This is a genomic window from Streptomyces yunnanensis, assembly GCF_029011865.1.
In the GTDB taxonomy this organism is placed as follows: domain Bacteria; phylum Actinomycetota; class Actinomycetes; order Streptomycetales; family Streptomycetaceae; genus Streptomyces; species Streptomyces yunnanensis.
This window is the reverse complement of record NZ_CP095749.1, coordinates 4,333,252-4,389,896: the sequence shown is the minus strand read 5'-3', so window position 1 is coordinate 4,389,896 and position 56,645 is coordinate 4,333,252. Positions and strand designations below refer to the sequence as shown.

Below are 56,645 nucleotides of genomic sequence, written 5' to 3'. Positions count from 1 at the left end.
GCGGCGCTGGCCAGCGCGAGGGCGACGGCGAGGTCGGCGGCCGGCTCGCTGAGCTTCACCCCGCCGACCGTGGCGCTGTAGATGTCGCGCTTGCCCAGGGCGCTGATCCGGCCGCGCTGCTCCAGGACGGCGAGCATCATCGAGACCCGGGAGGTCTCCAGGCCGGAGGTGGTGCGCCGGGGGGAGGGGATCTGGGAGTCGACGGTCAGCGCCTGGACCTCGGCGACCAGCGGGCGGCGGCCCTCCAGGGTGACCGTCAGGCACGTCCCGGGCACCGGCTCGGCGCGGCGGGTCAGGAAGAGGCCGGAGGGGTCGGCGAGGCCGGTGATGCCCTCGTCGTGCAGCTCGAAGCAGCCGACCTCGTCGGTGGTGCCGTAGCGGTTCTTCACGCCGCGGACGAGGCGGAGGCGGGCGTGCCGGTCGCCCTCGAAGTGCAGGACGACGTCGACCAGGTGCTCCAGGAGGCGGGGGCCGGCGATGGCGCCGTCCTTGGTGACGTGGCCGACCAGCAGGGTGGACATGCCGCGCTCCTTGGACGCCCGGATCAGGGCGCCGGCGACCTCGCGGACCTGGGCCATGCCGCCGGGGGCGCCGTCGATCTCCGGGGAGGCGACGGTCTGCACGGAGTCCATGATCAGCAGTGAGGGCTTGACGCTGTCCAGATGGCCGAGGACGGCGGACAGGTCCGTCTCGGCGGCCAGATAGAGATCCTCGTCGAGGGCGCCGATGCGGTCGGCGCGCAGCCGGACCTGGCCGGCGGACTCCTCGCCGGTCACATAGAGCGTGCGGTGCTCGGCGGAGGCGGCCTTGGCGGCGACGTCCAGCAGGAGGGTGGACTTGCCGACGCCGGGCTCGCCGGCCAGCAGCACGACCGCGCCGGGGACCAGCCCGCCGCCCAGGACGCGGTCCAGCTCGGGCACGCCGGTCGAGCGGGCGGTGGCCTGCTTGCCGTCGACCTGGCCGATGGGCAGGGCGGCGGTGGTGACCCGGCCGGGCGCGGTGGTGCGCACCGCGGGGGCGCCGCCGAACTCCTCGACCGTGCCCCACGCCTGGCACTCCGGGCAGCGGCCGAGCCACTTGGCGGTGGTCCAGCCGCACTCGGTGCAGCGGTACGAGGGGCGATCCTTGGCCGACGATTTACGAGTTGCCATGCCGCCACCGTAGCGGCGGGGTGTGACAGTGGGCGTCCCCCGAGCTCTCGACGAGCGGGGACCCCCGCCGGAGGCCGTTGCACCGACCGGGTGGCGTGCGCCGCGCGCAGGCGACGGGCATTTAGCAGATTTGTGTCCCCTTTTGAGGGAGATGGTCACCCGTACGGGTTAAAAGTGACCCTGCTACACAGGAGCGGCTGCATCATCCGCCTACCGTCGCCGGGGTGATGAGCAGCAGGCCCGAGCACCCTAGGCACACCACCGGCGCACTCCGGTCGCGCACCGCCGCGCCGCGCCGGCACCGGCCGCAGACCGACGGGCGGCCCACCCGCCCCGAGCACCAGGACCGCTACGAGCCCCATCTGGACGGGCTGTTCACCTACTGCCTGTCCGTGCTGTGCGAGCACGACACGGCAGCTGTGGTCCTCGGCGAGACCCTGGCGCTCGCCGAGCGCCAGTACGGCCGCCGCCCCGGCGACCCGGCACTCTTCCGCCCCTGGCTCTACGCCCTGGCCCGCTGGGCGTGCCTGCGCCGGCTCGCCGAGCAGGCCGCCCCGGACGCGATCGGCCCGCCCGACTCCGGGCGCACGCCGGCCCGGCAGCGGGAACTGGCCGCACTGGCCTGGCCGGAGGCGGCCGGCACCACGCCCGAGCAGCGCGAGGTGCTGGAGCTGTCGGTGCGGCACCGGCTGGCGCCGGAGGAGATCGCCGCGGTGACCGGGGCCGACCCGGCCGCCACCCGCACGCGACTGGCCGCCGCCTCCTGCGAGGTGGAGCGGACCCGGGCGGCGCTGGCGGTGGTCGAGTTCGGGCGATGTCCGGACGTGGCCCGGCTGGCCGGGGACAGCCAGATGCTGCTGGGCGCGGCGCTCCGCCGGGAGTTGGTGCGCCACGTCGACGACTGCGCGGAGTGCCGCCGGACCGCCGAGCGGGCCACCGCCGCCGGGCCCTGGCCGGGCACCGCACCGGCCGAGCAGGGCGGGCTGCCGCTGGTCACCGCGGACCGGGCGGCGATCTGCGCGGCGCTGGTGGCGGCCCGGACGTCCCGGTCGGGGCGGGCCGAGGGCGTGCCCGGGGCCGCCCTCGCCACGGCCGGCCGGAGCGGTGGAGCAAACGGTTCTCCACGCTATGACCGCAAGGGTTTCCCGGTCGCTCCCACGGATCGCTCCGCCCGTCGCCGGCGGCTGCGCAACCGCGCGCTGACCACCACCGTCGTGGCGACCGTGCTGGCGGCGCCGGTGTTCGCGCTGTGGGCGGCGTACCGAGGCGCCCCGGAGACCGGCGAGACGGACGTCATGCCGACCGTGGCGGCCAACGAGGTGCGGGCGATGCCGGGCGACAGGCTCGACGGCCGTCCCTACGAGAACGCGGGCAACACCCGGTCGCGGTCCCCGCGCCCCGAGCTCCCGCTCGACGACGAGGCACCGGACGTCTCGGTCGCGGTGCTGGGCGCGGACGACGGCCCGACGCCGCCCGACGAACGGGAGGAGAAGGGCCCGGGCCGGCTGACGATCGACGCGCAGCCGGTCGAGGACACCACGGTCGTCACGATCCGCGCCTCCGGCGGCACCCCGGTGCGCTGGCGGGCGGCGGCCGATGCGCCCTGGCTCCAACTGAGCCACACCGCCGGGCAGTTGGATCCGGGGCAGGTCGCGAGGATCACGGTCTCGGTGGACCACGACCGGGAGCCCGACGGGAACTGGCGGTCCGCGATCGCCATCGAGCCCGGCGGTCGCGTCGTCACCCTGAAGGGGCACGGGGCGACCCAGCCCGCTCCCGGGCCGGGCCGGCCCTCGTCCGGCACCCCGCGCCCGCGGCCCAGCCACCCGGCGCCGCGGCCGTCGCCGCGGCCCACCCGGCCCGCCCCGACACCACCGGCGCCGTCCCCGACACCCACGCACCCCGGACCGACCGGGACCCCGGCGCCGACCACGGGACCCACCCCGCCGCCGACGCCGAAGCACACCACCCGCCCGCCGGACTGACCCGCCGCGCCGCCGCGCCGCCGACTACGTCGCGTCGGCGGCCCGCGGCTTCGGGTCGGCCGGGTGCGGCGCCAGCGGCAGCTGCGAGGCCAGCCGCTGCTCGCACAGCTCGACGAGCTTGGCGTAACCGGCCTTGCCCATCAGCTCGGTCAGCTCCGGCTTGTAGGTGACGTAGACCGGGTCGCCGGCGCCGTGCGCGGAGGTCGCCGAGGTGCACCACCAGTGCAGGTCGTGGCCGCCGGGGCCCCAGCCGCGGCGGTCGTACTCGCCGATGGTGACCTGGAGGATCTGGGTGTCGTCCGGCCGGTCGATCCAGTCGTAGGTGCGCCGGACCGGTAGCTGCCAGCAGACGTCCGGCTTGGTCTCCAGCGGCTCGCGGCCCTCGCGGAGCGCGAGGATGTGCAGCGAGCAGCCGGCGCCGCCCTGGAAGCCGGGGCGGTTCTGGAAGATGCAGGAGCCCTGCCAGCGGCGGGTCTGCCGCTCGCCGTCCTCGTCCTCCTCGATCCACCCGGTCCCGGTGCCGACGTCGTGGAACTGCCACAGGTCGGGGGTGAGCCGCGCCATGTGCTGCGCGACGCGCTCCTCGTCCTCCTCGTCGGAGAAGTGCGCGCCCAGCGTGCAGCAGCCGTCGTCCGCCCGGCCGGCCTGGATGCCCTGGCAGCCGCTGCCGAAGATGCAGGTCCAGCGGGAGGTCAGCCAGGTCAGGTCGCAGCGGAAGAGCTGCTCGTCGTCGCCCGGGTCGGGGAAGGTGACCCAGGCGCGGGCGAAGTCGAGGCCGACCTCGTCGGCCGTGGCCCCGTCGCCGGACTGCGCGGCCGCGGCGGCCTTGGCGCGCCGCTTTTCTTCCTTCTTCAGGGCCTTTTCGTGCTTCGCCTGTTTCGTCTTTGCCACGGGTCCAGCGTACGGCCGGCACCGAGTGTGCCCTGTCGCGGCAGTAGGTTTCCACGTATGAGACTCGGTGTCCTCGATGTGGGTTCGAATACCGTCCACCTCCTGGTGGTGGACGCACACCCCGGCGCGCGCCCGCTGCCCGCCTACTCGCACAAGGCGGAACTGCGCCTGGCCGAACTCCTCGACGAGGCCGGCGCCATAAACGAGGCCGGTGTCCACCGCCTGGTGCTCACCATCCAAGAGGCGATGCAGGTCGCCGAGGACAAGGGCGTCGAGGACGTGCTCCCGTTCGCCACCTCCGCGATCCGCGAGGCCACCAACGGCGAGGAGGTGCTGCGCCACCTCACCGAGGAGACCGGGGTCACCCTCCAGGTCCTCTCCGGCGAGGACGAGGCGCGGCTGACCTTCCTGGCCGCCCGCCGCTGGCTGGGCTGGTCGGCCGGCCGGCTGCTCGTCCTGGACATCGGCGGCGGCTCGCTGGAGATCGCCTACGGCCTCGACGAGGACCCGGACGTGGCGGTCTCGCTGCCGTACGGCGCGGGCCGGCTGACCGGCGCCGACCTGCGGGCCGATCCGCCGGACCCGGAGGACATCCGGGCGCTGCGCCGTCGGGTGCGCGCCGGGATCGCCCGCACGGTCAGCGACTTCTCCCGGCACGGCACCCCCGACCAGGTCGTCGGGACCTCCAAGACCTTCAAACAGCTGGCCCGGATCGCGGGCGCGGCGCGCTCAGCGGAGGGGCTGTACGTCCAGCGCGAGCTGTCCCGCAAGAAGCTGGAGGAGTGGGTGCCGCGGCTGGCCCAGATGAGCTCCCGGGAGCGGAGCGGGCTCCCGGGGGTGTCCGAGGGGCGCTCGCGGCAGCTGCTGGCGGGGGCGCTGGTGGCCGAGGCGGCGATGGACCTGTTCGGGGTGGAGACCTTGGAGATCTGCCCCTGGGCGCTGCGGGAAGGGGTCATCCTGCGGCGGTTGGACCACCTTCCGTAGGCGGTTGCCCGGCCTGCGCGACGGCGGACGGCTGCGCGGGCCCGTCCCCCGCGGCGGCGCGGCCGGGCGCGCCCCGGAGCGTGCGGGTGCGCCCGGCCTGCCCGAATGCGGTGGAGATCACATCGTGCGCCGTGGAGTCGGGGCGCCACAGGCGTTGCACCGGGCCTCGTGCGTCACAGGCGTCCCGTCGGGTGGCCGTGGCGGTTCTCACGTCCTGCCCCGTGCCGGTTTCCGGCCCGTACGCTGTCCCTCGTGACAGAGCCAGTGGTGCGCATCCCCGATGCGAAGGTCGCGCTGTCCACGGCTTCGGTCTATCCGGAGTCGACGGCGACGGCCTTCGAGATCGCCGCGCGCCTGGGCTACGACGGCGTCGAGGTCATGGTGTGGACCGACCCGGTCAGCCAGGACATAGAGGCGCTGCGCCGGCTCTCGGACTACCACGGCGTGCCGGTGCTGGCCGTCCACGCGCCCTGCCTGCTGATCACCCAACGGGTCTGGTCCACCGACCCGTGGGTCAAGCTCCAGCGCGCCCGCATCGCGGCCGAGAAGCTCGGCGCCACCACGGTCGTGGTGCACCCGCCGTTCCGCTGGCAACGCAACTACGCACGGGAGTTCGTCCGCGGCATCTGGCGGATGGAGGGCGAGACCGACGTCCGGTTCGCGGTGGAGAACATGTACCCCTGGCGCTACCGCGACCGCGAGATGCTCGCCTACGCCCCCGACTGGGACCCCACCAACGACGACTACCGGCACTTCACCGTCGACCTCTCGCACACCGCCACCGCCCGCCACGACGCGCTGGCGATGGTGGAGCGGATGGGCGACCGGCTGGCCCACGTCCACCTCGCGGACGGCAACGGCTCCGCCAAGGACGAGCACCTGGTGCCGGGCCGCGGCAGCCAGCCCTGCGCGGAGCTGCTGGAGCGGCTGGCCGCCACCGGGTTCGACGGCCACGTGGTGGTCGAGGTCAACACCCGCCGGGCGATGTCCGCCGCCGAACGCGAGGCCGACCTGGCCGAGGCACTGGCCTTCACCCGCCTCCACCTGGCGTCCCCGACCTGGGTCCCCGGCAAGTAGCCGACCGCCCCGCCGGATGCCGCGCGATGGCACCGCCCGTCCGCACTCCGGTCGGTCATCTCACATACCGGAGCCGGTGTCCGGATCTTGGATCAAGAGCGTAATCTCGGGATCAGCTGCTGTATGGCCTGCCGTACCTGCTGTGCCTGTTGTATGGCGCCGCGCCGTACGTCCGTATCCCGAGGGAGTGACCATCGTGCCCGAGCTGAGGTCCCGCACCGTTACCCATGGCCGCAACATGGCGGGCGCCCGCGCCCTTATGCGGGCCTCGGGCGTAGCGAGCGAGGACATCGGCAAGCCGATCGTCGCGGTCGCCAACTCCTTCACCGAGTTCGTGCCCGGCCACACCCACCTCGCCCCGGTCGGCCGGATCGTCTCCGACGCCATCCGCGCCGCCGGCGCCGTCCCCCGCGAGTTCAACACCATCGCGGTCGACGACGGCATCGCGATGGGCCACGGCGGCATGCTGTACTCCCTGCCCTCCCGCGACCTGATCGCGGACTCGGTCGAGTACATGGTCGAGGCGCACTGCGCCGACGCGCTGATCTGCATCTCCAACTGCGACAAGATCACCCCCGGCATGCTGATGGCCGCGCTGCGCCTCAACATCCCGGTGGTCTTCGTCTCCGGCGGCCCGATGGAGGCCGGCCAGGCCACCCTCGTCGACGGCACGGTCCGCAAGCTCGACCTGATCGACGCGATGGTGGACGCCTCCAACGACAGTGTCTCCGACGCGGACGTCCTCCGCATCGAGGAGAACGCCTGCCCCACCTGCGGCTCCTGTTCCGGCATGTTCACCGCCAACTCCATGAACTGCCTGACCGAGGCCATCGGCCTGAGCCTCCCCGGCAACGGCTCGGTCCTCGCCACCCACACCGCCCGCCGCGCCCTCTACGAGAACGCCGGCCGCACGGTCGTCGAGATCACCAAGCGCTACTACGAGGACGGCGACGAGTCCGTCCTGCCGCGCAACATCGCCACCCGCGACGCCTTCGAGAACGCCATGGCCCTGGACATCGCCATGGGCGGCTCGACCAACACGATCCTGCACCTGCTGGCCGCCGCCCAGGAGGCCGGTCTGGACTACGACCTCAGGGACATCGACGCGGTCTCCCGCCGCGTCCCGTGCCTGGCCAAGGTCGCCCCGAACATCGCCCCCGGCGGCACGTACTACATGGAGGACGTGCACCGCGCCGGCGGCATCCCCGCCATCCTCGGCGAGCTGTACCGCGGCGGCATGCTCAGCGAGGACGTCCACTCCGTCCACGCCACCACCCTCGCCGAGTGGCTCAAGACCTGGGACGTGCGCGGCGGTTCGCCGTCCGCCGAGGCCGTCGAGCTGTGGCACGCCGCCCCCGGCTGCAAGCGCTCGGCCACCGCCTTCTCCCAGTCCGAGCGCTGGGAGACCCTGGACGTGGACGCCGCCGGCGGCTGCATCCGCTCCGTCGAGCACGCCTACTCCAAGGACGGCGGCCTGGCCGTCCTCAAGGGCAACATCGCCCTCGACGGGTGCGTGGTGAAGACCGCCGGCGTCGACGAGTCCATCTGGACCTTCGAGGGTCCCGCCGTCGTCTGCGAGTCCCAGGACGAGGCCGTCGAGAAGATCCTCAACAAGCAGGTCAAGGAGGGCGACGTCGTCGTCATCCGCTACGAGGGCCCCAAGGGCGGCCCGGGCATGCAGGAGATGCTCTACCCGACCTCGTTCCTGAAGGGCCGCGGCCTGGGCAAGACGTGCGCCCTGGTCACCGACGGCCGCTTCTCCGGCGGCACGTCCGGCCTCTCCATCGGCCACGCCTCCCCCGAGGCGGCCTCCGGCGGCACCATCGCCCTCGTCGAGGACGGCGACCGCATCCGCATCGACATCCCCCACCGCTCGATCGAACTCCTCGTCGGCGAAGAGGAGTTGGCCGCCCGCCGGGAGGCCCTCGGCGGCGTCTACGCCCCGAAGGACCGCGACCGCAAGGTCTCCGCGGCCCTGCGCGCCTACGCGGCCATGGCCACCAGCGCGGACAAGGGCGCGGTGCGCGACGTGAGCAAGCTGGGCTGAGCCCGGCCGCCCGGCCAGGAGCGTCACGCGGCGCCCTTCCCCCGCGACGCACGCCCTCGATAGTCTCCCCTCTCCCGAGGAGGGGGGAGCAGAAGGCGTGAACTGTCCGGAATATGGCGCGATGATGTGGAGTCAAGGTTCACAGAACGTGTGCCCTAATTGTGGCCATACCCAGTGAGATACTGAGGGCATGATGGCTGACGAACCTGGTCCTGCCGAGCCTGGTCCTGCCGACGCGTTGGCAGTGGTGACGTCGCACGTCTGCGAGTGCGGTGCCGTCGTCGAAGGGCTGCACGGCAGGTGGGCGTGCACGGCCTGCGGGCGCGTATCGCCGTATCTGGAACCGCCGCAAGGATGGCAGGCGGAGCCCGGTTACGCGGACTGGAAGTGAGAGCGGCGACGGTTTCCCGCCGAGACGGGAGCCGTCGCCCGGCCGTTGTGGCCATCGACCCGCCAACTCGCCCCGGGTGAAAGCCGTGGTGAACGACCCCCAGGTCGCCGCTCCGAAGAGGAGCGCCGGGCCGTGGGGGTTTTGCTGTTGTGGGCGGGGTGACGGGTGGGGTGCGGGGGACGTGTCGGGGCGGGGCGTGATGTCGTCACGGTGTTGCCGTGCCGTCGAGTGCCGTCGAGTGATGTCGAGTGGTGCCATGTGGTGTCACGTGGTGCCATTGCGCGCCATCGGGCGCGTGCGGGCGCACATGGCGCCGCAGTGACTCAGGCTGATTCCTTTACGTTTTCCCAGGTCAGAGCGGTTTCCTTGACGGGTAATCCATGTGTGGCATCGCTTGGGCTTGCTCATGACGCCATGATGGTGCCATGATGGCGTCATGGACCTCACCCCGTATGTCGACACTCTCCGCCGTGAACTCGCGGTGGCCGCCGAAGCCGGCGGGGAAGACGCCCGTGAGATGGCCGAGCGACTCACCGCTCCTCTGGAGTCGGCGACCCGCCTGACCATGCTCAACGTGCTCTCCGCCGCGATGGACGAGATCACCCGTGAGCTCGCCCCCGGCTCGGTCGACGTACGGCTGCGCGGGCTGGACCCCGACTTCGTGGTGACGCCGCCGCCCACCGGCGGCGGCCCCGCGGAAGCGGCCGCCCTGCCCGTCGAGCCACTCAGGGCGCAGGCGCCCGCCGACGGCGACGAGGGCGGCACCGCCCGCGTCAATCTGCGGCTGCCGGCCCACCTCAAGGCGCGCGCCGAGGAGGCCGCGAGCCGTGAGGGCCTGTCGGTCAACGCATGGCTGGTGCGGGCCGTTTCGGCCGCGGTCTCCGGCGGCACGCAGCCGCGTGCGACGCGGCAGACCCAGACCATGGGACAGAGCTTCACGGGCTGGGTGCGCTAGGGCCTGTCGGTCAAACTCCCGTCTGCCGGTCGTCGCCCGTCACGTACTCTCGCCGCACCGGGCGATGACCCCAGTACGCCCGTACAGGGGCCATCGCCCGGCACGCCGAGAGCACGCACCGGACACCGCCCGGCCCGCCCTCCGGGCGGACGACGGGAGTTTGACGACAGGCCCTAGCCGCACCCGCCCCCACACCACTTCTTTTCACACCACGTCCCACCAGCAGGGACGCTCCCAGGACCCAAGAGGACGGTACAGCCATGCCTTCTTTCGACACTTCCGGACCGATCGCCGTCACCGCCCACGTGGAGGCCGGCTCCATCCGCTTCACCGCGGGCGACCGCCCCGACGCGGTCGTCGAGGTACGGCCCCGCGACCCCGAGCAGGACCGGGACGTGCGGTCGGCCGAGCAGACCGAGGTCACCTACGCGAGCGGCACCCTGACCGTCCGGACCCCCAAGCTGCGCAATTCGCTGCGCCGCCCCGGCACCGTCGATGTGACGGTCGAACTGCCCGCGGGCTCGCGCGTCGACATGACCGGTTCCTGGGCCCAGGTGCTCGGCGAGGGCCGGCTCGGCGAGGTCCGCGTGAAGACCTCGTCCGGCGACGTCCGCCTCGACGCGACCGGACCGCTGCAACTGACCGCGTCGCACGGCTCGATCACGGTGGACCGGGTCGAGGGCCTGGCCGAGATCACCACCAGCACCGGCAGCCTGCGCGTCGGCACCGTCGACGGCCCCGCCGTCCTGAAGAACTCGCACGGCACGACGACCGTCGGTGCCGTGACCGGCGACCTGAAGGTGAAGAACGCCACCGGCGACATCGACATCGCGCGCGCCGAGGGCTCGGTCGCCGCCACCACCGCCCACGGCACCCTGCGGGTCGCCGAAGTCGCCCGCGGCACCGTCCAGTTGGAGACCTCCTACGGCGCCATCGAGGTCGGCATCCGCGAGGGCACGGCCGCCTGGCTCGACGTCAGCGCCGGCTCCGGGCAGGTGCGCAACATGCTCGCCGCGTCCGAGGCCCCGGAGGGGGCCGAGGGCACCGTCGAGGTCCGCGCCCGGACCCGGCACGGCAACATCGACATCCTGCGCGCCCGGGTCTGAGCGCCCGCCCGCCGACCCAGCGACACGCGTGATGTCATGATCACGCCAAGGTGTCCGCCGGGTGGGCCCGGTCGTCGGCCTCCTGGAGGGCGTCGGCGGTGTGGTCCAACTGCTCGGCGACGGCGGCCAGGTGCGGCAGGGCCTTCTCCGCCTTCGCCCTGGTGCGGTTCCAGCGGGCGTGGAAGGCGTCGGCCGCCGCGCCGGTCCAGTTGTCGCCGAGGCGGGCGACCTCCCGGTCCCGGGCCTCGATGGTGGTCTTCAGGTCGTGGGCCATGCGCCGCCATACGTCGGCGCAGGCCCGTAGGGCGGACGGATCCGCGTCGGGGGCGAGCAACTCGAAGCCCGTCTCGGTCCGCGTCCGTTGTTCCTGCGGTTGGTCGGCCATGTCACTTCCCCCGGAACCGCAGGGCCCGCGCGTCCTCGGCGCCCTGGTAGGCGGCGACGGCGTGGTGCAGACCGGCGGCGTGGTCCCGCAGGTCCGCGGATATCTCCCTCAGCGCCGTCGCGGTGCGGTGGGTCATCTCCCGGTACGGGGAGAGGGCCTCGGCGGGCTCGGGCCTCATGCCGACGGGATCGGGAACTTTGAGGGGCCGCGAGGCGAACGCGCCGACGCGGTCGTCGAGATGGTCGGCGGCGGCGGTGAAGCCCTCGGCCAGTGCGGTGACCGGTTCGGGACGGAAGGAAAAGAGCTGGTGCGGCACAGCTGGCCCCCGTGGTGATGTCGCGTGTGATCAATGTGCCCAGGGAGGCTAGGCAGACGGGCCCCACGGATGGGGCGTACCGGCCGCGGAATTCACGAACCCTTGATGACCGGGGAGTTGGGGCGACGGCGGCCGGCCGGGCGCCGAACACATCCGGCCATGCCGAGGGCAATGGGCCGACGCCGACGCCGATGCTGACGCCGGGGGAGGGGGGAGGTCGCCGCCGGCCCGCGTGCCCTCACCCCCGTCGGCTCACCAGCGCTCCGGTTTCTCCGTGCTCACGCCGAAGACCGTGCCGTCGGGGGAGGCGGCGTAGACGCGGCCGTGGGCGGTGTCCAGGGTCGGGGCGGGGACGGCCTGGAGGAAGCCGTTGTGGCGGGTGGCGGCGAGCCGGGGCGGGGTCTGGCCGAGGAGGGCGCCGGTGGTGGTGTCGACGGCCAGCAGCCGGCCGTCCGCGGCGGTGAAGTAGAGGCGGTCGCCGCTGACGACGGGGGTCGAGCCGCGGCTGACGGAGGTCTCGGTGTCCCAGCTGCGTTCGCCGACGGCCTGGAGGGCGCCGCCCTCGGCCAACACGTACACCGTCTCGCCGTGGACGGCGGACGAGACCCCGGGCAGGGGCGCGGCCAGCGGGAACTTCCGGCTCTGGCGGGTGGCCGGGTCGTAGCGGAGCACGCCGGAGACATAGCCGTCGTAGGTCGGGTCGCCGATGGTGAGGAAGAGGGCACCGGATGCGGTGGGGCCGGCCAGGGTGAGCGTGCCGGGGAGCCGGTGGGACCAGTGGACCGAGCCGTCGGACGGGTCGATGGCGGTGAGTTGGGTGGCGGGGGCGGGGCCGGCGGTGAGGGTCTCGGCGGCGTAGGCGGTGTGCGGGTCGCCGTGGCTGGCGAAGTGGGGGAGCCGGTGGCCGGGGAAGCGCTTGCTCCACCGCTGGGCGTGCGTGGTGGTGTCCAGGGCGGTGACCGTGCCGTCGGCGGCGGTCAGGAGGATGCGGTCGGCGACGACCGCGGCGCCGCCCTCGTAGCCGGAGACGTCCAGGCTCCAGCGGAGGGCGCCCTTGCCGTCCGGGGACGGATCGAGGGCCAGCAGGCGCTTGCCGTCTCCGGTGAAGACGTAGAGGAGGCCGCCGGAGAGGACCGGGGCGGTGGGGGAGACGGCCTCCGGGCCCGCCGGGGCACCGGTGTGACGCCAGGTCACCGCACCCGTGCCGGGGGCGAGGCGGGCGGCCGGCAGACCGGACTGGCCGCAGAAGACCGCGCCGGCACCGGCCGTGCAGTACGGCATCTCGGCGTCATGACCGGCGGGGCGCTCGACGATCGTGGTGCGCCAGGGATGGAAGGCGGCGCGAAGGGTGCGCGGGGCGTGCGTCTGGAGGGCCGGATCGTCCGGCGCGTCCGAGGTGAGGGCCCAGGTGCCGCCGATCGCGGCGGCGGCGACGGCGAGGGCCGCGGCGGCCCAGAGGAGGCGGCGACGGGCACGTGCCCTTCGGGGGGCCGGGGCGGCGCCGGGGGCGTCCTCGGGAGCGGGCGGCGGGTCGGCGGGCTCGTGGTTCGCGTCCGGCGCGTGCGGCACGTCGGGGGCGCGGGCCACGTCCGGGGTGCGGGCGCGGACATGGGTGGTCTCGGCGCGCGGCGGGGTGGCCTCGGCACGGATCGGCTGCCGTTGGGCGGGTATCCGGGTGCCCTGCACCGTCTGCGGCAGCGCCTCGCCGGGGGCAGGAGGGGTGGCCGGCAGCGTCATCGGCGCGTCCGTGTGCAGCAGTTGCATCAGCCGGTCCGGCGTCGGGCGGTCCGCCGGGTCCTTGGCCAGGCAGCTCTCGACGAGCGGCACCAGTTCCTCCGGCACGCCCGACAGGTCCGCGTCGTCGTGCACCACCTGGTACGCGACGAGGTAGGGGCTCTCCGAGTCGAACGGGCCGCGGCCGGTGGCGGCGTGCACCAGCACCGACCCCAGGGCGAAGACGTCCGCCGCCGGTCCGACCTCGCGCGGGCGCTGGAACTGCTCGGGGGCCATGAACGGCGGGGTGCCGATCAGCTTCCCGGTCTCGGTGCGCATCTCGCTGTCCGACGGCCGGGAGATGCCGAAGTCGATGACTTTCGGGCCGTCGGCGGCGAGCAGCACATTGCCGGGCTTGAGATCGCGGTGCACCACTCCCGCGCGGTGAATGTCGCGCAGCGCCTCGGCGAGGCCCGCACCCAGCTGGCGCACCTCGACGGGGGTCAGCGGGCCGTTCCGCTTGACGTGTTCGGAGAGGGTCGGGCCGGCGATGTGGAGGGTCGCCATCCAGGGCCGTGCGGCGTCCGGGTCGGCATCGACGACGGGTGCCGTGAAGGCCCCGCTGACCCGTCGGGCGGCGGCCACCTCCTGTCGGAATCGCCCCCGGAACTCCGGGTCTTGGGCGAATTCGGCGTGGATGACCTTGACCGCGAGCAGCAGTCCGGAGGAGGACCGGGCCAGATGGACCACGCCCATTCCCCCGGAGCCCAGCCGCGCCTCCAGAGGGTAGTGCCCGGCGTATTCCGGACGCTCCGCTTCCGGGCCGGGCCCGGAATCGCGCAGCGGCGGCATCGTTCCACCCCCGAGTCTTCCCCTTGCCAAATCGGTCGCAGGTGCGACGCGCGGAGCCTAGTCCATGGCACGTCCGGGACGGGTGAGGCTTGCTAGCGTGCGCGTCGCGGGCGTCGAACAGGCGCCCGCAGACGGCTGCCCGGCAACCGCGGGCAGCCGACGACCGAAACCAGCCACTCAAGGCATCGACCACACGGGGGGAAGCAGAAATGACCACACAGGAATTCGCCGGGAGCGCCGGGCCGGACACCGGGGCGGCCACGGACGTCGACGAGGCCGTCGCGAACGGCGCCGTGACGGACGCGGCGGCGGAGGCGGCGACCGATGCGACGGCCGGCGCCGCACCGCTCGCCGCCGCGCTCGCCGGCCGGACCACCTACCCCCTCGCGCCCGGCTACCGCGTCAACGTCCGCCAGGGGGCCGGCACCAACACCGCGCTGGTCCGCCAGCTCCCGGCCGGCGCCCAGGTCCAGATCCGCTGCCAGACGCGCGGCCAGTGGGTGGCCGGCCCCTACGGCTCCTCCAACATCTGGGACAACATCGCGCCCGGCGAGTACATCTCCGACACCTACGTCCACACGGGCAGTGACGGCATGGTCGCGCCCAGCTGCATGAGCTGACCTGAGCGACCCGGCGGCCCGGCGGGCTCCACGGGCCGGCCGCCGGGCCCCGGGGATAATCGACACCATGAGCGATGCGCAGCGGACGGCGGCCCAGGGCGGCCCGGAGCCGGAGGAGATCCGTTTCTTCGGCACCACCTGGGTCGAGCACGACGGCGGCTACGGCCTGCGCCGGGTCGGTGTCGCGGTGGGCTCGCTGGTGCTCGCCGCGGCCGGGGCGGCGGTGCTGCGGTTCGCCTTCCAGGGACTGGAGATCGCCGAGGTCGGCTCGTTCGTCAACGTTCTCGTGCTGGCCGGCTTCGCCGTCTGCAGCGCGCTGGCCTTCCGCCGCACCTGGGACGGGTTCGTGCGCCGCGCGGACCCGTCGGCCGACAGCGGTGCCGAGCGGTCGATGCAGAGCCTGATGATGATCGGCTTCATCGGCACGCTGCTCGCCTACTTCTGCCGCAGCCTGGCCGAGGCGCCCGGTGAGAAGCTGCGCCGGGCCGAGTACGAGGCGGCGCGGGAGCGGTACTCCCGGCGCCGGGAATCCCGCGCCGGGAACCCGGCGGCGCGCAAGCCGAAGCCGAACGGGACGGGCGCGGGATCAGGGACGAAGCTGGGCAAGAAGCGCCGCTAGGAGAAGCTCTGGGCGGGTCCGCCCTGGCCGGCGTAGCGGTCGGCCATCGCCCGGAACATCTCGCGTGGCTCCCAGTGCGCCTCCTCGTCGGTCATCCGCACCACGCCGTAGGAGGAGAGGTCGGCATGCCGGTCTACCTTGCCGAAGCCGGCGAAGGTGAACCACAGCGCGGTGTCCACCCCCTCCGTCTCGAAGGCGTCGAGGAGTTCGTGGAAGTACCGCACCTGCTCGCCCTCGTCCGGCACCGCGTCGGCCGGCGGCCGCCAGGCCATGCCGCCCAGCTCGCCCGCGCCCGCGTAGGGGCACGTCCCGAACTCGGTCACCGCGACCGGCTTGCCGTGTGCCGCGTGCCCGCGCAGCTCCTCCCGGAAGGTGTCGGCGTTGTACGCGGCCCGGTACGCGTCCACCCCGACCAGGTCGAACGGCGTCCAGTCGATCGCCTCCCAGGGCCCGGAGGCGTAGGTGATCCGGCCACCGAAGCGGGCCCGCACGGTCGTGGCCACCTGGGCGAGGAAGGTGTTCAGCCGCTCCGCCACCGGGCCCAGCGACCTCCACCAGTCCACATCGGCGGTGGTCATCGCGCGGAGCCGGTCGCCGTAGCCCTCCCCGGGGAGGAAGCCCTTGCAGAACGCGCTGAGCTCGCACCCGGCGACGAAGACCACCTCGGCCCCGGAGCGCCGGATCCGCTCCGCCCGCTCGGCGCACTCCGCGAAGAACGGCAGCAGCTCCTCGGGCGTGAGGTCCACGGGGAACGGCGCGAACCACACCTCCAGCCCGGCCTCCGCCGCGCACCCCGCCGCGGTGCTCAGCCGCTCGGGCCGCCCGCCGGAGATCCGCACCGCGTCGCAGTGCAGCTCCCGGGCGATCACGCCCATGTCGCGGCGCACCACCGCCTCGCCGAAGCTCGTGCGTGAGAGGTCCTCCGCCGGCAGGAACCCGGTGTCGTAGTTGATGCCGCGTGCGCGCATGGCTCTTCCTCGTTTCCCCCGTCGGATGTGGTGCCCGCCGGCACATTCTCCGGGAGGAATGCCCGGTTCCGGTGCGTACGGCGGCATGTACGGCGGGACCGGCACACCCGGCCGGGTGCCCACGTCCACATCCACGTCCACATCCATGCCCGGGTCCATGTCGGGGTCCGCGTCGACGTCCGCGCCCGCGCCCGCGTTCGGTCAACGGGTGGCACGGGCAGGATCCGTGACATGACGTCCCCACAGCCCCCGCAGTCTCCGGGGCACACCACGCTCGCCCGGACCTTCGGCGCGGTCGCCGGGCAGTACGCGGCGGCCCGGCCCGGCTATCCGCCGGCCCTGTTCGACGCGGTCGAGGAGCTGGCCGGGCGGCCGCTCGCCGGGGCCCGGGTGCTGGACGTCGGCGCCGGTACGGGGATCGCCAGCGGGCTGCTCCGGGCGCGCGGCGCGCGGGTCACGGCCGTGGAGCCGAGCGCGGCGATGGCCGCCGAACTGCGCGCCGGGCACCCCGGGATCCCGCTCGTGCGGGCCAGCGGCGACGCCCTGCCGTTCGCCGACCGGGCCGCCTTCGACCTCGTCGGCTACGCCCAGGCGTGGCACTGGACGGACCCGGCCCGCTCGGTCCCGGAGGCGGTGGGGGTCCCCCTGCTCTTTAAGAGCTCGGGGGAGGTGCTGCGGCCGGGCGGCGCGCTGGCGCTGTGGTGGAACGTGCCCGATCCGGACGTCCCGTGGGCCGCCGCCCAGGAGGCCCGGATCGCCCGCCGGCTGCCCGGCTACTACGCCCACGGCATCACCTCCCAGGCCGCCGGCCTGATCCGCGGCCTGGGGCTGGGGCTGCGCCCGGAGACCAGGGTGCTGCGCTGGACGCGCACCGTCCCGCTCGCCACCCACCTCGCGATGCTCGGCAGCCGTTCGTACTTCGCCGCGCTCGGCCCGGCGGCCGCCCCCGTACTGGAGGACGAGCGGGCCGCGCTCCTGGAGGTCTTCCCGGGCGGCCGGGTCGAGGAGGCGTACCGCCTGGACCTCACCGTCGCCCGGCGGCCGGCTTCCTGAGCCCCCGTCACCCCGCGCCCGTACACCCGCTCCCCGGCACCCCCGCCCTACCCGACCCCACCCCACCCCGTAGCGTCGTCCCCGTCCCGGAGGCCGCCGGCGCACGGGCCGCGGCCGAGGGGCGGGGAGGCGGGAGGACACGATGGCGGAGCGGGGACGCGGGGCGACCGACGAGCGGGTCCGGGGGGAGCGGCTGGCGCAGTTCGAGGAGCAGCGGGGCCGGCTGTGGGCCGTGGCGTACCGGATCACGGGGACGGTCAGCGACGCCGACGACGCGGTGCAGGAGACCTGGCTGCGCTGGCAGGGGCTCCCCGACGAGCCGCCGGTGGAGAGCCCCCGCGCGTTCCTCACCACGGTGGTGAGCCGGATCTGCTACGACCTGTTGGGGTCGGCCCGGGCCCGGCGCGAGCTGTACGTGGGGCCCTGGTTGCCCGAGCCGGTGCTGGACGGGGCCGCCGGCGGGTCCGTCGGCGACGGCCGGGCCGGCGTCCCGGACGGCCCGGAGGACCGGGTGACCCTCGACGAGTCGGTGGGCATGGCGCTGCTGACCGTCCTGGAGCGGCTCACCCCGGCCGAACGCACCGCCTTCGTCCTCCACGACGTCTTCGCGGTGCCGTTCCCGGAGATCGCCGAGGCGGTCGGCCGGACCCCGGAATCGGTGCGGCAGCTGGCCTCGCGCGGCCGCCGCCGGGTACGGGCCGAGGCGCCGCGCCGCACCGTGGACCGGGCCGAGCACCGGCGCACCGTGGAGGCGTTCCTGGCGGCCGTCATGGGTGGGGACTTCGAGGCGCTGCTGAACGTCCTGGACCCGGAGGTGGTGTGGCGTGCGGACGGCGGCGGCAAGGTGTCCGCGGCCCGCCGGCCGGTGCTGGGCCGGGACAAGGTCGCCCGCTACGTCCAGGGCCTGGTCACCCGCCACTTCACCCCGGCGACCATGCGGCTGGCGGTCCGGGAGGTCAACGGCTCCCTGGGGATGGTCTTCGCCGACCCGTCGGGGGCGTACCCGGCCGGGGTCTTCGGCTTCACGGTGCACGACGGGTTGATCACCGAGGTGGACGTCGTGCTCAACCCGGACAAGCTCGGGCACCTGGACTTCTCGGACCTGTGAGCGGTGGGCGAAGGCCCCGGGCCCGCAAGCCCGCGGGCCTCCGGGCCTGGCCGCGCTCAGGCGGCCTCGTACTCCCAGTCCGGCGCGCCCTCCCCGTAGAGCCAGTCGTCGAACAGGTCCGTCAGGTCCTCGTCCGTGCGCTGCTGGCAGAAGGCGACGAAGTCCGCGCTGTCGGCGTTGGCGTGCCGGTACTTCGCGGGCCACTCCTTGAGGATCGAGAAGAACGTCTTGTCGCCGACGGCGTTCCGCAGCTGCTGGAGGACCATCGCGCCACGCTCGTAGACCGGCGGCTCGGTGACGTCCGCCGCCGTCGGCACCTTGCCCGGCGGGAAGTCCCAGCGCGCGTCGTCCTCGTCGGAGTGGTAGAGCGCGTCGAACTGCTCCTGCGGGGTCCGGCCGCCCTCGTGCTCCTCCCACAGCCACTCGGCGTAGGTCGCGAAGCCCTCGTTGAGCCAGGTGTCCTGCCAGGTCTTCGGCGTCACCGAGTCGCCGAACCACTGGTGGGCGGTCTCGTGCACCACCGTCGAGGTGTCCGGCGCCCCGGCGTAGACCGGCTTGGTCTGGGTCTCCAGCGCGCCCCAGTCGATCCGCTCCGGGGTGTGGTCGACTATCGCGCCGGCCGACGAGAACGGGTACGGGCCGAACAGCTTGGTGCTCCACGCGAGGATCTCCGGCAGCCGGGACAGCGGTTCCTTGCTGGCCTTGGCCTCCTTCGGATCCACCGCGACGTAGAGCGGCAGGCCCTGCGGCGTGCGGGACTCCTGGACGTCGAACCTGCCGATCGTCGCGGTGGCGAGGTAGCTGGCCATCGGCTCCGCGTTGTGCCACTCGTAAGTGGTCCGCCCGCCCGTGGTCCGCTTGGACTTCAACTCCCCGTTGGCGACCGCGGTGTAGTGCTCCGGCACGGTGATCCGGAAGTCGTAGGCGGCCTTGTCGCCGGGGTGGTTGTTGCCGGGGAACCACGTCATCGTGCCGGCCGGCTCCCCGACGACGAACGCGCCGTCGGCGGTCTTGACCCAGCCCTCGTACCCGCCGCCCTCGTCCTCCATCTCCTCCGGCGTCCCGCGATACTCGACGGTCGTCCGGAACTCCTTGCCCTTGCCGATCCCGGCGGGCGGTCGGACCACCAGCTTGTGCCCCTTGCGGCTGAACTCCGCGTCCCGGTCGTCGACCCGGACGCCGGTCACCGTCATCCCCTGGAGGTCGAGCTGGAAGGACCGCAGGTCCTCGCCGGCCTTGGCGGTGATCGTCGCGGTGCCGTCCAGATGCTGTTCGGCCACGTCGTAGCGGAGGTCGAGGCCGTAGTGCCGGACGTCGTAGCCGCCGTTGCCGAGCGCCGGGAAGAGCGGGTCACCCACCCCGCCGCCGCCCGCCTTCCCCTTGACGGCCGTGCCGCCGGACGTGCACGAGGACAGCAGCAGGGCGACGGACAGCGCGGCGACGGCACCGCATGTGCGGAGGGGGCGACGAAGCAAGGCGCTCCTCGGTCGAACACAGAAAGCGAACAGAAGTTCACCGACCTTACGGTCAATTCCGGCAAATTAGTCAGCCTTCGGTCCGATTGCGACGCGAATCACGCCATCGAACGCCCACCCGTGGGCTGCCCGCTCCGTGGACACCCTCCGCATCCGCCCGCCCACCGGTGCGAGGATGGCCCCGAACAGCTCACGCACCACCGGCGAGGTGAACGCATGGCCCAGAAGGTCGCCGTACTCGGCACCGGAAAAATCGGCGAAGCCCTGCTCAGCGGCATGATCCGCGGCGGCTGGGCGCCCTGCGACCTGTTGGTCACCGCCCGCCGCCAGGAGCGCGCCGAACAGCTCCGCACCCGCTACGGCGTCGAGGCGGTCAGCAACGCCGAGGCCGCCAAGGCCGCCGACACCCTGATCCTCACCGTCAAGCCCCAGGACATGGGCACCCTGCTGACCGAGCTGGCCCCGCACGTCCCCGCCGACCGCCTGGTGATCAGCGGCGCCGCCGGCATCCCGACCTCCTTCTTCGAGGAGCGGCTGGCCCCCGACACCCCGGTCGTCCGGGTCATGACGAACACCCCCGCCCTCGTCGACGAGGCGATGTCCGTCATCTCCGCCGGCACCCACGCCACCGCCGCGCACCTCACCCTCGCCGAGGAGATCTTCTCCACGGTCGGCAAGACCCTGCGCGTCCCGGAGTCCCAGCAGGACGCCGCCACCGCCCTCTCCGGCTCCGGCCCGGCCTACTTCTACTTCCTCGTCGAGGCGATGACCGACGCCGGCATCCTCCTCGGCCTGCCCCGCGACAAGGCCCACGACCTGATCGTCCAGGCTGCCATCGGTGCCGCGGTGATGCTCCGCGACAGCGGCGAACACCCGGTCAAGCTCCGCGAGAACGTCACCTCCCCCGCGGGCACCACCATCAACGCCATCCGCGAACTGGAGAACCACGGCGTGCGCGCCGCCCTGATCGCCGCCCTGGAGGCAGCCCGCGACCGCAGCCGCGAACTGGCCAACGGCAACTGAGGACCCCTGAGCACAACCGGGACCGACCACCGGGGCCTCGCCCCGGACACCGAACGGGAATAACCACCCCCACCCCACCCCGTTGTGGCCCGTAGGGGGCGCTCCTGCCCCCTACGGGATCCGTTCGCCTCCCCCTTACGGGCCCACGGGCCTCTAGGGGCCTTACGGACTCACGAGCCCGCCGGCAACAGCCCCACCGCCTCGTACGCCGCGTCCACCCGCGGCCGCGCCATCCCCCGCGCCCGCTCGGCCCCCGCCCGCAGCACCCCGTCGACGTACCCGGGATCGGCCGCCAGCTCCGCGTGCCGCTCGCGCACCAGCCGCAGCAGTTCCACCACCGCCTCCGCGGTGTCCCGCTTCAACGCCCCGTACGACCCGTACGCCTCCGCCAGCCCGGCCGGATCACCGTCCCCGCGGCAGGCCGCCAGGACGTCCAGCAGATTCGCGACCCCCGGCCGCTCGTCCCGGTCGTACACCACGTCCGTCCCGCCGTCCGTCACGGCGCGCATCACCTTCCGCCGCACCGCGTCCGGCTCGTCCAAGAGATGGACCACCCCGGCGCCGCCGTTCCGCAGGGCCGCCGTCTTGCCCATCTTCGACCGGGGATCCTGAAGGTCCATCACCCGCGCGGCCACCGGCGGAACCGACGCCCGCGGCACCACGAGCACCCGCCCGTACCGCCGGTTGAACCGCACCGCCAGATCCCGCGTGAGCTCCACGTGCTGCGCCTGGTCCTCACCCACGGGCACCTCGTCCGTCCCATACGCCAGGATGTCCGCCGCCATCAGCGCCGGATACGTCAGCAGCGACAGCCGCACCCCGGCGGCCTCCTCGCGGGCGGCCTTCTCCTTGAACTGCACCATCCGCCGCATCTCACCGACGCCGGCGGTGCACTCCATCAGGTACGAGAGCCGCACATGCTCGTCGACATGGCTCTGCACGAACACCGTGCACCGCTCCGGATCCAGCCCCGCCGCCAACAACAGGGTCGCCGCCTGTCGGCTGAGTCGGCGCACCCGCGCCGGATCGTGCTCCACGGTCAGCGCGTGCAGATCCACCACGCAGAACAGCGCATCCGCCCGGTACTGCTCGTCATCGACCCACCGCCGCACCGCCCCGAGGTAGTTCCCCAGCGTCAGATGCCCCGTCGGCTGCACCCCGCTGAACACCCGCGCGGCCGTCCCCGACGTCCCGACCTTCTCGCTCATCCGTCCCTCACTCTCACCGGGACCGCCGCCTGCGCCGGCCGGTGACGAAGGGAGATACGCGAACGGCCGCCGAAGCGGCGGCCGTGGTCATGCATGCGCTGCTGATGCGGCCGCCGTCAGGCGGGCCACCACAGCTTTACGAGCACATGCGCAGTCATGCCCTTCAAAGTACCGGCCGGACCCGTCCCCCGCAGGGATTTGAACCACCCCACCCCCTCGTGTAGTGTTCTCCGAGTTGTCACGGAGCCGACGGCCCCGGACAGCCATCCCGCCGCTTCGCGGCAACCCACTGCTGCACGGCCCCTCAACGGGAGCGAATTTCGCATGCCGAAATTCATTCCGGACGCCTGATTAGGCGTCAGCGAGGAATTCCGCTAACGTAGTGAACACCCCGCCGACGGGGAATCGGATCGAAATTCGAACCGACCGCAACTCACTGAGAAGCGGGCCGGAACGGAAAGAAGATCTGATAAAGTCGGAAAGGCCGAAAAGCGAAAGCGAAGCGGCCGGACCCCACTCCAACAGGGGGCCAGAGACGGAAACGGATCTGGTAAGGTTGGAACCGCGAGGAAGCCGAAAGGCCGAATCGCACCGGCGAAAATCGGAGCCGAAAGGATCTGATAGAGTCGGAGACGCAAGACCGAAGGGAAGCGCCCGGAGGAAGCCCGAGAGGGTGGCCGAAGGAAGCGTCCGTTCCTTGAGAACTCAACAGCGTGCCAAAAGTCAACGCCAGATATGTTGATACCCCGTCTCCATCATGGAGATGAGGTTCCTTTGAAAAGTCCTTCCAATAGCTTTGGGAGGCGCACAGCGAGGACGCTGTGAACCGCGAGGATTATTCCTCCTTGTGGTTCCGCTCAACGCGAGTGTTGATACCGGATTACCGGTAAGCATTCACGGAGAGTTTGATCCTGGCTCAGGACGAACGCTGGCGGCGTGCTTAACACATGCAAGTCGAACGATGAACCGGCTTCGGTCGGGGATTAGTGGCGAACGGGTGAGTAACACGTGGGCAATCTGCCCTTCACTCTGGGACAAGCCCTGGAAACGGGGTCTAATACCGGATATGACACGGGGTCGCATGATCTCCGTGTGGAAAGCTCCGGCGGTGAAGGATGAGCCCGCGGCCTATCAGCTTGTTGGTGAGGTAGTGGCTCACCAAGGCGACGACGGGTAGCCGGCCTGAGAGGGCGACCGGCCACACTGGGACTGAGACACGGCCCAGACTCCTACGGGAGGCAGCAGTGGGGAATATTGCACAATGGGCGAAAGCCTGATGCAGCGACGCCGCGTGAGGGATGACGGCCTTCGGGTTGTAAACCTCTTTCAGCAGGGAAGAAGCGAGAGTGACGGTACCTGCAGAAGAAGCGCCGGCTAACTACGTGCCAGCAGCCGCGGTAATACGTAGGGCGCGAGCGTTGTCCGGAATTATTGGGCGTAAAGAGCTCGTAGGCGGCTTGTCACGTCGGATGTGAAAGCCCGGGGCTTAACCCCGGGTCTGCATTCGATACGGGCAGGCTAGAGTTCGGTAGGGGAGATCGGAATTCCTGGTGTAGCGGTGAAATGCGCAGATATCAGGAGGAACACCGGTGGCGAAGGCGGATCTCTGGGCCGATACTGACGCTGAGGAGCGAAAGCGTGGGGAGCGAACAGGATTAGATACCCTGGTAGTCCACGCCGTAAACGTTGGGAACTAGGTGTGGGCGACATTCCACGTCGTCCGTGCCGCAGCTAACGCATTAAGTTCCCCGCCTGGGGAGTACGGCCGCAAGGCTAAAACTCAAAGGAATTGACGGGGGCCCGCACAAGCAGCGGAGCATGTGGCTTAATTCGACGCAACGCGAAGAACCTTACCAAGGCTTGACATACACCGGAAAACCGTGGAGACACGGTCCCCCTTGTGGTCGGTGTACAGGTGGTGCATGGCTGTCGTCAGCTCGTGTCGTGAGATGTTGGGTTAAGTCCCGCAACGAGCGCAACCCTTGTTCTGTGTTGCCAGCATGCCTTTCGGGGTGATGGGGACTCACAGGAGACTGCCGGGGTCAACTCGGAGGAAGGTGGGGACGACGTCAAGTCATCATGCCCCTTATGTCTTGGGCTGCACACGTGCTACAATGGCCGGTACAATGAGCTGCGATACCGCGAGGTGGAGCGAATCTCAAAAAGCCGGTCTCAGTTCGGATTGGGGTCTGCAACTCGACCCCATGAAGTCGGAGTTGCTAGTAATCGCAGATCAGCATTGCTGCGGTGAATACGTTCCCGGGCCTTGTACACACCGCCCGTCACGTCACGAAAGTCGGTAACACCCGAAGCCGGTGGCCCAACCCCTTGTGGGAGGGAATCGTCGAAGGTGGGACTGGCGATTGGGACGAAGTCGTAACAAGGTAGCCGTACCGGAAGGTGCGGCTGGATCACCTCCTTTCTAAGGAGCATCTAGGCAGTCGCAAGATTGTCCAGAGCCACTACGTCGGCGAGTGTTCGACGGTGGTTAGCTCATGGGTGGAACGTTGACTACTCGGCACACAGGGATCGATCGGGACGCTAGTACTGCCTTTGGGCGTGGAACGCGGATCGGGTCGGGTCTGGGTGTCGGGCACGCTGTTGGGTGTCTGAGGGTGCGGACTATGGTCTGAGCCTTCGCGATGCCGGCCCCGGTGAAGCGCCTCTTGTGGGTGTGTGACGGGTGGCTGGTCGTTGTTTGAGAACTGCACAGTGGACGCGAGCATCTGTGGCCAAGTTTTTAAGGGCGCACGGTGGATGCCTTGGCACCAGGAACCGATGAAGGACGTGGGAGGCCGCGATAGGCCCCGGGGAGCTGTCAACCGAGCTTTGATCCGGGGGTGTCCGAATGGGGAAACCCGGCAGTCGTCATGGGCTGTCACCCGCTGCTGAACACATAGGCAGTGTGGAGGGAACGCGGGGAAGTGAAACATCTCAGTACCCGCAGGAAGAGAAAACAACCGTGATTCCGGGAGTAGTGGCGAGCGAAACTGGATGAGGCTAAACCAGTCACGTGTGATACCCGGCAGGGGTTGCGTGGTTGGGGTTGTGGGAGCTTTCTTGATCGGTCTGCCGGCCGGTCGGTGAGTCAGAAACCGTTGATGTAGGCGAAGGACATGCGAAAGGTCCGGCGTAGAGGGTAAGACCCCCGTAGCTGAAACGTCAGCGGCTTGCTTGAGAGCCACCCAAGTAGCACGGGGCCCGAGAAATCCCGTGTGAATCTGGCGGGACCACCCGTTAAGCCTAAATATTCCCTGGTGACCGATAGCGGATAGTACCGTGAGGGAATGGTGAAAAGTACCGCGGGAGCGGAGTGAAATAGTACCTGAAACCGTGTGCCTACAAGCCGTGGGAGCGTCGCGCAGAGACTTGTTCTTTGCGTCGTGACTGCGTGCCTTTTGAAGAATGAGCCTGCGAGTTTGCGGTATGTTGCGAGGTTAACCCGTGTGGGGAAGCCGTAGCGAAAGCGAGTCCGAATAGGGCGTTGGAGTAGCATGCTCAAGACCCGAAGCGGAGTGATCTAGCCATGGGCAGGTTGAAGCGGAGGTAAGACTTCGTGGAGGACCGAACCCACCAGGGTTGAAAACCTGGGGGATGACCTGTGGTTAGGGGTGAAAGGCCAATCAAACTCCGTGATAGCTGGTTCTCCCCGAAATGCATTTAGGTGCAGCGTCGTGTGTTTCTTGCCGGAGGTAGAGCACTGGATAGGCGATGGGCCCTACCGGGTTACTGACCTTAGCCAAACTCCGAATGCCGGTAAGTGAGAGCGCGGCAGTGAGACTGTGGGGGATAAGCTCCATGGTCGAGAGGGAAACAGCCCAGAGCATCGACTAAGGCCCCTAAGCGTGTGCTAAGTGGGAAAGGATGTGGAGTCGCAGAGACAACCAGGAGGTTGGCTTAGAAGCAGCCACCCTTGAAAGAGTGCGTAATAGCTCACTGGTCAAGTGATTCCGCGCCGACAATGTAGCGGGGCTCAAGTACACCGCCGAAGTCGTGTCATTGCAGCATGAGGGCTAACGCCTGTTGTGATGGGTAGGGGAGCGTCGTGTGCCGGGTGAAGCAGCCGTGGAAACGAGTTGTGGACGGTTCACGAGTGAGAATGCAGGCATGAGTAGCGATACAAGAGTGGGAAACTCTTGCGCCGATTGACTAAGGGTTCCTGGGTCAAGCTGATCTGCCCAGGGTAAGTCGGGACCTAAGGCGAGGCCGACAGGCGTAGTCGATGGACAACCGGTTGATATTCCGGTACCCGCTTTGAAGCGCCCAATACTGAATCAGGCGATGCTAAGTCCGTGAAGCCGTCCTGGATCCTTCGGGTGAAGGGGAGTGGTGGAGCCGACGGACCAGACTTGTAGTAGGTAAGCGATGGGGTGACGCAGGAAGGTAGTCCAGCCCGGGCGGTGGTTGTCCCGGGGTAAGGGTGTAGCCCGAGAGATAGGCAAATCCGTCTCTCATGCAGGGTGAGACCTGATGCCGAGCCGATTGTGGTGAAGTGGATGATCCTATGCTGTCGAGAAAAGCCTCTAGTGAGTTTCAAGGCGGCCCGTACCCTAAACCGACTCAGGTGGTCAGGTAGAGAATACCGAGGCGTTCGGGTGAACTATGGTTAAGGAACTCGGCAAAATGCCCCCGTAACTTCGGGAGAAGGGGGGCCATTTCTGGTGATGACATTTGCTGTCTGAGCTGGGGGTGGCCGCAGAGACCAGCGAGAAGCGACTGTTTACTAAAAACACAGGTCCGTGCGAAGCCGTAAGGCGATGTATACGGACTGACGCCTGCCCGGTGCTGGAACGTTAAGGGGACCGGTTAGCTCCATTTCGGTGGGGCGAAGCTGAGAACTTAAGCGCCAGTAAACGGCGGTGGTAACTATAACCATCCTAAGGTAGCGAAATTCCTTGTCGGGTAAGTTCCGACCTGCACGAATGGCGTAACGACTTCTCGACTGTCTCAACCATAGGCCCGGTGAAATTGCATTACGAGTAAAGATGCTCGTTTCGCGCAGCAGGACGGAAAGACCCCGGGACCTTTACTATAGCTTGATATTGGTGTTCGGTTCGGCTTGTGTAGGATAGGTGGGAGACTTTGAAGCGCCAACGCCAGTTGGTGTGGAGTCGTTGTTGAAATACCACTCTGGTCGTGCTGGATGTCTAACCTGGGTCCGTGATCCGGATCAGGGACAGTGTCTGGTGGGTAGTTTAACTGGGGCGGTTGCCTCCTAAAGGGTAACGGAGGCGCCCAAAGGTTCCCTCAGCCTGGTTGGTAATCAGGTGTTGAGTGTAAGTGCACAAGGGAGCTTGACTGTGAGACTGACGGGTCGAGCAGGTACGAAAGTAGGGACTAGTGATCCGGCGGTGGCTTGTGGAAGCGCCGTCGCTCAACGGATAAAAGGTACCCCGGGGATAACAGGCTGATCTTCCCCAAGAGTCCATATCGACGGGATGGTTTGGCACCTCGATGTCGGCTCGTCGCATCCTGGGGCTGGAGTCGGTCCCAAGGGTTGGGCTGTTCGCCCATTAAAGCGGTACGCGAGCTGGGTTTAGAACGTCGTGAGACAGTTCGGTCCCTATCCGCTGCGCGCGTAGGAGTCTTGAGAAGGGCTGTCCCTAGTACGAGAGGACCGGGACGGACGGACCTCTGGTGTGCCAGTTGTTCTGCCAAGGGCATGGCTGGTTGGCTACGTTCGGAAAGGATAACCGCTGAAAGCATCTAAGCGGGAAGCCTGCTTCGAGATGAGGGCTCCCACCCACTTGATGGGGTAAGGCTCCCAGTAGATGACTGGGTTGATAGGCCAGATATGGAAGCGCCGTAAGGTGTGGAGTTGACTGGTACTAATAGGCCGAGGGCTTGTCCTCAGTTGCTCGCGTCCACTGTGTTGGTTCTGAAGCCACGAACAGACCAACGGTTGTTTAGTGTTTCATAGTGTTTCGGTGGTTATAGCGTTAGGGAAACGCCCGGTTACATTCCGAACCCGGAAGCTAAGCCTTTCAGCGCCGATGGTACTGCAGGGGGGACCCTGTGGGAGAGTAGGACGCCGCCGAACTAATTTTAGAAGAAGCCCTGTTGGGAACCTCGGTTCCCAACAGGGCTTTTTTGCGTTGTCCTGCGGGGGTGTGGGGGCATCCGGGGGATCAGGCGGGGCGGGGGAGGGTGGTGGCGGTGAGCAGGATGCCGTGGGAGGCGTGCCAGCGGCCGGGGAGGACGGGGGCCGGGACGTCGGCCGGCCAGGGGAGGAGGAGCCGGGCGATGAAGGTGCCGGTGGTGGGGGTGAACGTGATCTCGGCGTCGTCGAATTGGAGGGGGCGGGGGGCGAGCGGGGCGCAGGTCTTGTAGACGGATTCCTTGGCGCTGAAGAGGAGACGGTCCCAGGGGATGTCGGGGTGGGTGGCGTCGAGGTCCTGGAGGTGGGTGCGTTCGGTGGGGGTGGTGATGCCGGCGCGGACGGCGGCGGGCAGGGGGGCGTGGGGTTCGGCGTCGATGCCCAGGTGGGGGAGGTCGGCGGAGTGGGCCACGGCGGCGGCGCGGTAGCCGTCGCAGTGGGTGATGCTGCCGGTGATGCCTAGGGGCCAGGCGGGGGCGCCGGTGGGGCCCGGGGGGACCGGGGTCGGGGGGAGACCCAGGCGGGTCAGGGCGCGGTGGGCGCACTGGCGGGCGGTGGTGAATTCGCGGCGGCGTTTCTCGCCGGCGTGGGCGATCTCGCGTTCCTCGATCGGGAAGAGGCCGTTGGGGGCGGTGGCCGGGGGGTCCCCGAGGGCGTCCTCTCCTACGGCGTGCGGGGGGAGGACGTGCTCGATGAGCATGGGGGTCAACTCCTCGGGTGGGGGCCGGAGGTGAGGGGCCGTGGGGGGACGACTCTATGTGACGGGGGCTACAAAGAAGGTCGTTGCCGAATCTAGGTCGCGTGACCTAGTGTCTGCGGTGTGGACGATGACCTCCAGCTTGATGTGAATGGTCCGGTGCTCGTGGTCGGCGGTTATGGGACCGTCGGCGGCGATCTGACCCGGCTCGCTGCTCCCTCCTGGCCGTTGCTGCTCACCGGGCGTACGCCTGAGAAGGGGCAGGCGTTGGCCGATGAGGTCGGGGCGGAGGTGCGGCGCTGGGACCTGAGCGATCCGGAGCCGTTCGCGGCGAAGGCGCGGGCCGTGATCAGCACGGTGAACGACCCGGACGACCGGGTGATGCTGGCCGCCGTCCGGGGCGGGGTGCCGTATGTGGACATCACGCGGTGGACGGCGCGGTTGCAGCGGGCCACGGCGGTTGCCGCGGTCAACCCGCCGAAGGCGCCGGTGCTGCTCTCGTCGAGTTGGATGGGCGGGGTCAGCGCGCTGGTCACCGCGGCGCTGGCGGCCGAGCTCGGCGGTGCGTCCGGGGTGCAGATCGCCATCCGGTACGACCTGAAGGACCGGGCCGGTACGGACTCGGTGGAGTTCATGGACCGGCTGGGGCTGGACTACGAGGTGACCGAGAACGGCCAGCGGCGGATGATCATGCCGTTGAGCGACGCCGGGTTCGTCCAGATCGGCGCGCACCGGACGAAGGTGGCGCGGATCGACACGCCGGAGCAGTTCACGCTGCCGCTGGTGCTGGGGCTGGACACCGCGATCACGCGGATCGGGTTCAGCGCGAACTCGTCGACGTCGACGCTGCTGGCGCTGAAGAAGACCGGGTTCTTCCGGTGGGGGCGGGGCGACGCGTTCGAGAAGACCCGGCGGGGGATGCTGTACTCGCCCGGTGAGGGCGGGTCGGCGCTGCTGCGGATCGATGTCCGCGGGCGGGGCGGCGAGCGGCGCACCGCGGTGGTCGAGGACACTGCCGGGCAGGCCCATCTCACCGCGCTGGGCGGGCTGTTGGGGCTGCGTCGGGTGCTGGGGGCGGACGGTGCAAAGGCGCCGACCGGGGTGGTCTTCCCCGAGATGACGCCGGTGCCGCAGGACGTCGTCGGCGCGCTGGAGAAGGCCGGGGTCGAGGTCACGGTGTCATGAGCGAGGAGAAGTGCGGCGGCAAGCCGCAGCTGACGCGGCAGGGGAGCCTGCGGCGGACGAGTCTGCTGGATGCCGCCGAGACCGTACTGGTCGCCAAGGGCAATGCGGATGCCTCGCTGCGGGCCATCGCCGGTGAGGCGGGGGTGCGGGTCGGGCATCTGCAGCACTACTTCCCGACCCGGGCCGACCTGATAAAGGCCGTGCTGGAGCGGGCGTTGGACCGTTCGCTGGAGCGGCTGGCGGAGACGACGGGGCTGCGGCTGGACCGGGAGGACCCGTCGGCCATCGAGGTGCCGGAGGGCGGCCGGGCGGAACCCGCCGAGGTGGTGGCGGTGGTGCTCGCCGAGCAGGATGACCCGCAACTGGTCCGGTTGTACGTCGAGGTGTGGGCGCTGGCGGCGCGGGACGACGAGATCGCCGCGGTGGTCCGGGAGTTCTACCAGAAGTACGTGGCCCATGTGGAGGCGTTCGTGCAGCAGGGGCGGCCGGAGTGGTCCGCCGGTTTCTGCCGCGCGCGGGCCGAGACGTTCGTGGCGTTGGTCGAGGGGGCGGCCCTGATGAGGTCGGGGATCGCCGGGAGCCGGTCGGGCGCGATGGATCAGCAACTCGCGCAGCAGGCCGTGCAGTTGCTCCGGGACTGAGTCCGGGGCGGGTTTCTTCGGGGCCGGCCGGCCCGTGGCGTGTGGGCCGCGGCATGGGCCGGCGGCCCGTCATCCATGGCACATATGGGGGGATTGCGTCATGTCCGAGGTGTTCGATCTTGCTGAGTTGGCGGCTTCGGCGGAGCTGGAGCGGGAGTTGGGGCGGCTGCGCCCGCGGCCGGCGCCGCCCGGGTCGTCTGCTTCCCGCACGCGGGCGGCGGCGCCGGCACCTACCGGCCGCTGGCCACCGCCGTCGCCGCCCGCACCGTCGGCGACCGCCCCCACGAGGTGCTGGCGGTCCAGTACCCGGGGCGGAACGACCGGATCCGGGAGGCCCGCGTCGAGGACCTGCGGGCGCTGGCGGCCGGCGCCCACCGGGCGGTCGCGGCGCTGGCCGACCGGCCGCTGGTCCTGTTGGGCCACAGCATGGGCGCCCTGGTGGCCTACGAGGTGGCCCGCCTCCTGGAACGGGACGGGGCCGGCCCGGCGCACCTGGTCGTCTCCGGTGCCTGGGCGCCGTCCCGGGTGCGCGGCGGCACGGTCCACCTCAGGGACGACGACGGGCTGATCGACGAGATCCGGCGCACCCGGGGCACCGACCCGCGACTGCTGGACAACCGGGACGTGCTGGCCATGGCGCTGCCCGTGGTCCGCAGCGACTACAAGGCGGTGGAGACCTACCGGCACCGGGCCGGCCCGGCGCTGGCCACCCCGGTCACCGCGCTGACCGGCGACCGCGACCCGCTGGTCACCGTCGAGGAGGCGGCGGCCTGGGCGGAGCACACCGCCGGCGGCTTCCGGCTGCGGGTCTTCCCCGGCGGCGACCACTTCTACCTCACCGGGCACTGGCCGGAGGTGGCGGACCACCTGGTCACCGCCCCGCCGCGCCCGTCAGGCCGGTGCGAAGTCCTGCGGCCAGCGGGCGCGGGCCTGCTCGCGTGAGCGCATGGTGGCCAACGTCAGCAGGCCGCGCTCCCGGCCCGTCTCCAGCAGGCCCGGCAGGGCGGGCAGCGGGGCGAGCGCGGCGATGTCGTCCAGGACGAGGGTGAGTGGTGGGTCGAGCCGACCGGCGGATGACCGTTCGGCCATGCGGCGGCCGTGCTCGACCACGTGCGAGAGGAGTGCGGTGAGCAGCGGCATCGCACCCGGGTCGGTGCGCGGGTCCTCGATGGACTCGCCCACTAGGTACAGCGTTCCCCCCTCGGCGACGAATGATTCGAGGACGAGCGCATCGGCTCGCAGCGGATTGCTGGCGTCACGGATGTGCACCGAGGACAGCGCGGCCAGCGCCCGGCCGAGCAACTCCTTGGCCAGTTCCCGGCGTTCGGCGTGCGCGGTGAGCACCGACTCCAGCTCGCCGGCCTGCCCGGCGGACGCCCCGGCGTGGGTGCGCAGGATGCGGACCGGCTCCTGGGCGCCGCCCGCGGCGTGCGCCCAGCGGTGCAGCTGACGGAACGGGCGGTCGTCCAGCGCGGCGGCGTGCAGCCAGCAGCGCAGCAGGGTCTGTGCGGCGTCCGCGACGGCCGAGTCCAGTGTGCTGGCCGGGCGGACCGGGGCCAGCAGCGCGACGGCGCGGGCCGCCGCGGTGCCGATGTCCTCGCAGCCCGCGGTGGGCGACCAGCGCAGCCGGGCCGGGGTGTCCAGGAGGTGCGTGGGGTCGTAGGCCAGCAGCGGGCCCAGCTTGGCGCGGGCGTCCTTGGTCTCGGCCCACAGGGCGGGATCGGTGGTGGCGAGCACCAGGGGGCCGGGCGCGGCGGTGGCGGCGGCCAGCGCCGCGGCGCGGGCGGCGGCCCGGTCGCGGCCGAACTGGACGCGGGGGAGCGCCGGTTCGGGCTCCGGGGACGGTTCCGGCGGGGGCGCGGCGGCGGTGCCGCGCTGCTCGGGGAGCGGGCCGGGGACCGGCAGCGGTGCCGCGGCCCGGGCCGGCGTCTGCGGGACGACGGGCGCCACCCCGGGCCCGGGGGCCGCTGGGCCCGTCGCGGGCGGCGAGGGGGGCCGTGGAGCGGCTTGTGGGGCGGTCGGCGCGGCCGTCTCGGACGCCGCGGGGGCGCCCGGTCGGCCGGCCCGCGCCCGTGCGGCCCGCGCGCGCCGCTCGGCCCGCCGGGTCGCCCGCACGGTCCGGTACCGCGTCACCGTCCCCAGCACGAAGATCGACAGCACCAGCAGCACCATCAGCTCGCCGACGAACAGCCCCCAGAACAGGCCGTAGCCCGACAGCTGCTCCTTCGGGGCGTCCGGCCAGGCCGCCGCGATGTCGTGCGGCGCGGCGATCAAGTGCCGCAGCGCCAGCGGCGTACCGGTGTACGTCACCCCCGACGGCCAGCCGCCGTGTGCGAGCAGCCCGGCCAGCCCGGTCGCCGTCCACACCACCAGGGTCAGCCCCAGCAGGAAGCCGATCAGCCCCACCAGCAGGGCGTCGGGGACGCCCCGGTTCCTGGGCCGGCCGCCCGGGCGGCCGGCCGCGCCGTCGTGGTCACCGTCGTAGCCGCGGCCGTCCCGGGGGCGGTAGCCGGCGCCGGCGCCGTCTTCGTCGTATCCGCGCGTCACGCCACCGTCTCGCTCGACTCGTCCCGCAACTGCCGTTCCATCGCGATGGCCTCGGCGCGCGCCTCGGCCTCGGCGTCCGCCGCCAGCGCCAGCGCGCGCGCCTCGTCCGTCGGCAGGGAGGCCGACTCGGTCATCGCCCGGTCGGTGTAGACCAGCGGGCGCTCGGCCTCGGTGATGAGGTGCTTGACGACCTGCACATTGCCGTTGACGTCCCAGACGGCGATACCGGGGGTCAGGGTCGGAATGATCTCCACCGCCCAGCGCGGCAGCCCGAGCACCCGCCCGGTGGCCCGTGCCTCGTCGGCCTTCTGGGCGTAGATGGTCCGGGTGGACGCCATCTTCAGGATCGCCGCGGCCTCCCGCGCCGCCGCGCCGTCCACCACGTCGCTGAGGTGGTGGACGACGGCCACGAAGGACAGGCCCAGCCGGCGGCCGAACTTCAGCAGCCGCTGGAAGAGCTGGGCGACGAAGGGCGAGTTGATGATGTGCCAGGCTTCCTCGACCAGGAAGATCCGCTTCTTGCGGTCGGGCCGGATCCAGGTGTGCTCCAGCCACACCCCCACGATCGCCATCAGGATCGGCATCGCGATGGAGTTCCGGTCGATGTGCGAGAGGTCGAAGACGATCAGCGGCGCGTCCAGGTCGATGCCGGCCGTGGTCGGGCCGTCGAACATCCCGCGCAGGTCGCCGTCGACCAGCCGGTCCAGCACCAGCGCCACGTCCAGGCCCCAGGCGCGGACGTCGTCTATGTCGACGTTCATCGCCTCCGCGGACGCCGGCTCGGGGTGCCGCAGCTGCTCGACGATGTCGGACAGCACCGGCTGCCGGCTGCGGGACAGGCCGTCCGTGCCGTCCTCGTAGGTGCTCAGCACCGCCGCGTGCGCCACCTTCAGGGCGAAGCCGGCGCGTTCGTCCAGACCGTGCCCCATGGCGACCTCGATGATCGTCCGGAGCAGGGCCAGCTGACCGGTGGTGGTGATCGAGGGGTCGAGCGGGTTGAGGCGGATGCCGCCGTTGAGGGCGGCGGTCGGGTCCAGGCGGATGGGGGTTATCCCCAGCTGCTGGGCGATGAGGTTCCACTCGCCGACGCCGTCCTCGCCCTGTGCGTCCAGCACCACGACCTGCCGGTCGCGGAACCGCAGCTGCCGCAGCACATAGGTCTTCTCCAGCGCGGACTTGCCGTTGCCGGACTCGCCGAGCACCAGCCAGTGCGGCGCCGGCAACTGCTGCCCGTACAGCTGGAAGGGGTCGTAGATGTACCCCTTGCCGGAGTACACCTCGCGCCCGATGATCACGCCCGAGTCGCCGAGCCCGGGAGCCGCCGTCGGCAGGTAGACCGCCTGCGCCTGACCGGTGGAGGTGCGTACGGGCAGCCGTGTCGTCTCCACCTTCCCGTACAGGAAGCTGGTGAAGGCTTCGGTGAGGGCACCGAGCGGGTCGAACATGGCCATGACGTACGCGCCTCCCAGGGCTTCAGCGGCGTTGGCGGCGTTAGCGGCGGATACCGGTCGCGAACGGCAGGGTGTTCACGAACGCCCGATGGTGTTCACGGTCGCACCACTCCAGCTTGAGGTAGGACTTGCCCGCCGAGGCACGGATGGTCCGCTTGTCGCGGGCCAGCGCCTCGGGCGACCGGGACGAGACGGTGAGGTAGCCGACGAGGTTGACGCCGGCCGCGCCGGACGCCAGGTCCTCGCCGCGCTGGTCCACCCGGCCGTGGTGCGCCACGTCCCGCGGGTCCACCACCCGGTTCATCTTCGCCGCGCGACTGGCCTCCGCGTCGTCGTTGGTCTTCTCCGTCAGCATCCGCTCGATGGCCACCTCGGTGGGCTCCAGATCCATGCAGACCGCGACCGTCCGGATCACGTCCGGGGTGTGCACGAGCAGCGGCGCGAGGAAGTTGACGCCCACCGGGGTCAGCGGCCACTCCTTGATCCAGGCGGTGGAGTGGCACCACGGCGCCCGCGTCGAGGACTCCCGGGTCTTGGCCTGGAGGTACGTCGCCTCGGTCGCGTCCAGCTCGGCCGGCCAGGCGTTGCGCCTGCTCATCGCCTGGATGTGGTCGATCGGGTGGTCCGGGTCGTACATGGAGTGCACCAGGGACGCCAGGCGCGCCTGCCCGAGCGGCTGGCGCACCCGGATGTCCGCCTCCGTCAACCGGGCGCAGATGTCGGTCAGCTCACGGGCCATCACCACCGCCAGCCCGGCGTCCCGGTCCAGCTTCCGGCGCAGCAGCCCGCCGCGCTGGGCGGCCGCGGCGCGGGCCATGGTGACCGCCTCGGCGGCCAGCTCCCGGGTGTAGTGCATGCACGCGACCAGATAGGCCCGGTGCTGCTCGGACGACGTCGACACCATCGACTGCAACTGGTCGTAGGACTCCTGCAGCCACCGCGGGGAGTCGACGTCGCCCCGCTGGGTGACGTCCTTGGCGTGCGCGTCCGGGTCGGCGGGCAGCGTGCGCGCCAGTATCTGCAGCCGCGTCACGAAGCCGTCCCCGTTGGCGACGTGCTTCAGCAGCGTGCCGAACCGGTCGACCAGCGCCTCCTGGTCCTCGCTGTCCCGCAGGCCGACGCCCGGCCCCTCGATCTCGATCGCCGCGGTCACCGTCCGCCGGTCGGCGTGCAGCAGCACCGCGATCTCGTCCGGCCCGAACGGCGCCGACAGCCAACTGATCCGCCCGATCCCGGGCGGCGGCCCGATCTCCACTTCCCTCCCGTCCAGCCGTACCCCGGCTTCCATGGCCCCGGAGCGGTACACCGCCCCTCCCTTGCGCACCGTACGCCGGAAACTCCGCCGGACCTCGAACCACTTGTAGTACGTACGCCCCTTGTACGGCACGTAGACCACGGCCAGCCCCAGCATCGGGAACCCCGTCAGCGAGGCGATCCGCAGCGGCAGCGAGGGCACCAGCAGCCCGCACACCATCCCGAGGAACGCGCCGGCGATGATCAGCGTGATCTCGCCGGTCTCCCGGTTCTTGCCGACGACGGCGTTGGGCCGGGCACGGCCGATCAGATACGTGCGCCGCGGCGCGATCGGCTGGGACGGCGTGCTCAACGCCCCTCACCTCCAGGAGTCTTGCCGGTGCGGGGGCCGCCGGTGCCGGGGTTCGTCCGCGGGGCCGGCGCCGCCGGGGTCGCCCGGGAGCCGTGCGCGGCGACACCGCCGGAGACCGCGTCGGCAGGCCGGGACTGCCCGCCCTGGGCGCCACCCCCGCCGTCGCCGCCCGACCGGCGGGCGCTGTGCGTCTTGATGCCCTGCGAGACAAGTGCCGCGGGCGACGAGATCATGGCGGCCGCCTGACTGCCGTCGGTGGCCCGTCCCTTGCTCGACCGCGCCGAGACCATCTCGTCGCCGAAGCCCGGCACGAAGCGGTAGATCACCGCACTCGCGAAGATCGCCAGGACGATGATGGCCAGCCCGGACACCACGGCCGAGAAGGCGTTCGGCCCCTTGTCCCCGGAGAGCGCGCCGGCGATCCCCAGCACGATCACGATCACCGGCTTCACCATGATCACCGCGATCATGATGCCGGCCCAGCGGCGGACGTGGCCCCACATGTTCTTGTCGACCAGCCCGGCGTACACCACCGTCCCCAGCAGCGCCCCGACGTACAGCAGCGCGGCCCGGATCACCAGCTCCAGCCACAGCACACCGGCGGCCAGCACGGACACCAGCGACACCACGATCAGCATGATCGGGCCGCCGCCGATGTCCGTCCCCTTGGTCAGCGCCTGCGAGAACGCCCCGAAGAACGTGTCGGTCTGCGCCCCCGTCCCCTTCGCGATGATCTCGGTGACCCCGTCGGTCGCCGACACCACCGTGTACAGGATCAACGGCGTGAACGCGGACGCCAGCACCGTCAGCCAGAGGAACCCGACCGCCTCGCTGATCGCCTCGGTCAGCCGCACGCCCCGCACGGCCCGCTTGGCGACGGCCAGCAGCCACAGCACCAGCGTGAGCACCGTGGACGCGGCGAAGACCACCGCGTACTGCCGCAGGAACGCCGCGTTCGTGAAGTCCACCTGGGAGGTCGCCTTCACGGCCCCCGACAATTTATCGACAATCCACGCGGCGGCCTTGGCACATCCCTGCGCAAGCGAACCGAGGGGGTCTAGGGGGTTGTTGTCTAGGGGGTTGCTCGGCAGGGAGCCGCCTCCGCCGTGGTTCTGTTGCTGGCAGTCCCGTAGGGCGGGGCCGCTGAAGCCGGCGCAGGGGTCGGGCGGCGCAGCCACGGCGCGTGTCGCAAGCACGAGGACAAGGGTTTGCGTGGCGGCCAGCGCGGCGATGACCGAGGACACGCGGCGGTGCTTGGGCCTACCGGGCATAGGTGAAACCTCCGTAGCCTTGCACTGCCTTGGTCATGTCGTCGGCCGACGCGACGGCTTGGTCGCGCCCGATCGGGGCGGGGCCGTCCTTCTGCGTGAAGTCGACGACCTTCCAGTTCCCGTCGGCCCACTGCAGGTCATAGGTGGTGGTGTACCAACTCTCTGTGACCGGCTTCTGGGACTTTGCGCCCGCGAGGCCGAAGAGGGCCGAGTACCAGACCGAGACCTTGGCTGTGCCGCCCTTGAACGATTCGGTCTTCGTGCCGACGGGGTTGGCGCGCGAGACGAAGGTCATGCCCTCTGGTGCTGTGCCGTCCGGGTTGAGGCCGAACTGTTTGAGGTGGGCGGGGTTCGCGTATGTCTTGTCGAGTTCGCCCTTGCGTGCCGCTGCCACGGCCGGCGCATAGACGGTCTGGACGATCTCCTGCCGGCGGACGGCGTTGTACATACCGTCGCTGCCCAGCGCCACCACATAATTGGCCGCCGCCGACTGCGCCCCCTGTTCCGTCTGCGGGAAGCCCGAGGCGATGCCGCCGGTCTTGCCGGTGACCGGCTTGGTGCCGGTGGGGGCGGTCGGTTGGGCCGCGGCCTGGTCCTTGGTGGAGCCGCCGGAGCCGGAACCGGAGCCGGTCTCGTCGTTGCCGCTGCCGCCGCGGTTGGCGAAGGCGATGGCCGCGATCAGCAGGACGACCACGCCGACGACCGTGATGAGGTTGCGGCTGGAGAGGCCGGACCGGGCGCGGCGGGGCGCGCCGTAGGTGTCGCTCTCGCCGTCGGGAAGTCTGGTCCGGGTCTGGCCCGTGCCGGTGCCACGGCCGTCGCCGTAGCCTCCGTCGTCGCCGATACTCATCGCGCCTGTGCCCCCTCTGCCGCCATCGCCGCTGCCGCCCTCGCCGTCCGTGCCGTTGGTGTGCCGCCTTCATATGACCGTAGCTGCGTGGGCGGCGGCTCGGGTGAAGTGGTACGAGTACATCTCACCGTGACGGTTCCTCAGTTGCTGGGCGGCAGAGGCGAATGGGGGACTCTGGGCGGTTTGCGCCCCTCGTCCGCCGAACGCCCGCCGCGGCCTGCTGGTCTCCGGAACCACCTGTCCCCGCGACGCGGGCCACCCAATCGGCCCGCTGGTGGCGGGCGTGGTCACGGCGCGGCTCAGGGCCCCTTGGGACGGGGTGAAGGGGCGTCAGCATGGGGCCTCGGGCAGGGGGGTGGGGCATATCGGGGTACGGGAGGGCATGGGGCGGCGGAGGGAGGTCGGGCGGGGGCGCACGGGGAGCGGCGCGGGGACGGGCGCGTGCCGACGTGCGCGGTGTGGTGACCGGTGGCGGCGGGCAGGGCTGGGGGTGGGGCCCTCCCTCGCACCTGGACGGCGCGGAGGGTCCCCCGCGTCGGGGCGCCCGGGTCGTCCGGCGGCCTGGAGGGCGGGCGCCGGCCCGCCGTCGCCCGGCGGCTAGACGGCCATGCCGTAGACGATGGTGAACAGCGTGCCCAGCGAGCCGATGATGAAGACGCCGGTGAGGCCGGCCACGATCAGGCCCTTGCCCTGTTCGGCGCTGAAGGTGTCGCGGAGCGCGGTGGCACCGATGCGCTGCTTGGCGGCGCCCCAGATGGCGATGCCGAGGCAGATCAGGATCGCCACCGCCATGATGACCTGCACCATCACGCGGGCCTCGTTGCCGAGGGTGCCGAACGGCCCCCAGTCCGGGGCGATGCCGCCGATGATGGTGGTGATGTCGCCTTTTTCGGCCGCAATGAACATGTGAGAACTCACCGCCCCATTATGGGTAGTTGCCGGGTCGTGCCGTGCGGCACGGGCCCAGTCTCTATCTTCGCTGACAAAGACGCCATCAGATGTCGACTTGGCGGCTTTCTTTGACGGATCCGGTGGGGGTGTGGTGTGTGCGGCCCCGTCCGTCGTCCGTCGCCCCCCTTGCCTCACCGTGTGTATCACGGGCGATAACGCTGAGCAATGACTGTCGGGGCGGGGCGGGGGGCGGCCCCTGGGCGGTGTGTACTTGAGGGGCGGTGCCGCCAAGGCGCGGTGCGGGGCGGTGGTCTGACGCGCCGGAGGATCGTCCGCGCCGGAGCGCGGGGGCGGCGGATGTGACGGGAATCGCACACCGTTCGAAGCGCCCCGTGCGCTGCTCCGTGCGCCTCGGTGCGGCGGCAGGGCGCGCGGTGGCCGACGAAAGGGCTGTGAACCTGGCCTGAATGGGGGAGGGTTGTGGGGTGCGGAAATTCTGGACGACCGGCGGGCTCGGGGTGGGGCTGTTGCTCCTCCTGGTCGGGCTGCTCGTGATCGGGACGTACGGGGCGGCGGCCGGACTGGCGGGCGCCGCCGGCCGGGCGGTCGGGCTGGCCAAGGGGGCGGTGCCGGCCGCGTACCAGTCGTTGGTCCAGAAGTGGGGGACGCTCTGCCCGGCCATCAACCCGGCACTGCTGGCGGCCCAGCTCTATCAGGAGAGCGGCTGGAACGCGCACGCGCAGAGCCCCGCGGACGCGCGCGGCATCGCGCAGTTCATCCCGGGGACGTGGGCCACCCACGGCATCGACGGCAACGGCGACGGCAAGAAGGACATCTGGGATCCGGAGGACGCCATTCCGTCGGCCGCCTCGTACGACTGCGAACTGGCCAGTTATGTGAAGGACGCGGCGGGCAACGCCACCGCGAACATGCTCGCGGCGTACAACGCGGGCGCGTACCGGGTCATCCAGTACAACGGCGTCCCGCCCTACCAGGAGACGCAGAACTACGTGAAGACCATCACGACGCTGGCCAAGAGCTTCGAGGCGCCGGTCGGCCCGGTGGCGCCCTCCCGGCAGGCCGCGGCGGCCATCTACTTCGCGCAGGGGAAGCTCGGCACGCCCTATCTGTGGGGCGGCAACGGAACGGCGGACCAGGGCGGGCGGTTCGACTGCTCCGGCCTGACCAAGGCCGCCTACGAGTCGGTGGGCATCGGGCTGCCGCGGGTGGCCAACGACCAGTGGAACGCCGGTCCGCACCCGAAGCGGAACGAGCTGCTCCCGGGCGACCTGGTGTTCTTCGCCTACGACCTGAACGACCCGCGGTCCATCCACCACGTGGGGCTCTACGTCGGCGGTGGATACATGATCAACGCGCCCTACACCGGCGCGGTGATCCGGTTCGACAAGATCGACACGCCGGACTACATCGGCGCCACCCGCGTGACGTCGGATGGCGCGAAAGCGCTCCCCACCGGGAACGCCGGGTGAACATAAGTCCTGAGCTGCGGCGACGTGTCAAGCTTCGATAACGTCCTGGTGATCATCCCGTGGAGAGTGGAACGCCGGGGATGGGCCGGGCGTTTCCTTGGCGTGGGGACACGGCAGCGCCCGCGGCAGCACGGGCTCGACGGCCACACAGATCGGCAACGGGGGTTGGTAGCACTGGGCGGCGCTCGCAGGGCGCGCGGAAGATAAGGGGCCACGGCAGATGGCTGGACTCGCATTCGAGGGGCCGAACCCCGATGTCGACGTGCTCGACGGCATCAACGGCCTCGCGAAGGACGCCCCGCAGTGGGTGAACCGCGCGATGGAGTTCATCGGTGAGTACGGCATCATCGCCGCCCTCGGAGTGCTGTGTCTGATCGCCTGGTGGGTCGCCCGCCGTCGGCCCGAGCGGGGGCCGGCCGCGATCGCCGGACTGGTCTGGGCGCCGCTGGCCGCCGGGTTGGCGCTGCTGGCCAACATCCCGATCCGCGGGTTCGTCGAGCGCCCCCGGCCGTTCAAGGACCACACCGGGCTCGCGGTGCTGATCCCCGGCAAGAGCGACTTCTCGTTCGTCAGCGACCACGCCACGCTCACCATGGCCGTCGGCGTCGGCCTGTTCATCGCGCACCGCCGGTTCGGCCTGATCGGGATCGGGCTGGCGCTGCTGGAGGGCTTCTGCCGGGTCTACATGGGCGTGCACTACCCGACGGACGTGATCGGCGGGTTCGCCCTCGGCACGGCCGTCGCGCTGCTGCTGGCGCCGCTCGCGCAGGCGCTGCTGGTGCCGCTGACGACGGCGATCGAGCGGTCGCCGCTGGCCTGGCTGGTCCGGGCCGGGGGCCGGTCGACGGAGCGGGCGGCGGACGGCCGCGACGCCGAGCCCGGCCCGGTGGTGGCCGCCGAGCCGGCGCTGCGCCACCACGAGAGGGACAAGGACCTGGCGGCCTGAGGCCGTCCGCCGCGGCACGGCGGCACGGCGGCATGACGGTGTGACGGCGCGCCGGACGCGCAGGGCGATGGCCCGGCCCCTTCCCCAGGGGCCGGGCCTTCGGCGTTCCGTGCGCGGGCCGGGGGAGGAGCGTCAGAGGGCCTGGGCGAAGGTGCTGAACAGCCGCTGCGGGTCGTAGGTCTGCTTGACCTTGTCGAGGCGGGCGGCGCCCGCGCCGTAGTAGGCCGACTTCCAGTCGGACAGGCCGGGGTCGGTGTAGTTCTGGTACGCCGCGCCCGAGGAGTGGCGGCGCATCGCGCCGTGGAAGGCGTCCAGCCAGGCGGTGCGGGTGGCGCCGGAGCCTCCGGCCGGCCAGGACGCCAGGTACTGGGCGAGGAAGCGGGACCGGCGGTGGACGAAGGCGGTGTCGCCGGCGCCCACGCGGTTGATCGCGCCGCCCAGCGCGGTCAGCGCGACGTTGCCGGTGACGCCCTTGCGGCCGCCGCTCTCGATCTGCGCCAGCAGGGTCTGGATGCCCGCCGCGGACAGCGAGCGGTCGAAGAAGTGCGAGCGGGCCGCGTAGGTCTCCCGGCCCAGCTTCCCGTCCCCGGTGTGGCCGGGGAGGGTGCCCGGCATGTGGCACTGGGCGGTGGACTTGGAGGAGCAGCCCGCGTACGCCTCCATCGCGTCCAGGTAGCCGATCGGGGTGAGGCTGACGCGGGTGGCGGGGCCGGGGCCGCCGGGCTGGTCGGCGAGCTTGTCCACGGCGTTCTGGAGGTCGCGGTAGCCGCCGAGGGAGAAGGCCGCGACGGAGACGGACGGGGTGCCGCCGGGTCGGGCATCGAAGTGGGCGGTGGACCATATCTCGTCGGCCTGGTCCGGGCCCCACTTCTGCCAGGAGCCCAGCACCGCCGCGGCCTTCGCCCACGGCCAGGTCATGTACGCCATCACCGCGCGGGGCGCCGGGTGGGTGCGGAAGCGGAGTTCGGTGACCACGCCGAAGTTGCCGTTGCCGGCGCCGCGCAGCGCCCAGAAGAGGTCGGGGTGGTGGTCCTTGTCGCAGTCGACGGTCTTGCCGTCGGCCGTGACGACGGTCGCGCCGACCAGGCTGTCGCAGGTCAGGCCGTACGCACGGGAGACCACGCCGTGGCCGCCACCGAGCGTCAGCCCGGATATGCCGACGGTGGGGCAGGAGCCGCCGGGGACCGTGACGCCGTGCGGGGCGAGTCCCTCGTAGACGTCGATGAGCTTGGCGCCGGCGCCGATCCGGGTGGTCCCGCCGGACGGCGCGCCGACCTTGTTCAGCGCCGAGACGTCGATGATGAGCTTGCCGTCGCCGCTGGAGAAGCCGGCGTAGGAGTGGCCGCCGCTGCGGATGGCGACGGGGGCGTTGTAACGCCGGGCGAAGGCCAGGCACTCGGCGATGTCGCCGGGGTGCTCGACGTAGGCGATGGCGGACGGCTTGAGGTTGTCGAAGCGGGTGTTGTACAGGCGTCGGGCGGAGGCGTAGGCGGCGTCGGTCGTGCGTATCAGGTCGCCGTCCAGGCCCTTGCCGAGCGCGCTCCAGGCGGCCTGGGTGGCGGGGCTCTTGGCGGTGGCCGCGGTGCTCATGGCGCCTGTGGTGGTGCCGGTGGAGGAGGCCGCCGCGGCGGGGCGCCCGCCCGAGTCGCAGCCGGTGGCCCAGGCGAGGGAGGTGGCCGCGATTCCGCCGCCGGCCGTCAGGAGTGTGCGCCGCTTCACTGGGATGAATCCCCCTTGGTTGTCGTACGGTCCGGCCCCGGCCCGCCGGTCGTCCGGCCGGTGGGCGCGGGGCGCTGTGCCGGGACACCGCACCGGGCGGGGTGGGCCGGGCAGGCCCCCGTCGTGCCGTGCCGTCCGGTACCCGAGTGAAGTCCGTTGCCGCATGGTGCCGTTGTGTCCCTCACTACCCAGATGCGGCGCGGGGGGTGGTGGGTTCCCGGAACGGACCGGGTCATTCCACGGGGCGCTCCGGGGCGGTGTCGGGGCCGCTGCGCACGTCCGCCTGGTGGCGCTCGGCGTCGGCGCGCGCCTGGGAGCGGGCGCGGCGGGCCATCCCGGTCCAGCCGCACGCGCAGCGGGCCAGGCAGAACGAGCCGCGCTCGGTGGTGAACGTGCGGTGGGGGGCTTGTTCGGGCACCCGTCCACGCTACGCGCCGCACGGCCCGTTGCGTGACGAGCCCCCGTAACGGTCGTTGAACGGATCGGTCGACGCACCGTCGGAGGAGCGGGGGCGGGACGTCCGACCGTCCCGAGCGGACCGGCCGGCCCAGGCGGTCCCGAACACAGCGGCCGAGGGGGCTCGTACGCATGGTGGTGCAGGACAGACGAGGCGGGACGGTCGCCGCGGCCGTGGCCTGCGGGACGGGGCTGATGGCGGGGCTGCTGGCGACGGCGGGCTGTTCACCGGACGGGGCCGCGGCCGACGACCAGGTGGTGCCGGGGCAGGTGGCGGCCGCGGTGCAGCTGCGGCGCAGTGCCGAGGCGCTGGTCCGGGCCGGGACCGCCAAGCTGCGGACGGCGATGGAGACGGTCAGCGGCGGGACGCGGGTGGCGATCCGGGGCGCCGGCGGCTACGACTTCGCGTCCGCCAGCGGGCAGTTGCGGGTGGTGCTGCCGGATCTGAAGGGCAAGCCCAGCGGCGGCCACCAGCCGATCACCGAGATCCTGGCGCCGGGTGCGCTGTTCATGAAGAACCGCGGGGCGGGGGTGCCGGCCGACAAGTGGGTCCGGGTGGACACCGCGACGCTGTCCGACGGGAATCTGGTCACCGGTGGGGTGACCGACCCGCTGGCCGCCGCCGAACTGCTGCGCGGCGCGCGGGAGGTGACGTACCAGGGGGAGGAGCGGCTGGGCGGTGTGCTGGTGCGGCACTACCGCGGCACGACCGACCTGGCCGCGGCCGCCGGGGCGGCGTCGGCGCGCAGCAGGCCCGCGCTGGTGGCGGCGGAAAAAGGGTTCACCACCGTCGTGGTGCCGTTCGACGCGTATGTGGACACCGCCGGGCGGCTGCGCAAGCTCCGCCAGCGGTTCCGGTTCGCCAACGGCGTGCCGCAGGGGGCGGCGGTGGTCTCCACGACCGAGTTGTACGGGTTCGGCACCAAGGTCGCGGTGCGGCTGCCGGACCGGCGCGACATCTACACCGGGAAGATCGCCTCGGCGCCCTCGTAGGGCGTCCCCGGTGGACTCGCGGACCGGAAATGGTCCTTCCGTGCCATGTGCGGGGCGGGCGGCCCTCCCTACGCTGGCGGTAACCACCGCGGCGTGGGAAGGCGCTCGAAGGGAGGAGGTGTCGGACGTGCCCGCCCATCGCCATCCGACCGTTCAGGACCAGGTGGCCCTCGCCGAGATCGATCTCACCGGTGAGTTGATGATCGCGGCGGCGGCCGCGAGCGAGGACCGGCTCAGCACCGACCGGATCGACGAACTGCTGCACGTGGCCGGACCCCCGCGGGGGGACGGGGCCGACCGGGAGGCGCCGGACACGCCCTGACGCGCCCGGCGGACGGTCTCGACCGGCTCCGCGGTCAGCTCCGCAGCATCCGCTCGATGGCCTTGGTCGCTTCCTGGACCTTGGCGTCGATGGCGTCCGGGCCCTTGGCGGCCGCGTCGGCGACGCAGTGCCGCAGGTGCTCCTCCAGCAGTTGCAGGCCGAAGGACTGCAGGCCCTTCGTGCTCGCCGAGACCTGGGTGAGTATGTCGATGCAGTAGACGTCTTCTTCGAGCATGCGCTGGAGGCCGCGGATCTGGCCCTCGATGCGGCGCAGTCGCTTGATGTGCGCGTCCTTTTGCTTGGCGTAGCCGTGGCCGCCGGGCGCCGGGCTCTCCGCAGCGGTATCGGTCACAGATCCGGCTCCGGTGCGGGGGGCGGATTCCGACTGGGGGCCGTGGCAGGCCGCGTCGGCTGCGGTGCCGCCGCTGGTGCCCGCGTCCGTGGTCGTCATGGCCATCTCCCGTGGTATTGAGGCGATCCGTATACCCCCGGCGGGTATATCGTACCGAAGTTTGCGGGCACCCGCGGTACCCCGTGCAGAGCATGCTGCCCGATGGGCGACACTGAAGGAATGCCGGTTAGCTGGGTTAGCTGTGGCTGGATGATGCGCCTAGCATCAACTCGACCGAATCCGATGTACCCCGAGGATTTCACGTGCGCTTTCGTCTGACCCCCAGGGAGACGAGCTTCTACGACATGTTCGCGGCCTCCGCCGACAACATCGTCACCGGCTCCAAGCTCCTGATGGAACTGCTCGGGGCGGACGCCTCCGCACGGGCCGAGATCGCCGAACGGATGCGGGCCGCGGAGCACGCGGGGGACGACGCGACGCACGCGATCTTCCACCAGCTGAACTCCTCGTTCATCACGCCGTTCGACCGCGAGGACATCTACGCCCTCGCCTCGTCGCTCGACGACATCATGGACTTCATGGAGGAGGCCGTCGACCTGGTCGTCCTCTACAAGATCGAGGAACTCCCCAAGGGCATCGACCAGCAGATCGAGGTGCTGGCGCGGGCGGCCGAACTGACCGCCGAGGCCATGCCGAACCTCCGCACGATGTCGAACCTCACCGAGTACTGGATCGAGGTCAACCGCCTGGAGAACCAGGCCGACCAGATCCACCGCAAGCTGCTCGCGCACCTCTTCAACGGCAAGTACGACGCCATCGAGGTGCTCAAGCTCAAGCAGATCGTGGACATCCTGGAGGAGGCGGCGGACGCCTTCGAGCACGTCGCCAACACCGTCGAGACCATCGCGGTCAAGGAGTCCTGAGCCCTCAGCCATGGACACCTTCGCACTCGTCGTGACCATTGCGGTCGCGCTCGGTTTCACCTATACCAACGGCTTCCACGACTCGGCGAACGCGATCGCGACCTCGGTCTCGACGCGGGCCCTGACCCCGCGCGCCGCGCTGGCGATGGCGGCCGTGATGAACCTCGCCGGCGCCTTCCTGGGCAGCGGCGTCGCCAAGACGGTCAGCGAGGGGCTGATCGCGACCCCGCACGGCAGCAAGGGGATGGGCATCCTCTTCGCCGCGCTGCTCGGCGCGGTGGTCTGGAACCTCGTCACCTGGTACTTCGGCCTGCCGTCGTCCTCCTCGCACGCGCTGTTCGGCGGCATGGTCGGGGCGGCGCTGGCCGGCGGGACGCAGGTGATCTGGTCCGGCGTGGTCGAGAAGGTCGTCCTGCCGATGTTCATCTCGCCGGTGATCGGGCTGGTGCTCGGCTACCTCGTGATGGTCGTGATCCTCTGGCTGTTCCGGAAGGCCAACCCGCACAAGGCCAAGCGCGGCTTCCGCATAGCGCAGACCGTCTCGGCCGCGGGCATGGCACTCGGCCACGGCCTCCAGGACGCCCAGAAGACCATGGGCATCGTGGTGATGGCCCTGGTCATCGCCGACGTCGAGAAGGCCGACGACGCCATTCCGCTGTGGGTCAAGCTGGCCTGCGCGATCACCATGTCGCTCGGCACCTACGCGGGCGGTTGGCGCATCATGCGGACGCTGGGCCGGCGGATCATCGAGCTGGACCCGCCGCAGGGCTTCGCCGCGGAGACCACGTCCGCCTCGGTGATGTACGTGGCGTCCTTCATGTTCCACGCGCCGATCTCCACCACGCACGTGATCACCGCCTCGATCATGGGCGTGGGCTCGACCAAGCGCCCGCGCGCGGTGCGCTGGGGCGTGGCCAAGAACATCGTGATGGGCTGGTTCATCACCATGCCGGCCGCGGCGCTGGTCGCCGGTCTGGCGTTCTGGCTGATCAAGCTGGCGTTCGGCTGACGGTCGGAGCCGACACCCGTAGGACAGCGAAAGGGCCCGCCCCCTGATCGAGGGGGCGGGCCCTTCGTCCTGCGGTGGCACCGCCATGCAGCACCGCAGGACACCGGTGGGCGGCCGACGGGGGCCGACGGGAGAGCCGACGGCCTAGCCGAAGCGGCCGGAGATGTAGTCCTCCGTGGCCTGGACCGAGGGGTTGGAGAAGATCCGCTCGGTCTCGTCGATCTCGATGAGCTTGCCGGGCTTGCCGACGGCCGCGAGGTTGAAGAACGCCGTGCGGTCCGAGACGCGCGCGGCCTGCTGCATGTTGTGCGTCACGATGACGATCGTGAAGCGCTCCTTGAGCTCCCCGATCAGGTCCTCGATGGCGAGGGTGGAGATCGGGTCGAGCGCCGAGCAGGGCTCGTCCATCAGCAGCACCTGCGGCTCGACCGCGATGGCGCGGGCGATGCACAGCCGCTGCTGCTGGCCGCCGGACAGGCCCGAGCCGGGCTTGTTCAGGCGGTCCTTGACCTCGTTCCAGAGGTTGGCGCCCTTGAGGGAGCGCTCGACGATGTCCTTCAGCTCGCTCTTGCGGTACCTGCCGTTGAGGCGGAGGCCGGCCGCGACGTTGTCGAAGATCGACATCGTCGGGAACGGGTTGGGGCGCTGGAAGACCATGCCGACGGTGCGGCGGACGGCGACCGGGTCGACGCCGGCGCCGTAGAGGTTCTCGTCGTCCAGCAGCACCTTGCCCTCGACGCGGCCGCCGGGGGTGACCTCGTGCATCCGGTTCAGGGTGCGCAGGAACGTCGACTTGCCGCAGCCGGAGGGGCCGATGAAGGCGGTCACCGAGCGGGGCTCGATGGTCATGGAGATGTCGTCGATGGCCTTGTGGGCACCGTAGTACGCGTTCAGGCCGCTGACGTCGATTCGCTTGGCCATGGGGATCACTGCTTCTTTCTCGCGCGGCCGCTGGGCCGCTGCTGGAACGGGCGCTGCGTGCGCGCGGGTCAGCGGCCGGCCTTAGGGGCCTTCCAGCGGGCGATCCCGCGGGCCACCAGGTTCAGGACCATGACGAAGGCGATCAGCACGAGTGCCGCGGCCCAGGCCCGGTCGTAGGAGGCGTCCGAGCCCTGCTGCCACTGCTGGAAGACGTAGAGCGGCAGGGACTGCTGGGCGCCGTCGAAGGGGTTGTTGTTGATCGTCTTGGCGCCCCACACCAGCAGCAGCACCGGGGCGGTCTCGCCGGTGATGCGGGCGATGGCGAGCATCACGCCGGTGGTGATGCCGCCGATCGACGTGGGCAGGACGACCTTGAGGATCGTGCGCCACTTGGGGACGCCGAGGGCCAGGGACGCCTCGCGCAGCTCGTTCGGGACGAGCTTGAGCATCTCCTCGGTGGAGCGGACCACGACCGGCATCATCAGGATCGCCAGGGCCATCGAGCCGGCGAAGCCGGACGGGCCGAAGCCGAGGATCAGGATCCACACGGAGAGGACGAACAGGCCGGCGACGATCGACGGGATGCCGGTCATCACGTCCACGAAGAAGGTGACGACCTTCGCGAGCCTGCCGCGGCCGTACTCGACGAGGTAGATCGCGGTCAGCAGGCCGAGCGGGGCGGCGATCAGGGTCGCCAGGCCGACCTGCTCCAGGGTGCCGACGATCGCGTGGTACACGCCGCCGCCCGGCAGCGCGTCCGGGAGCGTGCCCATCGAGTGGGACAGGAAGTAGCCGTCCAGGACCTTGGTGCCGCGGGCGACGGTCTCCCACAGCAGGGAGGCGAGCGGGACCACGGCGAGCAGGAAGGCGGTCCACACGAGGCTGGTGGCCAGCCGGTCCTTGGCCTGGCGGGTGCCCTCGACGGCCGTGGTCAGCAGATACGTCGCCAGGACGAAGAGCAGCGCGGCGATCAGGCCCCACTGGAGCGTCGAGTCCAGGCCGGCGGCCAGGCCGATGCCGCAGCCGGCGCCGACGGCGACCAGGGCGAGGACCGGCAGGGTCCAGCGGGGCAGCCGGGACTGCCTGAGCGCGAGCGGGGGGCGGGACTCGGCGACCTTGCGGTGGCGGTGGCTGGTGGCGACGGTCATGAGGAGGCCCCCGAGTACTCCTTGCGGCGGGCGATGATCAGCCGTGCCGCGCCGTTGACGAGCAGGGTGATCACGAAGAGGACGAGGCCGGAGGCGATCAGGGCGTCCTGGCCGAAGGTGTCGGCCTCGCTGAACTTGCTGGCGATGTTCTGCGCGAAGGTGCCGCCGCCCGGGTCCAGCAGGCTGGCGCTGATCAGGAAGCTCGGGGAGAGGACCGTGGCGACCGCCATCGTCTCGCCCAGCGCGCGGCCGAGGCCGAGCATGGAGGCGCTGATGACGCCGGAGCGGCCGAAGGGGAGCACCGACATCCGGATGACTTCCCAGCGGGTGGCGCCGAGGGCCAGCGCGGCCTCCTCGTGCATCCGCGGGACCTGGAGGAAGACCTCCCGGCTGACGCTGGTCACGATCGGCAGGATCATGATCGCGAGCAGGATGCCGACGGTGAACAGCGAACGCGCGGCCCCGTTGCCGTAGCTGAAGATCCCGGTCCAGCCGAGGTAGTCGTTCAGCCAGCCGTAGAGGCCGCTCAGGTGCGGCACGAGGAAGAGCGCGCCCCACAGGCCGTAGACGATGCTGGGGACGGCGGCGAGCAGGTCGATGACGTAGCCCAGCGGGGAGGCCAGCTTGCGCGGTGCGTAGTGCGAGATGAACAGCGCGATGCCGACCGCGACCGGTACCGCGATGGCCATCGCGATCACCGAGCTGACGACCGTGCCGAAGGCCAGCACCGCGATGCCGAACTTGGGCTCGGTGCCGGTGGCGTTCCAGTCGAGGGTGGTGAAGAAGTTGCTCTTGTCGCCGGATATGGCGAGCACCGAGCGGTAGGTGAGGAAGGCCGCGATGGCGGCCATGATCACCAGGAGGGCGATGCCGGAGCCCCGGGAGAGCCCGAGGAAGATCCGGTCACCCGGGCGGACCGTCCTGCCGGACACCGAGGCGGCGGCCGGTGGCGGTGGCGGTGTGTCGGATAGTGGCGTTGTGGAGTAGTCCATGGGTTTCTCCGGTCTGCGGAGCCCCTGGGGGCTCCGGCGCGGCGGTGCACCGGATGGGCGGCGGCCCCGGGGAGACCGGGGCCGCCGCCGGCGGGTCAGGAGAGCGTCGCGACGGTCTTGCGGACCTTGTCGGCGATCTCGGTCGGGAGCGGGGCGTAGCCGAGGGCCGCCAGGGCGTCCTGGCCGTCCTTGCTGGAGACGTAGGTGAGGAAGGACTTGGTGGCCGGCAGGGTCTCGGCCTTGTTGCCCTTGTCGCAGGCGATCTCGTAGGTCACCAGGGTGATCGGGTACGCGCCCTCGGCCTTGGTGGCGTAGTTGAGCTTCAGCGCCAGGTCATTGGCGCCCTGGCCGGCCGGCTGGGCCTCGGAGATCGCCTTGGAGGCGTTGCCGACGGTGGCCTCGACCGGGGCCTTGGCACCGGTGTTGATCTTGACCGTCGGGATCTTGCCGGAGGTGGCGTACGACAGCTCGAAGTAGGAGATCGCGCCGCTGGTCTGCTTGACCTGCGAGGAGACGCCGGCCGAGCCGGACGCCGCCTGGCCGCCGGTGCCCTCCCACTTCTTGCCCGGCTCGTGCTTCCAGGCACCGCCGGAGGCGGCCTTGAGGTACTTGGTGAAGTTGTCGGTGGTGCCCGAGTCGTCGGAGCGGTGGAACGCCTGGATCTTCAGGTCGGGGAGCTTGGCACCCGGGTTGAGCTTCTTGATCGCGGCGTCGTTCCAGTTGGTGATCTGCGAGTCGAAGATCTTCGCCAGGGTCGGCGCGTCGAGGACCAGGTTGTCCACGCCCGGGACGTTGTAGCCGACCGCGATCGGGCCGCCGACCATCGGCAGGTCGATCGCCTGGCCGCCCTTGCAGAGCGCCTTGGACTTGGTGATCTCCTCGGGCTTGAGCGCCGAGTCGGAACCGGCGAACGCGGTCTGGCCCTGGAGGAAGGTGGTGACGCCGGCACCGGAACCGGTGGGCTGGTAGTTGATCTCGGTGCCCTGGCAGGCGCCCGAGTAGTTCTGCACCCAGACGTCCATGGCGTTCTTCTGCGCCGACGAGCCGGAGGCGAGCAGCTTGCCCTTGCCCTCGCACTTGATGTTGGCCGCCTTGGCGGAGCTGCCGCTGCCGCCGCTGCCGCCACTGGTGTTGTCGGAGCCGCACGCGGTCAGGGCCAGGGCACCGGAGACGGCGAGAGCGCCAACGGCGAGGGCGCGAACCCGGTTCTTGCGCTGAAGCTTCACTGTCGAGAGTTCCTTCCTGGTGCGCGCCGTTTCCTCGGCGTGCGGGTGGTGACGGAAAGGGGCGCGGCTGCGTTGCCTTACGGCGCGCGGCGCCCTCGGTACGGCCGAAATTAGGCAGATCAGGTGAAGCGGCCGATGGACGGGAGTGAACGCACGGTGAACCTCGGCCGTCGGCTGAGTGCGGCGCGGAGTGGGCGCGTGCGGTCGCCGCCGGGGTGTGTGCGGTCCGCGGGCGCGGTCGCGGAGCGGCGCCGTGGAGCGCCCGGTTCCGTTGGGCGGCGCCGCCCGGAGTGCTGGATTCCGTTCGGACCTCCCCCCTTCCCTTCCGCGAAACGGCCCGTCGCCCTGTCGAATTACCGGCCGGTATGGCAGCATCCGCGCCGAGACGAGCACGCGAATCGGTGCGGAACGACCGGAGGTGACTGGTGGGGAGCCAGGGGGCACAACAGGGCGTTCGGGACGCAGGTGCGGGGCGGGGCGTATGGGGCGTACGGGGCGGTCGGCTGGCGGTCTGCACCGCGGTCGTGCTCTGTGCCACGGGGTTGCTCGGCGGGACGGCGACAGCGGCGCAGCGGACGCCGGCCCCGACGCCGCCCCCCGGGGGCGACGCCCGCCACCTCGACGAGGTGCGCAAGGAGATCGAGGGCCTCTACCGCACGGCGGAGCGGGCCACCGAGGAGTACAACGCCGCCGAGGAGCAGGTCCAGCTCCAGCAGAAGAAGATCGTCGAGCTGGCCCGCACCATCGACGCCGCCCAGCAGCGGCTGGCCGCTCTGAAGCGCCGGGCCGGCGCGCTGGCCAGTGCCCAGTACCGCACCGGGGGCATTCCCCCCGAGGCGAAGCTGGTGCTCAGCGCCGACCCGGAGGTCTTTCTCGCCAATGCCGATCTCGCCCGCAAGGGGCAGCAGGCCGTCAAGGGCGTGATCAGCCAACTCACGCACCTCAAAAGCGACTTGCAGGATTACGCCGAGGACGCCAGCCACCGCTGGGAGGAGCTGGAGGCCAACCGCAAGAAGAAGGACGCCGCCCGCAAGGAGATCAACGACAAGATCGACGCGGCGAAAGAACTGGAATCCCGGCTGGCCGCCAAGGAAAAGGAACGACTGCGGAAACTGGAGGACGACCAGGCGCTGCTGGCCCAGCAGAAATGGCTCGACTCCGGCGTACTCAAAGACATCAGCAACAAAGCGTCCGAGCAGGGCAAGAAGGCGATTTCGTACGCCACTTCGCAGATCGGCAAGGATTACGTCTGGGGCGCGGTGGGCCCGGACACCTTCGACTGCTCCGGGCTGACCCTGCGCTCCTGGCAGGCCGCCGGCCACACGATTCCGCGGACCTCGCAGGAGCAGTGGCGACAGCTGCCCCGGGTGCCGCTCAAGGATATGCGCCCGGGCGACCTCATCATCTATTTCTCCGATGCCAGCCACGTCGGGATGTACCTCGGCGACGGCGCGATCGTGCACGCCCCGCGGCCGGGCCGGCAGGTGACGATCACGGGCGCCGGCTCGATGCCGATCCTCGGCGTCGTCCGCCCGGACGGGGGCACCGCCGACTGAGCCGGTGGGTGCGCGGTGCCCGCGCCCATGCGCCCGCCCAAGGCCGCATGGAGTGATTCCGGACATTCTTCGGGCACCCATTCCGTGCATTCCGTTCCGTTCGAGCGGAATGCACGGCATTGTCGGACGGCGGTGTGCGGCCGGATTGTTCAATTTCGTAGGGCAGACCGTGGGATCGGCCGAAAGATGCCCTTCCGTAGTGATCTGGTAGCGGAATGCGCTCGCCGGGGGTGATGTTCGTCATTCCCCTTCCGTGCCGCCCCAGGTGAAATGGCTTATCAGTGCTGGCATATGACGAAGGCCGCGTGCCAAAGGGCATTCCATGCGCGGCGGTCCGGACGCTATGGTCGCCCTTCGATGCCCGGTAGCCCCCGCTCAGCCGACCGATGAGCAAGGGTCGAGCCGGGCAGGGTGGCGTACCGGTGGGTACCCCACCGCGCCCCTCGGGGGAGGGAAGGAAGCAGACCGATGCCCGTACCCGTACCGCACCAGCGGACGGCCGTGCTGCCGCACCAGGCAGGACCGGTGGACCACGGCTGCGCGGAAACCGCCCGCGCCGCCGCCGTCGGCATGCCCGCGCACGGGGGCTGCCCGGAGGCTTCCGCTCCGCCGCAGGCGGCGCCCCTGGAGGCGTCCCACGGATCCGTCGACTCCGCGCCGCTGCCCCGGGACCTGCCGGCCGCCGAGCTGCCGCGGCCGGCCGCGGACCGTCGACTTCCGGCCGGATGGACTGCTGCCCGCCCGGCGTCCGGTCACGCGTCCGCCGAAGTGGCCGACGACGTGCCCTCCGCCACACCCGAGGCCCCGGCGGACGCCGCCTCCCCGGAGCCGGCGTCGCAGCCCGCCCAGGGGCTGACCCTGCTCCTGATCGGCGAGGACCCCAACAGCCACGTCCCGGAGATGTGGGACTGGGCCGGCCGCAAGGTCCGGCTGCGCACCGCCCGCAACCTCACCGAGGCCGAGCGGCTGCTCACCGACGACGTGCACTGCATCCTGCTCGACCTCACCCCCGCCGATCCGCACGGCCGCGAGGAGCTCCCCCAAGGGTCTTCGACGCGCTTCGCTCCGGCGGGCACCCCCGCGCACGCCCGGGCCGACGCCCCGGGCGCCCCCGGCGACGAACTGGCCGTGCTGCGGGCCGTGCTGCGGATGGCGCCCTCGCAGGCCGTCCTCGTGCTCACCTGCGAGACGGACGCCGAGCGGGCCGCCGACGCGGTGCGGGTGGGCGCCCAGGACTACCTCTTCCGCGACGAGCTGGACGAGAAGGTGCTCAGCCGCGCGGTGCGCTACGCCGTGGAACGCAAGCGCGCCGACCTCGCCCAGCGCCAGCTCACCGAGTCCCGGCTGCGCGCCCAGGAGAACGCCCGCCTGGAACGCGGCCTGCTGCCCACGCCGCTGCTCGACGGCTCGGAGCTGCGCTTCGCGACCTGCTACCGGCCCGGCCGCAGCCGCGCCCTGCTGGGCGGCGACTTCTACGACACCGTCCGCACCCCGGACGGCACCGTGCACGCCATGATCGGCGACGTCTGCGGCCACGGCCCCGACGAGGCCGCGCTCGGCGTCGAACTCCGCATCGCCTGGCGGGCGTTGACCTTCGCCGGGCTCTACGGCGACGAGCTGCTGGCCACGCTCCAGAAGGTGCTGGAGAACGAGCGCTCCGACGACGAGATCTTCGCGACGCTGTGCACCGTCGACATCTCCGAGGACGGCCACCGGGCCGGCGTGTGCCTGGCCGGCCACCCCGCGCCGCTGCTGGCCCGCGCCGGGGAGCAGCCCGAGCTGCTGCCGTACGAGTTCGGCGGCCCGGCGCTCGGCCTGCTGCAGGAGGCCCGCTGGCCGCGCCGCCAGGTCGAGCTGGGCCCCGCCTGGAGCCTGCTGATGTACACCGACGGCCTCATCGAGGGCCGCATCGGCGAGGGCAACCGGCGCCTGGGTCAGGAGGGCATGACCGAACTCGTCGCCCGCCAGATGGCGAGCGGCCTGACGGGCGAGGAACTGCTGGAGGCGTCGGTGCGCGAGGTCCGGGCCCTCAACGGCGGAGAGCTCACGGACGACGTGGCGGTCCTGCTGCTGGACCGGCGGTAGGCCGCGCGGGCCACCGGGCCCGGCCGGGCCCGGAGCGGAGTCGGGCCCGACCGGCCTCAGCGACCGCCGTTGTACGGGCCGTAGGGGCCGTCCGAGCTGGAGCCGCGGCGCGGGCCGCGGCCGCCGCCGGCCACCGCGCGCAGCGCCGGGCGGACGTCGACGGTGTAGACGATCACCGCGATCATGCCGATGATCGGCAGGAACGACAGCAGCGGCAGCAGGAACATCAGCGCGGTGGCGATGCCCAGGAAGATCAGCCACATGGGCTTGGTCTGCTTGTCGGCCGCGCGGTAGGCGTCCTCGCGGCGGACGGCCGCGTCGATCAGCATCACGGCGGAGTAGACGCCGAGGGCGAGCTGAACCCAGCTCAGAATGCTCTGGAATCCGTAAATCAGCACGCCGTCCACCTGCCGTTAGCCATTCGCCCTGGAAACTCGGTCTGTCATCGCGGTTCGTGTGGCTCCTGAAGGCCCCACCGTACCCGGACAACGGGCCGGGCACGTGGGAAGTGCCCGGCCCGTCCGAGAGCCACCGCTCACCGGCGGCTCACTTCGCGGACGGCGGCGGGGTGCTCTTCTTCGCCGGGCCCGCCGCGGGCTTGCGCACCGCGGTCGGCTTCTTCGCCCCGGCGGTCTTCGGCTCGGTCGAGGCGGTGGCCTTGGCCTCGGTGCGGGCCCCGTTGGCCGGCACGGTCTTGGCCCGGCCGCCGGTCTCGGTGCCGTTCTTGGCCTCGGCCTTCGCCGCCGGCTCCGGCTCGATCGCCACCGCCAGCTCCTCGACCTGCTCGGCGGCGCCGCCGCGCCAGCTCTGCACCGCGCCCCGGCCGCGCTCGGCCAGCTCGTCGTAGGTCTCCCGGGCCTGCACGGCGACCTCGGCGGCCCGGCCGACGCCGCGCAGCGCCAGCTCCTGCGCCTGGTCGCGGAACTTCTTCAGGTCCCCGTCGAGCGACCCGAGCAGCACGGTCAGCTTCTCCTGGGCCTCCTTGGCCTGCTTGGTGACCAGGGCCTGGATGTCCTTGGGGTCGGTGCTGCGGACCGACTCGAAGTGCTTGGGCGCCTCGGCCTTGATCTTCTCGACCAGCTGCGGCACCTCGCCGAGCTTCTCGGCGGCCAGGTCGGCGGTACCGGCCAGGGCGTACAGCGGGGTCGCGTCGGTCAGGGCCTTGCGGAGGTCATCGGTGGTGATGGCCATGACGTGGTTCCTCCTGGAAACGTTGGGGTTGCTCAGGTGGCGTGCGGGCCGCCGTCGGCTTCTGGCTCGTGGGGGTGGTCCCCGTCCTCGGGTCCGTCGTCGGGTCCGTCGTCGGACCGGTGCGCGGTGTCGCCGTCCGGGTCGCCGCCGTGT

General features: G+C 71.1%; 48 protein-coding genes and 3 rRNA genes (2 of these 51 only partly in view). 25 read left to right on the top strand and 26 right to left on the bottom strand.

The annotated features are described in order from the left end of the window. Positions 1-1,151, bottom strand: the 5' portion of a protein-coding gene (gene radA / locus MOV08_RS18815; protein ID WP_039634089.1) for a DNA repair protein RadA. Its footprint begins 262 nt before the window's first position; the window shows 1,151 of its 1,413 coding nt (coding positions 1-1,151); the start codon lies at positions 1,149-1,151; its stop codon lies off the left edge, out of view. Between the two features lie 227 nt (positions 1,152-1,378). Here radA and MOV08_RS18810 point away from each other — a divergent pair, with 227 nt between their 5' ends. Continuing rightward, entirely contained in the window at positions 1,379-3,136 is a 1,758-nt protein-coding gene (locus MOV08_RS18810) for a BACON domain-containing protein (RefSeq protein ID WP_275308213.1), read from the top strand. Positions 3,137-3,160: 24 nt separating this feature from the next. Here the strand turns inward: MOV08_RS18810 and MOV08_RS18805 are convergent, their stop codons facing one another. Continuing rightward, the gene (locus MOV08_RS18805; protein WP_275308211.1) at positions 3,161-4,027 is read right to left on the bottom strand and encodes a DUF3109 family protein; all 867 of its coding nucleotides are present in this window, start codon (positions 4,025-4,027) and stop codon (positions 3,161-3,163) included. Between the two features lie 57 nt (positions 4,028-4,084). Here MOV08_RS18805 and MOV08_RS18800 point away from each other — a divergent pair, with 57 nt between their 5' ends. The 3 genes from MOV08_RS18800 to ilvD all read left to right on the top strand — a co-directional run bounded on the left by MOV08_RS18800 (position 4,085) and on the right by ilvD (position 8,135). Further along, positions 4,085-5,011 (top strand): Ppx/GppA family phosphatase, encoded by a 927-nt coding sequence (locus MOV08_RS18800; RefSeq protein ID WP_039634083.1) that lies wholly within the window; start codon positions 4,085-4,087, stop codon positions 5,009-5,011. A 264-nt stretch (positions 5,012-5,275) separates the two neighbouring features. Beyond that, positions 5,276-6,088 (top strand): sugar phosphate isomerase/epimerase family protein, encoded by an 813-nt coding sequence (locus MOV08_RS18795; protein WP_039634081.1) that lies wholly within the window; start codon positions 5,276-5,278, stop codon positions 6,086-6,088. Positions 6,089-6,284: 196 nt separating this feature from the next. After that, complete coding sequence (gene ilvD / locus MOV08_RS18790; RefSeq protein ID WP_275308209.1) at positions 6,285-8,135, top strand: dihydroxy-acid dehydratase; 1,851 nt, start codon at positions 6,285-6,287, stop codon at positions 8,133-8,135. A gap of 655 nt (positions 8,136-8,790) precedes the next feature. Here the strand turns inward: ilvD and MOV08_RS18785 are convergent. Further along, positions 8,791-8,934: a hypothetical protein gene (locus MOV08_RS18785; protein WP_275308207.1), complete on the bottom strand. Its 144-nt coding sequence runs from the start codon at positions 8,932-8,934 to the stop codon at positions 8,791-8,793. Between the two features lie 28 nt (positions 8,935-8,962). Between MOV08_RS18785 and MOV08_RS18780 the strand changes: the two genes are divergently transcribed. Together MOV08_RS18780 and MOV08_RS18775 are read left to right on the top strand one after the other, a co-directional pair. Next, positions 8,963-9,481, top strand: a complete 519-nt coding sequence (locus MOV08_RS18780) for a toxin-antitoxin system HicB family antitoxin (protein WP_039634079.1) — start codon at positions 8,963-8,965, stop codon at positions 9,479-9,481. 260 nt (positions 9,482-9,741) lie between these two features. Then, complete coding sequence (locus tag MOV08_RS18775; protein ID WP_275308205.1) at positions 9,742-10,587, top strand: DUF4097 family beta strand repeat-containing protein; 846 nt, start codon at positions 9,742-9,744, stop codon at positions 10,585-10,587. Positions 10,588-10,627: 40 nt separating this feature from the next. On the opposite strand, the gene MOV08_RS18770 is transcribed toward MOV08_RS18775, so the two are convergent. The 3 genes from MOV08_RS18770 to MOV08_RS18760 all read right to left on the bottom strand — a co-directional run bounded on the left by MOV08_RS18770 (position 10,628) and on the right by MOV08_RS18760 (position 13,853). Next, a complete protein-coding gene (locus MOV08_RS18770) occupies positions 10,628-10,972 on the bottom strand; it encodes a WXG100 family type VII secretion target (RefSeq protein WP_039634075.1) in 345 nt (114 codons plus the stop codon). Position 10,973: 1 nt separating this feature from the next. Continuing rightward, positions 10,974-11,288, bottom strand: coding sequence for a hypothetical protein (locus MOV08_RS18765; protein WP_039634073.1), 315 nt, complete (start codon positions 11,286-11,288; stop codon positions 10,974-10,976). Between the two features lie 252 nt (positions 11,289-11,540). Next, complete coding sequence (locus MOV08_RS18760) at positions 11,541-13,853, bottom strand: serine/threonine-protein kinase (protein ID WP_275308203.1); 2,313 nt, start codon at positions 13,851-13,853, stop codon at positions 11,541-11,543. A 209-nt stretch (positions 13,854-14,062) separates the two neighbouring features. Here MOV08_RS18760 and MOV08_RS18755 point away from each other — a divergent pair, with 209 nt between their 5' ends. Together MOV08_RS18755 and MOV08_RS18750 are read left to right on the top strand one after the other, a co-directional pair. Continuing rightward, positions 14,063-14,473, top strand: coding sequence for an SH3 domain-containing protein (locus tag MOV08_RS18755; protein WP_420834181.1), 411 nt, complete (start codon positions 14,063-14,065; stop codon positions 14,471-14,473). Between the two features lie 67 nt (positions 14,474-14,540). Continuing rightward, a complete protein-coding gene (locus MOV08_RS18750) occupies positions 14,541-15,092 on the top strand; it encodes a hypothetical protein (protein ID WP_275308201.1) in 552 nt (183 codons plus the stop codon). Here the strand turns inward: MOV08_RS18750 and MOV08_RS18745 are convergent. Further along, on the bottom strand, positions 15,089-16,060 hold the full coding sequence (locus MOV08_RS18745) for a hypothetical protein (protein WP_275308199.1): 972 nt from the start codon (positions 16,058-16,060) through the stop codon (positions 15,089-15,091). The genes MOV08_RS18750 and MOV08_RS18745 overlap by 4 nt on opposite strands. A gap of 231 nt (positions 16,061-16,291) precedes the next feature. Here MOV08_RS18745 and MOV08_RS18740 point away from each other — a divergent pair, with 231 nt between their 5' ends. Both MOV08_RS18740 and sigJ read left to right on the top strand, forming a co-directional pair. Next, the gene (locus tag MOV08_RS18740; protein WP_275308198.1) at positions 16,292-17,113 is read left to right on the top strand and encodes a class I SAM-dependent methyltransferase; all 822 of its coding nucleotides are present in this window, start codon (positions 16,292-16,294) and stop codon (positions 17,111-17,113) included. Positions 17,114-17,255: 142 nt separating this feature from the next. Continuing rightward, positions 17,256-18,221: an RNA polymerase sigma factor SigJ gene (gene sigJ / locus MOV08_RS18735; RefSeq protein ID WP_275308196.1), complete on the top strand. Its 966-nt coding sequence runs from the start codon at positions 17,256-17,258 to the stop codon at positions 18,219-18,221. A 56-nt stretch (positions 18,222-18,277) separates the two neighbouring features. On the opposite strand, the gene MOV08_RS18730 is transcribed toward sigJ, so the two are convergent. Beyond that, the gene (locus tag MOV08_RS18730; RefSeq protein WP_039634067.1) at positions 18,278-19,696 is read right to left on the bottom strand and encodes a M1 family metallopeptidase; all 1,419 of its coding nucleotides are present in this window, start codon (positions 19,694-19,696) and stop codon (positions 18,278-18,280) included. A 216-nt stretch (positions 19,697-19,912) separates the two neighbouring features. Here MOV08_RS18730 and proC point away from each other — a divergent pair, with 216 nt between their 5' ends. Beyond that, positions 19,913-20,719 (top strand): pyrroline-5-carboxylate reductase, encoded by an 807-nt coding sequence (proC, locus tag MOV08_RS18725; RefSeq protein WP_039634065.1) that lies wholly within the window; start codon positions 19,913-19,915, stop codon positions 20,717-20,719. A 170-nt stretch (positions 20,720-20,889) separates the two neighbouring features. Here the strand turns inward: proC and trpS are convergent, their stop codons facing one another. Then, a complete protein-coding gene (trpS, locus tag MOV08_RS18720; RefSeq protein ID WP_275308194.1) occupies positions 20,890-21,927 on the bottom strand; it encodes a tryptophan--tRNA ligase in 1,038 nt (345 codons plus the stop codon). 893 nt (positions 21,928-22,820) lie between these two features. Between trpS and MOV08_RS18715 the strand changes: the two genes are divergently transcribed. The 3 genes from MOV08_RS18715 (at position 22,821) to rrf (ending at position 27,967) form a co-directional block, all read left to right on the top strand. After that, positions 22,821-24,349: ribosomal RNA gene (locus tag MOV08_RS18715) — 16S ribosomal RNA — on the top strand. A gap of 308 nt (positions 24,350-24,657) precedes the next feature. Next, positions 24,658-27,779, top strand: a 23S ribosomal RNA gene (locus MOV08_RS18710). Positions 27,780-27,850: 71 nt separating this feature from the next. Continuing rightward, positions 27,851-27,967: ribosomal RNA gene (rrf, locus tag MOV08_RS18705) — 5S ribosomal RNA — on the top strand. Together the 16S, 23S and 5S rRNA genes form the textbook arrangement of a ribosomal RNA operon. Before the next feature lie 88 nt (positions 27,968-28,055). Here rrf and MOV08_RS18700 read toward each other — a convergent pair. Continuing rightward, positions 28,056-28,724, bottom strand: coding sequence for a 4'-phosphopantetheinyl transferase family protein (locus tag MOV08_RS18700; protein WP_275308193.1), 669 nt, complete (start codon positions 28,722-28,724; stop codon positions 28,056-28,058). A 156-nt stretch (positions 28,725-28,880) separates the two neighbouring features. Here MOV08_RS18700 and MOV08_RS18695 point away from each other — a divergent pair, with 156 nt between their 5' ends. The 3 genes from MOV08_RS18695 (at position 28,881) to MOV08_RS18685 (ending at position 31,489) form a co-directional block, all read left to right on the top strand. Next, positions 28,881-29,906 (top strand): saccharopine dehydrogenase family protein, encoded by a 1,026-nt coding sequence (locus MOV08_RS18695; RefSeq protein WP_275311826.1) that lies wholly within the window; start codon positions 28,881-28,883, stop codon positions 29,904-29,906. Next, entirely contained in the window at positions 29,903-30,547 is a 645-nt protein-coding gene (locus MOV08_RS18690) for a TetR/AcrR family transcriptional regulator (protein ID WP_275308191.1), read from the top strand. The genes MOV08_RS18695 and MOV08_RS18690 overlap by 4 nt, the downstream gene beginning before the upstream one ends. A gap of 240 nt (positions 30,548-30,787) precedes the next feature. After that, positions 30,788-31,489: a thioesterase II family protein gene (locus MOV08_RS18685; RefSeq protein WP_275311825.1), complete on the top strand. Its 702-nt coding sequence runs from the start codon at positions 30,788-30,790 to the stop codon at positions 31,487-31,489. Here MOV08_RS18685 and MOV08_RS18680 read toward each other — a convergent pair. The 6 genes from MOV08_RS18680 to MOV08_RS18655 all read right to left on the bottom strand — a co-directional run bounded on the left by MOV08_RS18680 (position 31,439) and on the right by MOV08_RS18655 (position 39,178). After that, positions 31,439-33,094: a TraM recognition domain-containing protein gene (locus tag MOV08_RS18680; RefSeq protein WP_420834180.1), complete on the bottom strand. Its 1,656-nt coding sequence runs from the start codon at positions 33,092-33,094 to the stop codon at positions 31,439-31,441. The genes MOV08_RS18685 and MOV08_RS18680 overlap by 51 nt on opposite strands. Beyond that, positions 33,091-34,539: an ATP-binding protein gene (locus MOV08_RS18675; protein ID WP_039641074.1), complete on the bottom strand. Its 1,449-nt coding sequence runs from the start codon at positions 34,537-34,539 to the stop codon at positions 33,091-33,093. Before MOV08_RS18675 ends, MOV08_RS18680 begins: the two co-directional genes overlap by 4 nt. A 46-nt stretch (positions 34,540-34,585) precedes the next feature. Next, positions 34,586-36,151 (bottom strand): SCO6880 family protein, encoded by a 1,566-nt coding sequence (locus tag MOV08_RS18670; protein WP_275308190.1) that lies wholly within the window; start codon positions 36,149-36,151, stop codon positions 34,586-34,588. Continuing rightward, on the bottom strand, positions 36,148-37,422 hold the full coding sequence (locus MOV08_RS18665; protein WP_275308189.1) for a hypothetical protein: 1,275 nt from the start codon (positions 37,420-37,422) through the stop codon (positions 36,148-36,150). The genes MOV08_RS18670 and MOV08_RS18665 overlap by 4 nt, the downstream gene beginning before the upstream one ends. Further along, positions 37,412-38,272, bottom strand: a complete 861-nt coding sequence (locus tag MOV08_RS18660) for a hypothetical protein (RefSeq protein WP_275308188.1) — start codon at positions 38,270-38,272, stop codon at positions 37,412-37,414. Before MOV08_RS18660 ends, MOV08_RS18665 begins: the two co-directional genes overlap by 11 nt. Positions 38,273-38,869: 597 nt before the next feature. Beyond that, positions 38,870-39,178 (bottom strand): hypothetical protein, encoded by a 309-nt coding sequence (locus tag MOV08_RS18655; protein ID WP_039634054.1) that lies wholly within the window; start codon positions 39,176-39,178, stop codon positions 38,870-38,872. A 470-nt stretch (positions 39,179-39,648) separates the two neighbouring features. On the opposite strand from MOV08_RS18655, the gene MOV08_RS18650 reads away from it, so the two are divergent. Together MOV08_RS18650 and MOV08_RS18645 are read left to right on the top strand one after the other, a co-directional pair. Beyond that, on the top strand, positions 39,649-40,653 hold the full coding sequence (locus tag MOV08_RS18650; protein WP_039634053.1) for a C40 family peptidase: 1,005 nt from the start codon (positions 39,649-39,651) through the stop codon (positions 40,651-40,653). Positions 40,654-40,873: 220 nt separating this feature from the next. Next, a complete protein-coding gene (locus MOV08_RS18645; RefSeq protein WP_275308186.1) occupies positions 40,874-41,599 on the top strand; it encodes a phosphatase PAP2 family protein in 726 nt (241 codons plus the stop codon). Positions 41,600-41,731: 132 nt separating this feature from the next. Here the strand turns inward: MOV08_RS18645 and MOV08_RS18640 are convergent, their stop codons facing one another. Then, complete coding sequence (locus MOV08_RS18640; protein ID WP_275308184.1) at positions 41,732-43,318, bottom strand: FAD-binding oxidoreductase; 1,587 nt, start codon at positions 43,316-43,318, stop codon at positions 41,732-41,734. A gap of 232 nt (positions 43,319-43,550) precedes the next feature. Next, positions 43,551-43,736, bottom strand: a complete 186-nt coding sequence (locus MOV08_RS18635) for a hypothetical protein (RefSeq protein ID WP_275308183.1) — start codon at positions 43,734-43,736, stop codon at positions 43,551-43,553. 170 nt (positions 43,737-43,906) lie between these two features. On the opposite strand from MOV08_RS18635, the gene MOV08_RS18630 reads away from it, so the two are divergent. After that, entirely contained in the window at positions 43,907-44,767 is an 861-nt protein-coding gene (locus tag MOV08_RS18630) for an SCO4651 family lipoprotein (protein WP_039634046.1), read from the top strand. A gap of 118 nt (positions 44,768-44,885) precedes the next feature. Beyond that, complete coding sequence (locus MOV08_RS18625) at positions 44,886-45,089, top strand: hypothetical protein (RefSeq protein ID WP_039634044.1); 204 nt, start codon at positions 44,886-44,888, stop codon at positions 45,087-45,089. A 34-nt stretch (positions 45,090-45,123) separates the two neighbouring features. Here MOV08_RS18625 and MOV08_RS18620 read toward each other — a convergent pair whose 3' ends face one another. Further along, entirely contained in the window at positions 45,124-45,540 is a 417-nt protein-coding gene (locus tag MOV08_RS18620) for a metal-sensitive transcriptional regulator (RefSeq protein WP_039641072.1), read from the bottom strand. Between the two features lie 203 nt (positions 45,541-45,743). Here MOV08_RS18620 and MOV08_RS18615 point away from each other — a divergent pair, with 203 nt between their 5' ends. Both MOV08_RS18615 and MOV08_RS18610 read left to right on the top strand, forming a co-directional pair. Next, positions 45,744-46,364, top strand: a complete 621-nt coding sequence (locus MOV08_RS18615) for a DUF47 domain-containing protein (protein ID WP_039634042.1) — start codon at positions 45,744-45,746, stop codon at positions 46,362-46,364. A gap of 10 nt (positions 46,365-46,374) precedes the next feature. Next, positions 46,375-47,373 (top strand): inorganic phosphate transporter, encoded by a 999-nt coding sequence (locus tag MOV08_RS18610; protein ID WP_039634040.1) that lies wholly within the window; start codon positions 46,375-46,377, stop codon positions 47,371-47,373. Positions 47,374-47,517: 144 nt separating this feature from the next. Here MOV08_RS18610 and pstB read toward each other — a convergent pair whose 3' ends face one another. The 4 genes from pstB to pstS form a co-directional block, all read right to left on the bottom strand. Continuing rightward, a complete protein-coding gene (gene pstB / locus MOV08_RS18605; RefSeq protein ID WP_039634038.1) occupies positions 47,518-48,294 on the bottom strand; it encodes a phosphate ABC transporter ATP-binding protein PstB in 777 nt (258 codons plus the stop codon). A 68-nt stretch (positions 48,295-48,362) separates the two neighbouring features. Continuing rightward, the gene (gene pstA, locus MOV08_RS18600) at positions 48,363-49,442 is read right to left on the bottom strand and encodes a phosphate ABC transporter permease PstA (protein ID WP_039634036.1); all 1,080 of its coding nucleotides are present in this window, start codon (positions 49,440-49,442) and stop codon (positions 48,363-48,365) included. Beyond that, positions 49,439-50,434 carry a phosphate ABC transporter permease subunit PstC gene (gene pstC, locus MOV08_RS18595; RefSeq protein WP_275308182.1) on the bottom strand — a complete coding sequence of 332 codons (996 nt, stop codon included), beginning with the start codon at positions 50,432-50,434 and terminating at the stop codon, positions 49,439-49,441. Before pstC ends, pstA begins: the two co-directional genes overlap by 4 nt. A 95-nt stretch (positions 50,435-50,529) precedes the next feature. Further along, a complete protein-coding gene (gene pstS / locus MOV08_RS18590) occupies positions 50,530-51,660 on the bottom strand; it encodes a phosphate ABC transporter substrate-binding protein PstS (RefSeq protein WP_275308180.1) in 1,131 nt (376 codons plus the stop codon). A 425-nt stretch (positions 51,661-52,085) separates the two neighbouring features. On the opposite strand from pstS, the gene MOV08_RS18585 reads away from it, so the two are divergent. Further along, positions 52,086-53,216, top strand: coding sequence for a C40 family peptidase (locus tag MOV08_RS18585; protein WP_275308179.1), 1,131 nt, complete (start codon positions 52,086-52,088; stop codon positions 53,214-53,216). A gap of 468 nt (positions 53,217-53,684) precedes the next feature. Beyond that, complete coding sequence (locus MOV08_RS18580; protein WP_275308178.1) at positions 53,685-55,301, top strand: SpoIIE family protein phosphatase; 1,617 nt, start codon at positions 53,685-53,687, stop codon at positions 55,299-55,301. A gap of 56 nt (positions 55,302-55,357) precedes the next feature. Here MOV08_RS18580 and MOV08_RS18575 read toward each other — a convergent pair whose 3' ends face one another. From MOV08_RS18575 to MOV08_RS18565, 3 genes are all read right to left on the bottom strand, one after another. Beyond that, positions 55,358-55,699: a DUF2516 family protein gene (locus tag MOV08_RS18575; protein WP_039641068.1), complete on the bottom strand. Its 342-nt coding sequence runs from the start codon at positions 55,697-55,699 to the stop codon at positions 55,358-55,360. Between the two features lie 148 nt (positions 55,700-55,847). After that, positions 55,848-56,492 carry a hypothetical protein gene (locus MOV08_RS18570; protein ID WP_275308177.1) on the bottom strand — a complete coding sequence of 215 codons (645 nt, stop codon included), beginning with the start codon at positions 56,490-56,492 and terminating at the stop codon, positions 55,848-55,850. 32 nt (positions 56,493-56,524) lie between these two features. Beyond that, positions 56,525-56,645, bottom strand: partial view of a helix-turn-helix domain-containing protein gene (locus MOV08_RS18565; protein WP_039634026.1) — the 3' end only. 344 nt of this gene lie beyond the right edge of the window; the window shows 121 of its 465 coding nt (coding positions 345-465); the start codon falls outside the window, past its right edge; it ends in the stop codon at positions 56,525-56,527.

Coding starts and splice junctions, on each gene's coding strand:
- pstC (WP_275308182.1), bottom strand. CDS start 50,434: ATGGACTACTCCACAACGCCACTATCCGACACACCGCCACCGCCACCG.
- MOV08_RS18660 (WP_275308188.1), bottom strand. CDS start 38,272: ATGAGTATCGGCGACGACGGAGGCTACGGCGACGGCCGTGGCACCGGC.
- MOV08_RS18775 (WP_275308205.1), top strand. CDS start 9,742: ATGCCTTCTTTCGACACTTCCGGACCGATCGCCGTCACCGCCCACGTG.
- MOV08_RS18570 (WP_275308177.1), bottom strand. CDS start 56,492: ATGGCCATCACCACCGATGACCTCCGCAAGGCCCTGACCGACGCGACC.
- MOV08_RS18810 (WP_275308213.1), top strand. CDS start 1,379: ATGAGCAGCAGGCCCGAGCACCCTAGGCACACCACCGGCGCACTCCGG.
- MOV08_RS18580 (WP_275308178.1), top strand. CDS start 53,685: ATGCCCGTACCCGTACCGCACCAGCGGACGGCCGTGCTGCCGCACCAG.
- MOV08_RS18740 (WP_275308198.1), top strand. CDS start 16,292: ATGACGTCCCCACAGCCCCCGCAGTCTCCGGGGCACACCACGCTCGCC.
- proC (WP_039634065.1), top strand. CDS start 19,913: ATGGCCCAGAAGGTCGCCGTACTCGGCACCGGAAAAATCGGCGAAGCC.
- MOV08_RS18690 (WP_275308191.1), top strand. CDS start 29,903: ATGAGCGAGGAGAAGTGCGGCGGCAAGCCGCAGCTGACGCGGCAGGGG.
- MOV08_RS18785 (WP_275308207.1), bottom strand. CDS start 8,934: ATGAGCAAGCCCAAGCGATGCCACACATGGATTACCCGTCAAGGAAAC.
- MOV08_RS18745 (WP_275308199.1), bottom strand. CDS start 16,060: ATGCGCGCACGCGGCATCAACTACGACACCGGGTTCCTGCCGGCGGAG.
- pstA (WP_039634036.1), bottom strand. CDS start 49,442: ATGACCGTCGCCACCAGCCACCGCCACCGCAAGGTCGCCGAGTCCCGC.
- sigJ (WP_275308196.1), top strand. CDS start 17,256: ATGGCGGAGCGGGGACGCGGGGCGACCGACGAGCGGGTCCGGGGGGAG.
- MOV08_RS18610 (WP_039634040.1), top strand. CDS start 46,375: ATGGACACCTTCGCACTCGTCGTGACCATTGCGGTCGCGCTCGGTTTC.
- pstB (WP_039634038.1), bottom strand. CDS start 48,294: ATGGCCAAGCGAATCGACGTCAGCGGCCTGAACGCGTACTACGGTGCC.
- MOV08_RS18620 (WP_039641072.1), bottom strand. CDS start 45,540: ATGACGACCACGGACGCGGGCACCAGCGGCGGCACCGCAGCCGACGCG.
- MOV08_RS18630 (WP_039634046.1), top strand. CDS start 43,907: ATGGTGGTGCAGGACAGACGAGGCGGGACGGTCGCCGCGGCCGTGGCC.
- MOV08_RS18665 (WP_275308189.1), bottom strand. CDS start 37,422: ATGCCCGGTAGGCCCAAGCACCGCCGCGTGTCCTCGGTCATCGCCGCG.
- MOV08_RS18760 (WP_275308203.1), bottom strand. CDS start 13,853: ATGCCGCCGCTGCGCGATTCCGGGCCCGGCCCGGAAGCGGAGCGTCCG.
- MOV08_RS18770 (WP_039634075.1), bottom strand. CDS start 10,972: ATGGCCGACCAACCGCAGGAACAACGGACGCGGACCGAGACGGGCTTC.
- MOV08_RS18645 (WP_275308186.1), top strand. CDS start 40,874: ATGGCTGGACTCGCATTCGAGGGGCCGAACCCCGATGTCGACGTGCTC.
- MOV08_RS18780 (WP_039634079.1), top strand. CDS start 8,963: ATGGACCTCACCCCGTATGTCGACACTCTCCGCCGTGAACTCGCGGTG.
- MOV08_RS18700 (WP_275308193.1), bottom strand. CDS start 28,724: ATGCTCATCGAGCACGTCCTCCCCCCGCACGCCGTAGGAGAGGACGCC.
- MOV08_RS18800 (WP_039634083.1), top strand. CDS start 4,085: ATGAGACTCGGTGTCCTCGATGTGGGTTCGAATACCGTCCACCTCCTG.
- MOV08_RS18655 (WP_039634054.1), bottom strand. CDS start 39,178: ATGTTCATTGCGGCCGAAAAAGGCGACATCACCACCATCATCGGCGGC.
- trpS (WP_275308194.1), bottom strand. CDS start 21,927: ATGAGCGAGAAGGTCGGGACGTCGGGGACGGCCGCGCGGGTGTTCAGC.
- MOV08_RS18750 (WP_275308201.1), top strand. CDS start 14,541: ATGAGCGATGCGCAGCGGACGGCGGCCCAGGGCGGCCCGGAGCCGGAG.
- MOV08_RS18755 (WP_420834181.1), top strand. CDS start 14,063: ATGACCACACAGGAATTCGCCGGGAGCGCCGGGCCGGACACCGGGGCG.
- MOV08_RS18675 (WP_039641074.1), bottom strand. CDS start 34,539: ATGTTCGACCCGCTCGGTGCCCTCACCGAAGCCTTCACCAGCTTCCTG.